This is a genomic window from Thermogemmatispora onikobensis, assembly GCF_001748285.1.
Lineage (GTDB): Bacteria > Chloroflexota > Ktedonobacteria > Ktedonobacterales > Ktedonobacteraceae > Thermogemmatispora > Thermogemmatispora onikobensis.
On record NZ_BDGT01000034.1, the window covers coordinates 1 to 57671 of the forward strand.

Genomic DNA, 57671 nt, shown 5'->3' on the forward strand with positions numbered 1-57671 from the left:
CCTTCCACATCCAACTTTTGCAAGCGTACCCGTTTCACCATAGCAATTCTCCTGACCTGCAACAGTGGGCTATGCTCTGTAGCACCAGCGTAGTTACGCGATGTAATTTTACCATCTTTCTATACGGACTGCAAGCATACTTACAGTGATACGATGCTGTTAGATCGCATAGAGCTTCGGTCTAGGCAGGCCATACGAAAGTGCGATATAGTGCTGCGTGCAAGAGACGGAATCAGCAGAGGAGAGACGCGGTGTATCGGCTACGAGTCAAGGAGCACCTGGAGGCTCTGGGAAAAAGTCAGCAATGGCTGGCGCTACAAGCGCGGGTGCCAGAGAGCCTCATTCGACGGATGGTCAAGGACCCTACGTATGCCCCGACATACATCACGCTGGCCAAGGTGGCGAAAGCCTTGCGCGTCTCTGTCGATGCTCTGATCGAAGAGCTTCCTGACGAAGACGAAGACCATCGCCCAACCTAGCTAGCCAGCCAGTTAGCTCGGCGACCTCACACCATGACCAACCTGCTCCACAACCCTCTTGACAACCAGCAAAAACGGTGTGTACAATAACACCAGCATCGCAAGGTTACACACCAGTACCTGTCACCTAAACAACATGCCATCGACCCGGGACTAAAGCGGGCCGAGACGCCAGGGTAGCTCAGTTGGTAGAGCACAGCACTGAAAATGCTGGTGTCGACGGTTCGATTCCGTCCCCTGGCACCTCCCTTTAACCACAAGACAGAGGCCAGCATGGGCAAGGGAATGTTCGCCATGCTGGCCTCTGTCTTTTCTCCTTTCAGCCCAGCGTAGCAGGTTGGAACCTGGCCAGGCCCAGATCAGGGCGCTGTTGATTGACAGGTTGACCTGCCTGTGGCAGAATGGGGCTGCTCTCCTCGCCCGCGGCAATCGTAGGGCCGTCGTCGCACCATTCCACCGATGGCGCTCTGGCTCCTCTCGCTCCGCAAGGACAACACAGCGAGGAGGAGAATTTCCGTCAGACGCGAGGAGACTCAAGGTCGTTGAGCGGCATGATGTACCAGAAATCGTCTCAGAGCCTCCTGGACGCGGCTATAGAGCAGAGTCTACCCAAGGATATCCTTTCGTCAAGCGCCAGGCTCCTCGAGCAGGCAACGTTCTTGCTGCAAAAAGGCCGGCGCACATCTGCAGGGCACCTCGACTTGCAGAGGAGGGAGCGCACCAGCCTCTTTCCATGGCGCGGCCAGTTCTCTCCACAACTGGTCGAGCTGCTTTTGCAGCGTTATGCAGAGCAGAGAACTGTCGTCCTGGACCCCTTTGTGGGCAGCGGTACCACCCTTTTTGAAGCAGCCCGCCAGGGCCTGAGCTGCTACGCCGCAGACATCAATCCGGCAGCGGTGGCGTTGTCGCAGACAGTCTACTTTGTTCGCCTGACACCCTCTGAACGCCAAGATCTGATCCAGGAGGCGGAATCTCTTTTAAAGAAAGCGCTGCAGTCCGCCTTTATAGATCTTTTCTCCTTTAGTGATATTGAACCTAGGATTGATGACTATTCCCACCCCAAAGAAGAAATCATACTTTCTCTAAAAAAAGATACGAATAATCATCTTTTAAGAATTATACTAGTCAACACACTAATGAAATATTTTGAAAACAAAAACAAAAAGGGAAATAACTGGTATACATCTTTCCATGAGCTGGCTGCGATTATCAGAAATCTACCCTATAGTGTTGCCCAATATCATATCTTTCACAATGATGCCCGCTCCTTACCGTTGGCCAATACCAGCGTTCAGTTGATCGTGACCTCCCCACCCTACATCAATGTCTTCAACTACCACCAAAACAATAGACCTCTCATGGAGAGATTAGGCTGGAATCTTCTTACCGTTGCTCAGTCCGAGATTGGAGCCAACCGCAAACATCGTCAAAACAGATTTTTAACAGTGATTCGGTACGCTTTAGACATGCTAGCAGCCCTGCGAGAAATGCGTCGCCTGCTTGCCGAGGATGGGCATCTCATCATTGTCATTGGTCGCGAGTCAACCATCCGTGGTGTGCGGCTTGGCAACAGCAGGCTGATCACCGCGCTCGCGCTAGGAGGGGCCGGTCTAGAGCTGGCCTCGGTCGAAGAACGGAAGTTTCTCAATAAGTTCGGGGAGGTGATCTACGAGGATGTGCTTCATCTGACACCGACCTCTCTTCCTCCTGCCTTCAACGATGAACTTGCCCGTTCTTTAGCTCTTTGTCTCCTGAGAGATTCCTTCCAGCAAAATTATGAAGATGCACCTACGAACCAAGAGATCCTGGAAGCCATCAGCAAAGCCCGCTGCGTTGATCCATCGCCTCTTTTCAATCCCGAGCATGCCATCGGAGGGTTCCTGTGAAATTTCCCACCCCTCATTTTGATAAGCTGACAGCGACACTGCTTAATGAAAAGTTGCCTCATGATGATAAGCCGCTGGTTGAGAAAGCTCTGCAAGATTACCATATCTGGATCTCTGGATGAGGCAACGGTCCTTGATCAGGGTTACTTCTGATGCCCAGTTCGCCAGGCGAAGCGCAGATTACTGCCTCGCCCGTCCATAGCCAGGCGCTTGCACCTACGCCCTGGCATTCGCTAGAATGATCACAAAGCAAAGTGTAGATTGGATCGTACTCTCTACGAGCATTCTATGTCACGCATCCCACCGGTTGAAGACAGCCAGTTCTGGCCCGAGGACAAGGAGAACGACGCCAGCCAGGCTTTTGCCACCATGCGCGAGCTTTTCCGCGTCATGGCCCACCGGCCCGAGATAGCACGCCAGACCATGCAGCTACTGCAAACGGTCATGCGCAGCGGTGGCGTTGAGCCGCGCCTGAAAGAGCTGCTGGCCATCCGTGTCTCCCAGGTCAACTACTGCCACTATTGAATGGCCGCCCACACTGCCCTGGCAGGGCAGCTAGGCGTCAGTGAGGAGCTGCTGGATGCGCTCTATCACATCGATACTCACCGCCATCTCTTTACGGCGCGTGAGCTGGTGGCTTTGCGCTTCGCCGAGATCATGACCACCTCGGCCCGCGACATCGACGAAGAGCTATGGGACGAGCTGCAAGCCCACTTTGACGACGGGGAGATCATCGAGCTGACAATGGTGATTGGCCTCTTTAATTGCTTCAACCGTTTCGCGGATGCTCTTCAGATTGAGCCACCCGCTCGCTCTCAGGGCAAAGGAGAGGCTCAACGGAGCAGCGGAGAGAAGAAGGATACAAACGCCTATGGCCACGAGCGAGGAGCAACTGAAGGCCCTGATTAAGGACCTGTACGAGTTGTCACGCTACTTACACAGTCGCGGCGAGCGGTCTTTGAAGCTCGCTCGCCAGTTTGAGGAACATGCCAGGAGCGACCCCAGCAATCGCGAGTTTGATCTGACTCAGGCGCGGATGCTCGACTATCAGCATCACATCTGGCACGAGATCGGGAATCTGGTGGACCGCCTGCTGCGCCAGTATGATCGACCAGGCTCTGCTTGAAGCACGCCTGAGATGAGATAAGAAAGGAAACAGGCAGGCCCGCGCTGCCTCTGTGGCCAGTTCAGCTTGCTCGCGGCGCCTGCCTCCTCACGACTAAGCTACACTTGCACGTGCCCAGGTTCGCCAGCGGGCCCCCCCCTACACTCTCACAGAAAAAGAGTCCAAGAGCGGCCCACAGGCTACAATGGCACTAGAGCTGGCCGCTCTTGGCCTTGCTATAGCGCTCGCTGAGCTCGTCCTTGGTGCGCTCGTAGATCTCTCGCCCCTGGGATAGGGCTTCGTTCGCGCGCTGACGCAGCTCCTGACCCAGCCCGAGCGAGCGATCTCGCAGGAGTAGCCCCTGCTCCGTAAGCTGCGACCGCGTCGCCTCGCCCGACTGCGGCGCGAAGAGCAGACCGGCAGCAAAACCCAGCCCAAAACCTAGTAATAAGCCGGCAACAAACTTCATAGGTCTCGTCCATCCTCTCTTTCTGTAGAAAGCACTCTCACTTATTGCTCGCTATTCAGGTCGCTTGTCTCAGTACACTACTGGCGGCCAAAGAAACGGCGCTGGAGAGGTAGAAGTGGCCTTAAAAAGACGATGGGCTGAATCCAGACAGGAGACGACCCGCATCTTCCTCTCCTGACGCCAGCTTGCCGCCGTAGCAGAGCGTTTCAACTCCTGAATATAGTACGCGCGGATGTGCCTGCCAGACTCTGGTGTGGACAACCAGTACCACGACAGGAGGGGGAGAACAGGCATCGAGCGTCAGTCAGCAGGCGCTCCTCCTGCAAAGGAGAGCGAGCACGCTCAATGCGCCGGCTCATTGAGGACCTGCTGGACAAGGGCCAGCAGATTGGTTAGCTCAAACGGCTTCTGCACCACATGCACCCCCTGGTAGTAGCTCGGTTGCTCTGCCACCAGCTTGCTCACCTGCTCCGCTTCTAACACAGCGGCAGTATAGACGATGACTGGGACCTCCCGCGTGAGAGGATCAGCACGCAGCTGCTTGAGAATCTCCTGTCCAGAGACATCACCCAGTCGCAGGTCGAGAATGAGCAGATCGGGCAGATCACGCTTGACACGCGCCAGCGTCTCACGCCCGTGCTGCAAAATAGAGACCTGGTACTCTTCGTCTTCCAGGACTCGCCGCATCAGATGCAGCAGCTCGTTTTTGTCATCAACAACGAGTATATGCTTGGTCACGTTCTTTCGGCGCAGCACCCTGCTCTATCGCCTGGCCCCGTGTTGCTCTCCGCCTGGAGACGGGCCAGGATCACGAACAAGGATAGACGCCGCCTCCTGTTCATCGCCGCCTAGCTGTCCTTCCGGTACGCTTTCCTACTGTTCAACTGAGGAAAATGCAGGCCGCTGCTCACGGCTGCGTTTCCGCTTGCCACCTGGCCCGAGAGGAGAATGGCACCAGCGCTGACACGCTGGTCTACACCGTAGACCGCCTGCCTGTCATTAGATATCAGGTAATTGTGTGACTCGGATAGCTGCCCCGGCCCACTGCTGAGCTGGCTCGGGGCAGCCAGGGACCTGTCCCAGCGGATGAGAGCCCCTAGACCGACATGAGGATATACACAAACAGGGTCCTTGTCAAGAGAGCGCCGTTGGTCTCTTCGAGTGTCATCGGGACCTTGCCTTCCCCATTGGCACTTATCGGTAAGTGTACCACGCCCACCCTTGACAAGACAAGGCCGTCCGCAAGTCAAGGCCCTTTGGCAGCGGATGAGTGCGGCCTGGGCTGCCTACCACCGTGCTTCCTTCTTCCCCGTCCACCTCCCCTTCATTATACACGCTCCGCTTAAGCCATCGGCCTCACCCTTCCAGTGAGCCGAACCAGGAGCCCGGGCCGCGGTCCCAGCCTCAACAGGGACTCCCTTTAGTGACGCTCCTCTTCTTGACAGACATGATATCATTAGCCATGAGTCAGGGAGGAATGACTCTTCCTTCCCTTTTTGGTGGTGACCCTCCCTGCATGCAGCGACCGCGTAGCTCAGCGGTAGAGCAGGCGCCTTTTAAGCGTAAGGTCGTGGGTTCGAGTCCCACCGCGGTCATTGTTTTCTTCTGGCGTCTCCCCTGCGGTATCCTGATGTGATGCAGTACCCAGCCGGACCGGCTGCGGCAGCACTGCGGTGCTGGTTTTTCTCTGGCCCGCAGCCGGTCCGGTTTCGCTTTTCCGCCGCCTCTTGTCGCCACCAACACCTTCTTGCGGCCAGGCTGCGGCGGTAGGGAGCGAGGCGGCCAGCATGAGCATCCATCATCGCCAGCCCAGTCAAGGCGTCACCGTACTGACCTTCTGTCAGCCCAGTCACGCGGGAGCTGTCTCGCTAGCGCAGAGCGCTCCAGCCTGGCAGGCAGCCTGCGCTCAGCCGGACAGCCAGCCCAGCCAGCAAGAGAAAAGGATCGGACCTATGGTGATTCAAGCGCAGGTCAGGCGACGTACCTACGTTGATTCGATCACGCTGATGCAGATCGCTACGGCCCTCAAAGGGCTGCCTGGCGTCGAGAATGCCGCCGCTGTGATGGCTACTGAAGCGAATCTTCAGCTACTCGCGGAGGCCGGTCTGCATCCTGGCGAGATAACCGCCGGTGCTGAAGACCTGCTGTTGGTGGTCAAAGCCGCGCTACCGGAGGCCGCCGGGCAGGCGCTGCAGGCGGCAGAGGAGCTGCTGACTACCCGCCAGCCAAAGAGCCTCTCTTTCCAAGACAGCAGCGGGTCCCCAGCCGCTGCTGCCACGCAGCCACCACATTCTCTGGAGGAGGCCGTCAGACGTCAGCCCGAGGCTCGCCTGGCCATGATCTCGGTTCCTGGTCCCTACGCAGCCCTGGAGGCCGAGCAGGCCCTGCGCGCCGGCCTGCATGTCTTTTTGTTCAGCGATAATGTGCCTCTGCAGGAAGAGATTGCCCTGAAGCAGCTGGCCCAGGAACGAGGTCTGCTGCTGATGGGCCCCGATTGCGGCACTGCCCTGCTCAATGGCATTGGGCTCGGCTTTGTTAATGTTGTGCCTCGCGGCCCTATCGGTATCGTCGGCGCTTCGGGTACTGGCATTCAGCAGGTGATGTCGCTAATCGCTCAGCAGGGGAGCGGCGTCTCTCAGGTCATCGGCAGCGGTGGGCGCGATCTGAGCCGCGAGGTAGGAGCCATGACAACCCTGGCGGGCATCCGTCTCCTCTTGAGGGACGAGGAGACGCGGGTGATCGTCCTGGTCTCCAAGCCGCCCGCCCCAGAGGTAGCCGCTCGCGTGCTCGAGGAGGCGGCCAGCGGCTCGAAAGCGGTGGTGGCCTGCTTTCTGGGCGCTGACCACGAGGCCCTGGAGCAGGGCTACGGCAGCCGGGTGGCGGTGGCCCGTACTCTGACCGAGGCCGCTACCCTGGCCGTTCAGCTCGCTGCTACACCCACCTCCTACCATGCGGCTACTACGCCCGCCAGTGCCATTGCTGCGCGTCTCGAACGGCTGAGGCAAACCTGTACTGTCTCCTCAGCCAGCGGGCATCTGGTTGGCCTTTTCGCCGGTGGAACCCTCTGCGACGAGGCGATGCAGCTCTGGAGCGCCCTGCTGGGACCTATTTATTCAAATATCCCTTTAGAGCCGGCCTGGCGCCTGCGTGAAAGCAGCCTGACAGCTCTCCCGGGTCACTGCGCCATCGACTTCGGAGCTGATGAATACACACGCGGGCGCCCCCATCCTATGATCGATCCCTCGCTGCGCCTGCAGGCCCTTGAGACCGTGGCCGACAATCCGGGCGTCTCCGTGGTTCTGCTCGACCTGGTGCTCGGCTACTGTGCCCATCCCGATCCGGCTGCCATCTATGCCCCCGTCATTGCCGGACTGCGTCGGCGCGGCCCTCGTCCAGCAATCGTAGTCTCGCTCTGCGGCACCGAGGGTGATCCGCAGCGTCTCTCGGCCCAGGCCGCACGCCTGCAAGAAGCCGGGGCCACCGTTCTTACGAGCAACGCCGAGGCAGCCCTGCACTGTGTCCAGTTACTCTACGAGCAGGAGGAAAGCGGTGGTCTCGCCTAGCACGCCAGAGCAACTCAGCCCTTCACCGTTCACCGTCATCAATGTGGGTGCCGAGCTTTTCGCCGAGGCCCTGCGCGCCCAGGGCGTTACTGTGACCAGCGTGGCCTGGCGCCCGCCCGCCGGCGATCCCGCAGCTTTAGCTCGCCTGCTGGCCGATCCGGCCATCGATCGCGCCAATGAGATCGCCGTGGGGCGCATGCTGGCCGCCGAGCCTGTCCTGGTCGACGTCCAGCCCGCCCGGACCATCATCCCTCTCTTCCGCGAGACAGCAGGAGGCTATGCCTTGCTCCACGCCGGCCCGCCGATTACGTGGGAGCGCATGTGCGGACCCATGCGCGGCGCCATTATCGGGGCCTGTCTCTACGAGGGCTGGGTCCGCAGCGAGGAGGAGGCCGTGCGCCTGGCGGAGACCGGCAGGATTACCTTCGCTCCCTGTCACCATTATCATGCTGTTGGGCCAATGGCCGGCATCGTCTCGCCTTCTATGCCTCTGCTCATCGTAGAGGATAGGGTGCATGGCAACCGCACCTTCGCCCCTCTGAATGAGGGATTGGGCAAGGTGCTCCGTTATGGGGCTTACGCTCCGGAGGTCATTGAGCGCCTGCGTTGGATGCAAGAGGTGCTCGGGCCGGCGCTGAGCCGGGCCTTGCGCCATGTCGGCGGCCTTGATCTGCGCTCGCTGCTGGCCCAGGCCCTGCAGATGGGCGATGAGGGCCATAACCGCAATAAAGCGGCTACCTCCCTCTTTCTGCGCCAGCTAGCCCCGGCTCTGGTCGAGACGGGAGCCTCCAGCGCGGAAACCGCCAGCGTGCTGCGCTTCATCGCCTCCAACGACCATTTTCATCTGAATCCTTCAATGGCAGCGGCCAAGGCCATGACGCTGGCGGGGGCGAACGTGCCCAATAGCAGCGTGGTGGTCACGATGGCACGCAATGGGGTCGATTTCGGTATCCGTGTGAGCGGGTTGGGCGAGCGCTGGTTTGTAGGGCCGGCCCAAGCGATTCAAGGCCTCTATTTTGCCGGCTTCGGTCCCGAGGATGCCAATCCTGATATTGGGGATAGCGCTATTACGGAGACCGCCGGGCTGGGCGCCTTCGCAATGGCTGGGGCCCCGGCCATCGTCCAGTTTATCGGCGGCACACCCGCTGACGCTTTGCGCTATACCCGTGAGATGTACTCTCTGACTGTGACCACGAATCCTCAGTTCAGCCTGCCCAGCCTCAACTTCCAGGGAACCCCAACCGGCATCGATATCCGTCAGGTCTGTCGTCTGAATCTGCCACCGGTCATCAATACGGGCATTGCGCACCGTCTGCCCGGCATTGGTCAGGTTGGGGCCGGTATCGTCCATCCGCCGATGGAATGCTTCACCGCCGCTTTGCAGGCCCTGGCCGATAGCCGGCAGTCCGTGTGAGGTGGACTGGAAAGCAGGCCAGCCAGGCCGTTGCCCACCCAGCTCAATCGCCAGACTGGGACAGGAAGAGGAAAGAGGAGCCTGCTCCCCTCGGTCAGTCAAGGGCGCAGGCTCCTCGCCACCAGCATCCCAGCAAATGACGCGGGAAGGGAAGCGCTGACGGCCAGCCGCTCAGAAGGAGAGCGCGACCATTGGCCGTGCTCTCCTTCTGTTTAGCGCGGCGTGCCGCTCTGGGGATCGAGGAAGAGACGCGGTGCACGCGGGCCGGAGAAGTCGAACATCTGGGTCAGGGGACCGGCCAGCTCGTCAAAGGACTGATCGCCGATGCGACCTAGCTGCCAGTTATCTTCGATAAAGCGCAGGATCGAGGTCTGATCGGTCACCGTATGGTCGACGAAGTTGACCCGCGCGAAGGGCGAAATCACCAACAAGGGCAGACGAGGCCCATAGCCGCAGCGCCCAGAGTAGGCCCCTGGCTGTGGCGTTCCACACTGGCCCGCGCCAGTGAGCGTATCGTAGGTCGCGTCTGCTGAATGCATCACAATGGGCCCCATCACGTGGTCGTACCAGCCATCCGAATCGTCGTAGGCGATAACGATGGCCATGCTCTCCCAGTACGGCGAGCGCTCCAGGCGATTGATCGTGTCGACCAGGAACTGCTGTTCGTCGAGGGGGTCTGAGTAGCCAGCGTGTCCGTCCTGATAGGCGGCGGGTTTGAGGAAGCTAACCGCCGGTAGATGGCCAGCCTGCAGCGCGGCCCAGAAATCGCTGAGATCGTACTGATGGTTAGCCTGGTCGCTACGCCCAATCATCTGCACCGAAGACGGCGGCAGATGATGTGGATTGGCCGTCGACTGATAATATTGGAATGGCTCATGATGGGGGATATAGTCGGTGACAGTGGCCCCACCAATGTTCTTGTGGGTCGCCCCACAGACTGCCTTGCCATTATTGACCGCCGTCGGGCGGAAACCACCCTGGAACCAGCCCCAGGTGATGCCTTTGGCATTCAGGAGATCCCCTACGTTTTTGCCACTCAGCGAAGCTGTCGTCCCCACTGAGCAATCATCGAAAGCCGGACGAGCATCGCCGATCAAGGTGCCGTTGCTGATCAGGCCAGACACGTTGGCCGGCGTGGCACCATGCGTCTGACCAGAGACCAGATTGATGGCGCCCGGTGTCGAGGGGCCAAAGGTCGTGCCAAAGGAGTTATCGCTCATGGCAAAGTGCTGGGCATAGTTCCAGAGAGCGGTGACAGTGTTGCCATCGTAGTAGTCCAGCACAATCGATTTATCGGTGCAGCTTGAGCCAGCCACCGACTGCACAAAGCGATCCATCAGGCCATGATCAAAAGCCTCTTGCTCATCATCATAATCATGATCCTGATCGCACGTCAGGGCCTGGGAGCGATCAAGCCGCTTCGGATTGGCGCTATTCGGGTTATGACTCAACAAGCTTGGCGTCAACCCGTTCACGGTGGGCGTGCCCGGTCGGGCATGGAAAGCAGGTTCTCCAGGAGGATTGAGCGCGACAGGATAGGTGGCGAAATAGTGGTCAAACGAGACGTTCTCGTCAAAGATAACCACGAGATGTTGAATGGGAGTGGTCGTCGAGCGTCGTGCTGGCGTCGCTCCCATTTGAGACTGGGAAGGCGCAGCAGCCGCGGCCACCGTCCCCAACAGAATGACCATTAGCAACATGGCCAGGCTAACTTTGAAGAGGCGCTTCATGGTTTGCTCCAACCTTTCCGCAAGCTCACGAGACCAGAAACTGGTCCTGCCTGGAATCGGTAAGCTCCTGATCATCCCGTATCGCGTCCGACAGCCGCCAGGAGTCCTCTGCCTGGCAGTGACTGTCTTCTCTGCAGCTCCGTGAGGAATCGTATCACGCCTTCATTAAGCGGGCGCAAAGGTCAGGTTAAAGAATAGCGACTATGTTGAGTATAGCGAGAGCCGAAAAATTCATTCCTTCGAACCTATCGATAAATAAGCTAATATAACAGATCTATATATATTTTTAATCACCAAGAAGAAAGGTGATAACAAACCGAAGAAAGAGCAGACTGAGAGATAACGCCTGGCAGCCTGATGATCGAAGGGGTCAACTCAGCAACCCAGGCCGAGCTGTAGGGGATAGGAGAGGAGAGCAAAAAGCGCTGGCGGCTCTGAGCTGGCTCACTGGAGCAGGACCACCCGTCAACGAGCATCAGAGGGGCGAGCCTCCAGGAGAAGCCTCTCTGTCCGGCTTCCCGCTGGGCCCGCCCCCTTCTCAGACAGGGCGCAGTTGAGGGTATCAACGAAAGGATAGCAGGCTCGCCTGCTTTCTTTGCCAGACAGCTGCTTACTCGGTGCGCAAGGCCACAATTGGATCAAGACGGGCCGCGCGCTGCGCTGGATAGAAGCCAAAGACGACACCGACCAGGGCTGAGACACCGAAGGCCAGCAAGACTGAGAGCGGATCAAGCACAAAGGGCGTACTGGTAAAATGTGTCAGCACCCAGGCCCCGATTGGGCCTAGCACGATACCGATCAGTCCGCCCAGGATGCTCAGCACCAGGGCCTCGATCAAAAACTGCGTCATCACATCGCGCGGGCGTGCTCCGATAGCGATACGAATACCGATCTCGCGTGTACGCTCGGTCACCGAGACCAGCATGATATTCATGATCCCGATACCGCCGACCACCAGCGAGACCGAGGCCACACTGACCAGGAGGATTGTCAGGGCCTGGTTGGTGCCCTGTACCGACTGCAGGACCTGGAGCTGATTGGCGATCTGGAAGTCATCGAGCTGCGGGTTCGAAATGTTATGTCGTTGCTCCAGCAACTGCTCGACCTCATTCTGCACCAGGCCGACATCGGAGGTGCTATCGGCAGTCAGCACGATCTGACCCAGGGAGCGCCCGCCGCTCAGACGCTGTCGGGCCGTTGTATAGGGTACATAGACAACGTCATCGGCATTGCGCCCGCCAGTGGTTCCCTTGGGAGCCAGCACCCCAATCACCGTAAAGGGAACGCCATTGATGCGCACACTCTGCCCCACGGGGTTGGCGCCTGGGCCAAAGAGGTTGTCGACGACTGTCTGGCCGAGCACAGCCACAGTATGGCCGCTATCCTCATCGTCCTGGGAGATGAAGCTGCCTTCCTGCAGCTGCCAGCCGCCGATCTGCTGATAAGGAGGGGCCACCCCGACGACCGAAGTCGACCAGTTCTGGTCGCCGGCCACCAGCTGCCCCTGGGCATTAATCAGCGGGCTGACAGCGGTCACATGGGAGAGCTGAGCGATCGCATTGGCATCGTCCAGCGTCAGCGACTGGGCAGACCCCAGGCCGCTGCTGACCCCGCCGGTGCCGCGGGCGCTACCAGGGAAGATCGTCAGCTGAGTCGGATTGAGGGCTGAGAGCCGCTGATTAATGGCAGCGGCGTTCCCCTCACTGATCGAGATCATCATAATCACAGCGCCGACGCCGATAATGATCCCCAGCGAAGTCAGCAGGGAACGCAGCGCATTGGCCCGCAAGGCTCGCAGCGCGCTGCGCGTCCCCCGATAGACAGCAGAGAAGCCGCGGGCCCGCCGATAGGCGTGAACGGGAGGCAGGAAAGCGCTACGGTCCAGCGGCGCCGGCTGTGGCAGCGTGGCATGCTGTGATGCACCAGTCTCGGGCCTCAGAAAGCTCATGAGGTCACCTTCCTTCCCTCCTGTTCATGATCATGATCGTGATCGTGATCATGGGTCAGCTGCAGGCGGGCCTCCAGCGGCTCAGGATTGAGCGTGTCGCCCACAACGCGCCCATCGCGGAAACGCACCTGGCGACGGCAATAGGCAGCGATATCGGCCTCATGCGTCACCAGAATAATGGTCAGGCCACGGCGATTCAGCTCCTGCAGAATGCCCATGATCTGAACACTGGTCTGGCTATCCAGATTCCCCGTTGGCTCGTCGGCCAGGAGCAGAGTCGGCGATGTTACCAGGGCGCGCGCAATAGCCACGCGCTGCTGCTGACCACCCGACAGCTCCGTGGGACGATGGTGAGCGCGCGTGCGCAGGCCCACCAGCGTCAGAGCCATCTCCGCTCGCCGCCTACGCTCCTCGGCAGGCATCTGCATATAGGTCAGCGGCAGCTCGACGTTCTCCAGGGCAGTCATCCAGGGCAAGAGATTGAAATTCTGGAAGACGAAGCCGATCGAGCGGTTGCGCACGTCGGCCAGCTCATTGGGGCTTAGCTCATCGACCGGCACCCCGTTGAGCAGATAACGGCCCGCCGTCGGCTGGTCCAGGCAGCCGAGCAGATTCATGAAGGTTGATTTGCCCGAGCCGGAGGGACCCATGAGAGCCACCAACTCGCCCGACCAGACATCGAGATCAACCCCCCGTAGAGCCGGCACGACCGTATGACCCAGGTAATAGTTCTTGACAAGCTGACGGACTCGCACCAGGGGATAGGCGCGATGCCCATCAGCCTGCCGCTGCTCACGCTGCTCCATTTAGCGGCCACCTCCTCCTCCGCCAAAGAAGCGCGCCCCACCACCGCCGAAGCCGTTACCGCCCCCCAGGCCACTGCTACCACTGCCCGTGCTGGTCGTGGAGAGGTTAGAGAAGACGCCTCCCGTCGCACTGACCACCACCTGATCGCCGTCCTGCAGACCCGAGGTCACCTCGGTGTAGGTTCCATTGGTCAGGCCCGTCTGAATCACCACCGGGGTCAGCTGACCATTGCGCAACGTTAGTACCACGCGCGTGCTACTGCTGCTGCCTCCGTTGCCGCTGGTGCCAGAGGCACTGGTCCCGCCAGTGCTGTTGGCATTACCCTGGCCGAAGGAGATGCCGGCATTGCGATAGACCTGTGCCAGCGTCTGCCGGCTGATGGCGCCAACCTGCACAGCCTCATTGGTAAAGGTCAGGGCCTGGTTGGGCACCAGCAAGACCCCGATGCGCTGCTGGGTCGTGATATTGACGGTGGCCGTCATGCCCGGATAAATGTGAGCCCCGTTGAGGCTGCTCTGATCAACCGTCAGATCAACGGTATAGCTCACCACATTGGAAGAGCTTTGGCCAAGGATATCGACCGAGGAGACGGTCGCATGGAAGGTCCGGTTAGGATAGGCCGCCACCGTGAAGGAAGCCGGCTGACCCACCTGGACACTGGCAATATCGGCTTCATTGACAGCTGCGGCGATGGTCAGCGAGCTGGTATCTACAAGCACCATAAAGGCATTGCTCCCGCTGCTGCCGGAGGAGCCGGAGCTAGAGTTGGTTGTGCCAGGTGTCTGGCCGACCGTGCCATTAATGGCCACGATCGTCCCATCGGAAGGAGCCGTCAGCACCGTCTGGGAAAGATTGTGCTGAGCTGCTGCCAGCTGATCCTCCGCGCTCTGGAGCTGACCCTGGAGCTGATCAAGCTGCGACTGCGCAGCCCCGCTGTTGACCGCATCATTGTAGGCCGTTTGGGCGTTGTTCACCGCCTGCTGGGCCTGCGTCACGGCGTCTTGCAGCGAGGGGGAATTGACCTTCGCCAGGACCTGGCCTTTGGTTACGTGCTGGCCCACTTGCACATCGATCTCGCTGATCTGGCCACCCACCGAGCTGGGAAAGTTCAGATTGTACTGGGCCCGCGGCATGACTGGCCCAGTGCCCGAGACGGTCACCGCGAGGTTGCCGGTGGTCACCGTCGCCTGCGTATACTGAGGCTGCTGCTGCGCCATCTGATGCATATAGGCCAGCGCACCGCCTGCAGCCAGCAGCAGAACGACCACCACCACAGTGGCAATCAACCACCCGCGCCGGCGCCGGCGACGCGGCGGCACAGTGAGTTTGGTGTCCAGACGCACCGCTTCCTCTGTAGCGATCTCACTCCCCTCGTCCTCCAGTAACGGCTGGAGATTCGTCTCGACATCAGACATGCTTACATCTCCTTTCAGAAGAAGGCTCCTTATTCGCTTCTGCTATCAACCGGCCTTCATTCCTTACCTCCCCTGCATCTGGGGGTTGATGATGACACTGGAGGCGGTTAGCTGACCCTGGCTGCCGTTGGAACCAACGACCAGCACCGTCACCCCGTTCTTGAGATCGCTCGCACTGGCAGCCCTGGTCTCAACGACGCGCGTGGCGCTGGTCAAGGTCAGCACAAAGTTGCTGCCGCTGCTATCGGTCACCGTCAGCCGATTACCGACGATCTGGGTGATGCTACCGCGCACGGCGCGCTCGCTTTGATTGCTGCCAGCGCCGTTAGCGCCGATGCTCCCTTGACCCTGGCGCCGGAAACAGGCCGTATTGACGTTGCCGCGATTGCCGCCGAAGCCCTGACGTGAGCCCTGGCCACTCTGACCAGGGCCGCCGCCGTTACTCGCAAAGCCTGCCTGAACGCCTCCAGCGGCGATAGAGACGGCGGAGTAGGTACCGTCCGTGTCCTGGTTGACAAAGACCGTGACCTGCTCCCCATTCTTGAGGTCGCTCACCTTCTCTTGCACCTGTTGGGTGAAGCGCGTACTGCTGGTGTAGACCACCTGCTTGCTCTGACCCTGCCGGTCTCGCACCGTGAAGGAGCCAGTACTCACGCTTTGCACTGTCCCGCTCACGCTCTGAAAGCGTGGGGCAGGGGGACAGGTGGGGGTCGCAGAAGCAGAGGCGCCGACGCCCCCAGCGGTGCTGTTGGTGCCACAGGCCGCCAACAACAGGAGGGCCATCAGCGAGAGCAAGCCAGCGGCCCAGCGGAGCAGCTGACGCGCCGCTTGTCTGACAGTAGCCATCGTGCAGTGACTCCCTTCGCTTAAGCACTCTCTGGGTCTCGCTCATCACATCAGGGAATCTAGCTAACCGAGGATAAAATCGCTGTTAAGATCGCCTGGGGGGTGAGATTCTAGCTAGCTCCTCGCGAGAGGGAGTCGGCTTTGTGGATCATCCGACAGCGGCCACTGGCAGGTTAGCCTGCCCTCGCCACCACGGAAGCTAATTCCTGGCCGGTACTGAGGAGCGCTTCGGAGCCTGCACATCCAATAGACGATGGCAGGGAAGCAGGAGAGAGGTCAGACTGCTCAGCTTGAGCTAACGGCAGAGAGACAGTGAAGATGCTGCCACGGCCCGGCTCACTCCAAAGACTGACTTGTCCGTGGTGCTGCTGCACGATGGCCGCGACGATAGAGAGGCCAAGGCCAGCCCCGCCGCTGTGACGCGAGCGCGAGCTGTCAACGCGATAGAAGCGGTCAAAAATGCGTCCCTGCTCCTCGGGCGGAATGCCGATGCCGGTGTCAGCTACCGTGATGCACGCCTGTCCCTCGGACTCCAGACCATTGACACGCACCTCACCGCCCGAGCGATTGTAGCAGATCGCATTTTCGATCAGATTGGAGAAGACGCGCGCCAGCAGCAGCTCGTCGCCGATTACCACCAGATCGGGCAGATTCTCCAGCACAAGGCTGACCCCATGCTCCTGGGCCAGCGGCTGCAGTTCCTGGAGGACCTCCTCCAGCAGCGGCCCCAGACTGACCTCACTGCGGGTGTAGAGCGGCTGCTCACTCTTGACGAGCAGCAGCATGTTGGAAACAAGCGATTCCAGGCGAGTGAGGGCGCGCTCTTGAGCAGCAGCCATTTCCTGATAATCCTCCAGCGTCGCCTGTGGATCACCAGTCACGACTTCCAGACTGGCGCGCATGGCCGCCAGAGGGGTGCGCAGCTCGTGGGCCACGTTGGCAACAAAGCGCCCCTGCTGAGCAAAGGTCTCGCCCAGCCGGGCGAGCATAGCGTCAAAGGCCTCGGCCAGCTCCTTAATCTCATCGCGGGGTCCTGTCAGCCCCAGACGGGTATCGAGCGTCTCGACACTGATGCGCCGCGCCGCATTACTCACCTGGCGCAGGGGACGCAGAGCGGTACCCGCCAGCCAGTAGGCCCCAAATCCACCCAGCACAGCGACCAGAGCCAGACCAATCAGAGAGATACTCTGCAACTCCAGCAAGAGGGCACGCTCAATAGGATTGAGGTGGCCGCGAGCGAAGCTCTCAGCCAGGCGCTCCGCCAGCGGGGCCGGCAAGGGCGGAAGCGCGTTTCTGAGACGAGCGCCATTCGGCGAGACCGCTGTGCGCGACCAGTCCAGTCCAGTGCTGTGAATGATGCGCGAGAAACTATTAATGGCAGCAATATTGATAAAGAAGAGCAGCGAGAAGCTAAGGACAAAAACCAGCGCAGCGGAGCCGATAGCAATCCGCAAGCGCAGTGGCAAAAAGCGCCTCCGCGCACGACGCAGGCGCGGGAGGCGCAGACCCAGGCGCGATAACGAGAAAGAGTATCGGCTCATGCTTTCTCCTCCAATGGGGCAGAGAGCGGACCGAGACGGTAGCCCTGGCCAACAACCGTTTCGATATAGCGCGGCGCCTCGGCGACGTCTCCCAGCTTGCGCCGCAGCGAATTGATATGCACACGCACCGTGTTGGTGAACGGATTGGCCTGCGAATCCCAAACGTGCTCAAGGAGCGTTTCTTGACTGACCACCTCACCCTGGTGGCGCATCAAATATTCCAAAATGCCGAACTCTTTGCCGGTCAGCGAGAGGCGCTGATTGCCACGCCAGACCACGCGCGCTACCGGATCAAGCTTCAGGTCGGCGTAGCAGAGAAGCGGCTCGCGCCCGCGGAGATCGCGACGCAGCAAGGCGCCGATGCGGGCCACCAGTTCAGCGAAGTAGAAGGGCTTGACCAGATAATCATCAGCCCCCAGCTCCAGACCGGCCACCCGTTCGTCCGGCTTGCTGCGAGCGGTTAACATGAGGATGAGCAAAGCAGGGCGAAGCGCCCGGAGGCGGCGACAAACTTCCAGGCCATCGAGGCCGGGCAAATTGAGATCGAGGACAACCAGGTCGTAGTCATTGACTTCGGCCAGCATACAACCGCGCTCCCCATCGTAGGCAACATCGACAGCATAGCCACGCTGGCGCAATCCCTTCGCGAGCGCATGCGCAATATCAGGCTCGTCTTCAATGACCAGCAATCTCATATGCTCAGCTCTGGCCTCTCCTCACAAGGCGCGACACTTGACCCAGCCGGTCCACCTTGCCGCTGTCCACTCTTTGCGTCCCTGCGTCTCAGCAACCCGGCCTTGTCTGTATCTGTACGCGAGGCTACGGCCTGGTGGATCTACTAGATCATCATAATGAGATGGAGCCAGCAAAGCAACGGTTGGTATAGCAGCAAGCCCTTCCCTCTGAGCCAGCCCGAGTGAGACGCTCGACCATTGTGTCTCACGCCGCGAGCAGCCGTATTGCCGCAGTAGGGAGGGATGGCCTGCCGCCATGCAAGAACCACCGGTGGCAGGAGATTCGGCAGACCACCCCACCATCCCTACTGGAGGATACCCGGTCGCTGCTCAAGTATACAGAGAAGAGTTCAGAAAAGTATGACGGATCTGTAAAGAAACTTTAAAGTAGTATGTCATGCCTCCTATCAGCTGCCCGCCAGGTCCAGCCTGGCCAGGCCGCATTACGCCCCCTTCCTCCCCCTCTCTTGCAATCTCAGCCCCATTGTGCTATAGTAGAAAGCACAGAAGAAAGAAAGGAAGCAGAGAGTACCTCAGCGAGCACAGTAGACAGCGATCAAGCGAGTGAGAAGAGAGGCCGATGTAGCTCAGCTGGTAGAGCACTCGCCTTGTAAGCGAGTCGTCGTCGGTTCGAGTCCGACCATCGGCTCCGCTGCCCCGGCAGTTGTGGAACGCCGGGGCTTGCCGTATTGTGCAGGGCGTGACGCGACGCCCAGAGCGCAACAGTAAGGACACTGGTGCAGCTCGGCTGCCTTGCGTGTTGGTGCGTGCAGTTGGTTCAGCAGCAGCGTAGCCATGATGGCCGGTCCGCTCAGGCGCCGGCTTGAGGATCATGGCGCCCGGCTTGCACTCAGCAGCAAGCACGTCAGCCAGATGCCCGCGACCCTGCGGTTACTCACTTGTCCCGTCGTCCGCCGGCCTGTCAGTCTCTCTCTGCCCTCTGGTACACAGCTCGCTGCCTGCACAGAACAGAATGGATGGCTCGTTAGCGCTAGGCAGAGCGTTCTGAACGGAGCAAGCCTGGCACTCATCTTGCCTCGCTCCGTTCCTCATGCGGCAGCCGCTCATGGCACCTGGTGGCAGGACTGCTATAATGATGAAAAGACCGGCAGAGGTTACCTGTCTGTCCGTGGCAGACAATGCAGTGGCGCTCAGCCTGTCCGGCAGACCACGCCTTGCCCGCCGCTTTACCCTGGTCCGCTCGCCTTTCTCTGCCCAGTCTGCGCCAGCCAGTGCCAGCTAGCAACAGTCAGGGCGTTCGTTCGCTGGCTCCGGCTCCTTCCTGTAAGATCCAGCGGTGGCGAGCTGGAACCAGTAGCAGAACAGGAGCTAGCAGTGCAGTTCGATCTCGACGAGGAGCAACGAGCGATTCGCGACACCGTCCGTCGCTTTACAGAACAGGAGATTGTGCCCCACGCCTCTACGTGGGACGAACAGGAGTATTTCCCACGCGAAGTCTACCTGAAGATGGCGCCCTTGGGCCTGTTGGGCATGACGATCCCCGAGACCTACGGGGGCAGTGCTCTGAGCCGGACCGTGGCCGCCCTGGTCTATGAAGAACTGGCCCGGGGAGATATGGCTACCGCGGTCGGCCTCTCGGTCCACAACATGGTAGCAGGCTCCATCGCTCGCTTCGGCCACGAGGAGCAGCGCGAGCGCTGGGTCCGACGCCTGGCCCAGGGCGAGCTGCTCGGAGCCTTCGCTCTCAGTGAGGCCGGCGCCGGCTCGGATGCAGCCAGCCTTCAGTGTCGCGCCGAGCGTCGCGGCGATACCTATGTGCTCAATGGCACTAAGATGTGGGTCACCAACGGAGGCGAGGCCGATCTCTACCTGGTGATGGCCCGCACGAGCCCAGTCCGTGGCTCACAAGGAATCAGCTGCTTTGTAGTTGAGAAGGAGACTCCTGGCTTCCGCTTCGGGAAAACCGAGCGCAAGATGGGCCTGCATTCCTCCCCCACCCGGGAGTTAATCTTTGAGCAGTGCACTATTCCGCTCGGTCAGCGCCTGGGTGAGGAAGGCCAGGGCTTCAAAATCGCGCTCTCGTCGCTGGACGGCGGACGCATCAATATCGGCGCCATCGCCGTGGGAGTGGCCCAGGCCGCTTTCGAGGTCGCTCGCTCCTACGCTTGCCAGCGGACACAGTTCGGCCAGCCGATCGGCGCTTTCCAGGCCGTACAGTTTATGCTGGCCGATATGGCCATGAAGATTGAAGCTGCCCGCCTGCTGGTCTACGAGGCCGCCTATAAGCTGGACCACGAGCAGAATGCCAGTATGTACGCCTCAATGGCCAAGTGCTTCGCCACCGATGTGGCAATGGAGGTCACCACGAACGCGGTCCAGGTTCTGGGCGGCGCCGGCTACGTGCGGGATTACCCGGTCGAGCGCTATATGCGCGATGTGAAGGTGGCCCAGATCTTCGAGGGCACTAACCAGATTCAGCGCATGGTGATCGCCCGGGCCTTGCTGGGGAATATCCGTTGATAGACAGGTGTTCTAGTTTGCAGAAAAAGAAGAAAGTGGCCGATAGAAGATTGTAGGGACGGGTTGGCTCAGTGGCTGGCTACCTCCGCTGATCGGGTTGGCAGGCAGGCCAGAGCAGTGGCAGATACCTGCTAGGATCACCGCAACCAGGCCCCTCCAGCCTGACCCAACTCGACTTGACCCAGCCTGACCTACTCCTGACGGAGCCTGGCACAGGATAGCAGCGATGGCGGCCAGGGCAAGAGATGGCTGCGATGCGTCGGTCGCCAGCGCAGTGCTCTTCCTTGTTTTTTCGCATCGCCTATGCTAGACTTTTAATGGAATAATAGATCCGAATAGTGTGTATTTTTGATAGTTCAACGTTGCGTAGACTTTTCTGTATTTGGCTATAACTCCTGTTGGCGGAGACAGGAGTCGACATATATCTCATCAAAAGCAAAGAGTGGGCATACTCATGCTTGAGTGTGGTTAGGAGGTTTTTGTTACCTTGACAATGGAAAAAATTCGACTTATCCCCCTGGGTGGGCTTGGGGAAGTCGGAAAGAACATGATGGTGATCGAGTATGGTGAGGACATCATCATCGTTGACGCGGGGCTGATGTTTCCTGACGATGAGATGTTCGGGGTTGACCTGGTGATCCCGGACACCACCTATCTGCAGGACAAAAAGCAGCGTATTCGGGCGATTCTGGTCACCCACGGCCACGAGGACCACATTGGTGGTCTCCCCTATGTTCTCCCCGCGCTCGACTTCCCCCCCGTCTACGCTACCCGTCTGACCCAGGGGTTGATCCAGGTGAAGCTCAAGGAGCATAAGCTGCAGGATCGTGCTGTCATTAAGATGGTCGCTCCTGGCGATAAGGTCAAACTGGGCAAGTGCACTGCGGAATTCTTCCACGTCAATCACAGCATTCCTGACGCGGTCGGTATTGTGATTCACACGCCCGTGGGTACCGTGGTGCACACCGGTGACTATAAATTCGACCATACGCCGGTTGATGGGCAGCCGGCAGATTTTGGCACACTGGCGCGCATTGGTACGGAAGGCGTTCTGGTGCTACTGGGCGACAGCACGCGCGTGGAGTCGCCTGGCTATACCCCCTCGGAGCGCGTGGTCAGCGACTCGCTTGACAAGATCTTCGCCAATGCTCCCGGGCGCATCTTGATCGCTACCTTCGCTTCGCTGATCTCGCGTGTGCAGCAGGTAGTCGACACAGCGGTGCGCTATGGGCGTCAGGTTGCTCTGGTCGGGCGCAGTATGGTGAGCAATGTCCAGATGGCCATCGATCTGGGTTATCTGAGCATCCCCAAGCATACCCTGATCCGCGCTGAGGATATCAATAAGCTGCCGCCTGAGCGCATTGTGATCATCTGTACTGGCAGCCAGGGCGAGCCGACTTCGGCGCTAACGCGCATCGCCAACCAGGACCATCGTCTCGTGCGCATTCAGCCGGGTGACACCGTCATTCTTTCCGCGACGCCGGTGCCAGGCAACGAGAAGATGGTCAATCGCACGATCAATAATCTCTTCCGCCAGGGGGCGGAAGTCTTCTATCAGGGCGTCTCGCCGGTGCACGTCTCTGGCCACGCCGCTCAGGAAGAGCTGAAGCTGATGCTGAGCATGATCCGACCGAAGTTCTTCGTGCCGATTCACGGCGAGTACCGTCAGCTGATGCTCCATGCAAAGCTGGCTGCCTCGCTGGGCATCCCCGCAGATCACATTGTGATCGCCGAGGATGGCGACGTGATCGAGGTGACGAAGAACTCGATCCATGCTGCTGGCCATATCTCCTGTGGCAATGTCTATGTCGATGGCTTGGGCGTGGGCGATGTCGGTCAGATCGTACTGCGCGATCGCCAGGTGCTGGCCCAGGATGGTATCCTGATGGCCGTTCTGACGGTCGATAAGGAAACGGGGCGCCCTCTGGCTGGACCGGACATCATTTCGCGCGGCTTCGTCTATATGCGCGATGCCGAGGAACTGCTGGCGAGCGCGCGCGAGCGAGTGCTGGAGTCCTTCGTTGGTCTCAACGGCCACGCCTCCGATTGGTCCTTTGTAAAGGACAAGATTAAGCACACGCTCAGCGAGTTCCTTTACGAGAAGACCCATCGTCGGCCTATGGTCCTGCCGGTAGTTATGGAGGTCTAAGCTGGAACCAGCCTGGCGCGGGGTGAGCGAGAGCCGCCGCATGATCCGCCCCGCCGCTCGTCGGCCTTGTCTCTCGCCTCTCCCCGCCGCCAATTCCTGGTTCCTCCGCCCTCCGAAGGTCTCTCTGGTTCCGCGGCAAGCAGCAGCACTTTCTCTTTCTCCTCTCTCCCTTCCTTCTTTGTGACAATTCTGCGACAGATCACTGATGTGCCTGCGACAGGTTCTGCTTATGCTTTAGGCAGAGAGCGCACTACGAGGAGTCTCGTCAGCATTGGCATAGAGAGAATAGAGTCGATCCCTTCTCTGCTCTGTGTTTTTTTCCTGTCCTTGTCTGCGCTCTCTTTTTTTTGCGGTCCTCCTGGCCGTCCGCAATCCTGGCCGTTGCCTGCTGCCTGCTGCCTGCGCCAGACTGGACTGGACCAGACCATAGGCCCCAGAGAGAGGCTCGGGGACTGGCGTTCTTCTTGCTCGCGGGCGCCAGTCAGAGCGCGCTAAGCCCGCGCTAAGCCGCGATTTCCCCACTTGCGCCCTTGGAACATCTGCGCTATCATACTGGTGTTGCTTATAGAACTCTGGCACGCGCTATCCCAGCAGAAGCGCTGCTGGAGAGGAAGAAGAGCGCTCCTCTTTTTTAGCGAATGCCACGGGAGAGGATCGCCTGCATAGCTCACAGGAGGAGCAGACGGAGCGGGAATGGCAGCCAGCGATCAGAAGAATCAGCGTAAGGAGCGCATTGTCCCGGGCGTAGAGGCGAAGCGGACGGCGCGGGCGAGCGCTGCCGCAGGCGCCGTCGGGTCCAGCCGCGCCCGCGTTGAGCAACGGACTCCCGGACCTGCTCATGCCCGGCAGGCACCAAAGCGCGCCTCGGCGGGTTCCCGGTCATCGGGGCGTAAAGCCTCTTCAGCCCCGTCTTCCCCCCCCGCTGACCAGACGGGGGACGAGCGCTTTATTCACTGGCTCCGCGCGCAGTGGCAACGCCTTGAACCCCATCAGCAGCAGCAGTTTTACAGCTTAATCCTGCTCTTGCTCTCCCTGGTCCTGCTCGGTGCACTGACGATTTTCCGTCAGGCTTTCTTTCTGAAAGAGATCCGTGCCATCTCTACGGCTCTCCTTGGCTGGTCGGTCTACGTGCTGGCTCTCAGTTTGCTGGCGTTGGCCGGGATCTTGCTGATCGAGGGCCTGCTCCAGCGCAATCTGCTGCGCAGGTCACTGGTAGGCGGGTTGGCCCTGCTCTGGCTGCTGGTCCTGGCTGAAAGCCAGCTCCTTTTCGGTGGTGAGACCGGCGGCTTCCTTGGCGCTCTCCTGATTTTGCCTCTCCACAACTGGCCAGCTGCTGTCGGTCACATTCTGATCCTGGGCCTGATGGTCCTGGTCAGCATTGTCACCTTCCGCATCACCTTCGGGCATATTCTGGCCGCCGCCCGCTTCGTGCGCCAGCTCTTCGCCGACCACGTGGAGCGTCCCGCGCACACCGGCAGTGGTGAAGGTGCCCGCGGCCCTTCGCCTTTTCTTGGCCAGCGTCCCCGCTACAGCCGCTATGGCGGTCAGGCTCAGGCCGGAGCCAGCTCTGGAGACGATGAAGGGACCGCTCAGGGAACACGCGCCGGGATGGTCCGCTCGTCAGTCAGCCCCGCAGAGCCAACGATGAGCGAGGAAGATGAGGATATCATCGAGTTCGAGCCAGATTTCGAGAGTGACGATGACCGCCAGGATGGCAGAGACAGAGCGTTCCACCGGCACCAGCCTGGCTCTCTTCTCCGCGGTCCGTATCCGCCGCCCAAGCCGCTGAATCGCCAGGAGTATCAGGCCGCCACACGAGGAGCGCAGCAGCAGCCGCTGCCCTTCGACGGCGAGCACCCGCCTCAGCAGCCGCTGCACATCTCCGCGCACAACGTTGTCCCCAATCTGCCAGAGATGGAGCCGCTGACGCCCAATCCTCTGAAGCGTCAGTCAGCTGCGGAGGTCAGTAGAGGGTCGCAGCCTCGCAGTGGAGGTCAGCCCTCGTCTCCGTGGAAGTTACCGGACTTGGGCCTGCTCAATCGGCCCGAGGACATGAAGCTGCAGATGTTGGGCGAAGATACGGTCGCCCTGGCCAAGCTCATTCAGGATACGCTGCGCAGCTTCCGCGTCGAGGCCGAGGTGCGGCCTGAAGACATCAGCATCGGCCCCACGGTGATCCGGTTTGGCATCCGCCCGACAGGCAAGCCGGCCATGCAGCCTGACGAGAAAGGGCGCCTGGTTCCTGTGCGCGACGCCTCCGGCAATATTGTCTATGAGTCGCGCACACGAGTGAGCCGCATTATGGCCCTACAGAACGATCTGGCCCTGGTATTAGAGGCGCGCTCAATCCGCATGGAGGCCCCGGTGCCAGGCCGACCCTACGTCGGCGTCGAGATCCCTAATAAAAATAGCCGCCTGGTGACGCTGCGGGAGATCCTGGAGAGCAAGGAGTATCAGAGCGCGCGGGCCAAGTCCAGACTGGCGGTGGCCCTGGGCAAGGATGTCGCCGGCGCGGTTCGCGTTGGCGATCTGGCGCGCATGCCCCACCTGTTGATCGCCGGGGCCACGGGCGCCGGCAAAAGCGTCTGCATCAATGCGATGATTGCCACCTTCCTGATGCAGGCCACTCCCGACGACCTGCGCCTGCTGCTCGTCGACCCCAAGATGGTCGAGCTGACGCACTACAATGGCATTCCTCACCTGTTGATGCCAGTGGTGACAGAAGTTGACACGGTGGTGGGCCTGCTCAAAAACGCGATTCACGAGATGGAGCGCCGCTATCGTCTCTTCTCCCGCCTGGGTGTGCGCAACCTGGACAGCTATCGCAAGCTGCGCAACGAGCGACTGGCCCGCGGAGACAACTCGCTCCAGAACTTGCCCGCCATCGTCATCATTATCGACGAGCTGGCCGATCTGATGATGACGGCGCCCGAGGAGGTAGAGGGGCTGATCTGCCGCCTGGCTCAGCTTGCCCGAGCCACAGGCATCCACCTCGTGGTAGCAACGCAGCGCCCCTCAGTCGATGTAATCACCGGCCTGATTAAGGCCAACATTCCAACGCGCATCTCCTTCATGGTCAGCTCAGCCATTGACTCGCGGACCATCATCGACATGGGTGGAGCGGAACGCCTGCTTGGACGCGGTGACATGCTCTACCTGCCCGCCGATGCCGGCAAGCCGGAGCGCATCCAGGGAGCCTTTGTCGCCGATGAAGAGATTGAGCGCCTGGTCACCTACTGGAAAGAGCAGGCTTCCCAGCATCGCCCAGGAGGCAGCCCGGAGATCGAACCCGGCTGGGAGGTTCACGAGCAGGAGGCCGAAGAGTCTACACTGGACGACGAGCTGCTGGAGCAGGCCGAACAGGTAGTACGCGAGTATGGCCGGGCTTCCATCTCTCTCTTGCAGCGGCGCTTGCGTGTCGGCTATGCCCGAGCAGCCCGCCTGATCGACCTGCTAGAGGCCCACGGCATCATTGGTCCCCAGGAGAGCGGCGGGCGAGCGCGCGAGGTGCTGGAGAGCCGCCCGAGCTTCGGCGGAAGCCGCCACGAGGGCGAGGGCCGCACGATGGCCGACGAGGTCGAAGAGATTATTGCCGAGGAGCGGGCCCGGCAAGAAGCCCTCCGACGCCAGCAAGAGCGCCAGCTACGCGAGCCGCGCCCAGCTGCCAACGACAACGATCAGCCCGCCGCCGAAGAGTGAGCAGCCGTACTGCCTTCTACCAGACCAGATCGGCCAGGGCTGACCCAGGACAGGTGCAACTTACCAGCCTTCAGTCTCCAGCTCCTTGAGGAGCTTCTGATCTTCTTTGCTGCTGAGATCAAGCCTGGCAAAGAGATCGGGGCGCCGGCGCTTCGTGCGGCGCAGGGCTTCCTTCCGCCGCCAGCGCGCGATCTGCGCATGATTGCCGGAGAACAAGATCTCGGGCACTCGCCAGCCACGGAACTCCGGCGGACGGGTGTACTGGGGATACTCCAGCAGAGAGTCGCTGTGCGACTCTTCGTGCGTTGAGGCCTCGTCGCCCAGGACGCCGGGAATGAGGCGGGCCACAGCATCGACGACGACCATCGCAGGCAGCTCGCCGCCAGTGAGCACATAATCGCCGATCGAAAGCTCGTCGGTTGCCAGATGCTCAGCCACGCGCTCATCGACCCCCTCATAGTGGCCACAGATCAGAGAAAGGCGCGGCTCGCGGGCCAGCTCGCGTGCGATCTGCTGATGAAAGAGGCGACCCTGGGGCGTCAGCAGAATGATAGGCCCGCCCTGATAGACGGCCTCGACCGCGGCGAAAATCGGCTCGGGTTTCATGACCATACCGACGCCACCACCATAAGGATAATCGTCGACAACGTGATGCTTATCAGTCGTAAAATCTCGAATGTTGTGCAAGGCTATCGAGAGCAGACCTCGCTCGCGTGCACGCTTGAGGATGCTTTCAGAAAACGGCCCCTCAAACATGGCCGGGAAGAGCGTGAAGATGTCGATGTGCATCTCTGTCCTACCTGAAGGCTTTGTGTTAAAATAGCACTGGCACCGAACGTTGACAATCCCCGGCGGGGAGCTGTGCCAACCTGCCCCTGCCGGCCCCGCTCTGTACCCAGATACATGCCTTGTCTCTGTCTTTGTCGGAGCCTGCCATGTCCCGATCCCTGACGCAGCACTTCAAGGACTTGCATGGCCAACTCGTGATTCTCATCGGGAGTGCCATCCGCCTCCTGGGTGGAGAGGCTGGCCTCTTTGTGGTGGCCAACGAAGCCTTCGACCCCCAGAGCAGCGAAGAATACACGGCCTACCAGATCAACGAGACAGCGGTCGCGAGCCTGCTGGCCCACATCCAACGTGGATCGCTGCCCACACCAGCCCGGCCTTTTGTCGTTGAGCGCCTGCCGTCCTCGCTCCTGGATGAGCTGGATCTCTTTGCCGATTTCATCGGTCCTGATCCTCAACCTGAGAGCGCCCCCTCCCAGGCCCAGGCCCGTAGCAGCCAGAAGCGTGACAGCTCCGACCCGGGCAGCAGCCGCCAGATCCAGGCGTATGAGCGCTGCTCGCTGATTCTCCACGATCAGAGCGGCCTGGTGGGAATGCTGCACTACCTCCGCCCCGCCGGCAGCAGCTCCTGCCTGGAGAACGATGCGATTCGCTTCGCCCTCTTCCGGGCTCAGCTGGCCGCCAGCATGCGCTTCGCCCTCAAAGCGCAGTCGCTGGTACGCGAGCAGGAGCGCCTGGCGGCCATCTTCCAGTACAGCACCGATGGCATCCTCACCGTTGACCACGCCTTTCGCATCATCGATTTCAATCCAGCAATGGAGCGACTGACGGGCTGGCGCGAAAGCGAGGTGCTGGGCCGCTTTTATTACGATGTGCTGCGCCCCAAGGATCGGCAAGGGAACGATCTGGGCCTGGAGAATTCACCGATCCTCCAGGCCTTTGCGGGTAAGCCCGTCGTCAATCGCGAGATTCAGATCACGGCGCGCGACGGCCAGCGCTTCAGCGTCAGCGTCTCAGCCTCCTGCGTCCATTCAGCACGCGGCGAGCCGATGAACGGTATCTTGACCGTGCGCGACATCACGCGCGAGCGCGAACAAGAAGAGCAGCGTTCCATGTTCATCTCCGTCATCTCCCACGAGCTGCAGACGCCGATCGCCATCATCAAAGGCTACGCCTCAACGCTGGCCCGTACCGACGCCACCTTTGACCGCGAGGCACTGCGCGCGCGCCTCCTGGCCATCGAAGAGGAGGCCGATCGCCTCAATAAGTTGGTCGGGAACCTGCTCTACGCCTCGCGCATCGAAGCGGGCGGCCTGCATATGGAGATTGCCCCCCTGGATCTGGAGCCACTGATTCAGGGCGTCGTGCGACGCTTCCAGGCCAGAAGCCCCGATGTCGACATCAAGGTGCAGCTCCCGCCCAACCTGCCGCTGGTCATGGCCGACCGCGACCGCATCGAGGAGGTGCTGGAGAACCTGCTGGACAACGCCATGAAATACTCGCCGCGGCAGCGCACAGTCACGGTGAGCTGCTCCACGGTGGGCGATGAGGTGATCGTCAGCGTCAGCGATCAGGGCATGGGCATCTCGCTGCGCGACCAGGAGCGGCTTTTCCAGCGCTTCCAGCGTCTCAATCACCCATCGACGTCCGGACGCCCAGGCGCCGGTCTTGGCCTCTATATCTGCCGCGCTATCATTGAGGCCCACGGAGGAAGGATCTGGGTGGAAAGTGCGCTACATCAAGGCTCAACGTTCTCGTTTAGCCTGCCTCGCAAGGAGAAGGCGCAATTGCCTATGGTGGTGTTTTAAAGATGGAGAAGGAAAATTTCGATCACCGTGATATCACCATTCTCATTGTTGATGATGAACCGCGTATCCGTGATCTTGTGCGTATGAATCTAGAGTTAGAGCACTATCATGTACTGGAGGCAAGTAGTGGAGAGGAGGCCCTGGAGCAACTGCGCGAAAACTTGCCCGATCTCATTGTCCTTGATGTCATGATGCCAGACATGGATGGCTTTGAGACCCTGCGCCAGATCCGTGAGGTCTCGACCGTTCCGGTGATCATGCTGACGGTGCGCCAGGACGAACACGACCGCATTCGCGGCCTGGACCTGGGAGCCGATGACTATATTGCCAAGCCCTTCAGTCCACGTGAGCTACTCTCGCGCATCCGGGCCTTGCTGCGCCGGGCTTTCATGCCGCCGCCGGCGCGCAAGACCGAGATTGTTGTCGACAAGGACCTCAAGATCGACTTCGCCAGGCGAGAGGTCATTGTCCGCGGCCAGAAGGTCACCTTGCGTCCCACTGAATACCGTCTGCTTTACCATCTCGTCAACAATGCCGGGCGGCTTCTCACCCACGAGACGCTACTCTCCAAGGTCTGGGGACGGGAATATCGAGACGAGGCCCATTATCTGCGGCTGTACATTACCTATCTGCGGCAGAAGATTGAGAAAGATCCTGCTCACCCCCAATACATCCTGACAGAGCGGGGCGTAGGCTATCGCTTCAAGGAACTGGAGGGCTAAGCGACTATGAGCACACGGGCTCGGGGTAGGCTCTCGCTCCTTCGCGAATGGTTGGGCTTACTGACTCTGCTGCTTACACTCGTGGTCACAGGGGGCGCCTGCTCCCCCTTTGGCAATACCGCCTCTCTCAAGACGCCGACGTCCGGCGACGTCACCGTTGGCCCGAAGCTGTCGCCAACGCCCCAGAACCTGCCAGCGCTCCTGCAGGCCGAGCGCTTGCTCACAACCGCGGCCCATCCGCCACGCGATCTCTACAGCCTGGCCCAGCGCCTCAAGCTGCACGACCCGCAGCCGCCGCCACAGCGGGGGCGCAGCACGCCGCTCAACGCTCATCCTGGCCAGGAAGACCAGTTCTGGCTACTCAACCTCGATACCCACCGCTATGAGCGCATTCGTGCCAGGCTGGTCTACGTCACCCCCCACGTCTACATGTACGTCGAGGACGGCCAGAGCGCCAGCCTGACTGCCCTTAAAAGCTCCGCCGACCTCTTTGAAGAGCGCATCTATCCCGGCGAGCACGCCATCTTTGGCAGCGAGTGGCAGCCAGGCATCGACGACGATGTACACCTGACCATCCTGAACGCCGCGAGCCTGGGCAACGGCGTCGGCGGCTACTTTTCTTCCGCCGACGAGTACCCGACCGCCATCAATCCCTACAGCAATGAGCGCGAGATGATCTACATCGACCTCGACACCATGCTGCCGGGGACAGCCGATTACAACAGCACTCTGGCTCACGAATTTCAGCATATGATTCACTGGCATCTTCATCCCAACGATCCCGAGTGGATCAATGAAGGGATGTCCCTGCTGGCTCAGCACCTCAACGGCTTCTCTGTGGGCGGCGCCGACCGCGCCTTCCTCTCTCATCCCAACACGCAGCTCACCGACTGGAGCGACGACATGCCAGCGGCCTTAGACCACTACGGGGCCGCCTATCTCTTCCTGGCCTACTTCGCTGAGCACTATGGTGGCTACCCCATTCTCAAAGAGCTGCTGAGTGATCCCGCCGATCCTCCCCTCAGCTTCGACCATGTTCTGGCCCATCATGGTTATAAGGATCGTTTTGATGACGTAGTAAATAAGTGGTACCTTGCCAATGTCATCCAGGACGATAGCATCGACAAGGGAGACTACGGCTATGCCACCATCCAGGTCGGGGTTCCTGTGCCGTCGCAGTCAGTCACAGGCTATCCTTTTACCATGCTCAACAGCATCCATCAATACGCGGCAGAGTACTACACCTTTGAGCCGGCAGGGCAGGCGGGCAACCTGACCCTGACCTTCAACGGCACGCCTACCACACCCATCATCGCGAACACGCCCTACCATTCGCACTATGAATGGTGGAGCAATCGATATGATAATATGGATAGTACCCTGACTCGCTCCTTTGACCTGAGCAGGCTCAAAGGCCAGCATGTCACCCTGCAATTCGCCGCCTGGTTTGATCTGGAACGCGACTACGACTATGCGTTTGTAGAAGCCTCGACCGATGGGATCAACTGGACAACGCTGCCCGGACGCTACACAACGGCCAGCAATCCCAATGGGGGGAACTGGGGTTATGGCTACACCGGAACCAGCGGCGGGAGCAGTCCGCAATGGGTCGAGGAGCAGATCGACCTGACCCCCTACGCTGGCCAGCGCATCCAGTTGCGCTTCGAGGAGGTCACCGATGATGCAGTGAATCACCAGGGCTTTGCCCTGGCCTGGATACGCATTCCAGAGCTGCATTTCGAGGATACCCTGGCCAGCGACAACGGCTGGGTCAGCCACGGCTTTATCCGCTCAGCGAACGTGCTGCCGGAACACTATAATGTGCAGGCCCTGGTCTATGAGGGCCAGGATTTCAGTGTTCGCCACTTCCTTGTCAACCTGGCCAGCGGCCAGGCCAGCGTGACCATCCCGGATTTTGGCAGGAAGGTCAGCCGGGTCACCCTCGTCATCTCCGCCTGGGCAGTTGCCACCTCGCTCCCGGTCCGCTACCAGCTGACGGCCCGGCTGGGGCTGTAAGCCAGCAGCGTGGCCGCGGTGCCGCATCCACCGTTGCACCATGCTGGTGGAGAAGACAGAGAGGGAGTCTGAAAGGCAGGATGCGCATGTACTACCCACCCACCCACCTGGCGATGGCGATCCAACCAACGCAGCCCCTGGTCAGGCAAGGTCAGCGGGGAGCCAGGCGCGCTACAGAGCGAAGCGCCAGCGACCGGCTCCCCGCTGGCAGCGCGCTGCCCAGCCAGCAAGCGCGTCCTTCCCCCACAGCAGACCCCGCCCGGCAGGGGCCCGGATCACCCTGTGCCTGTGCACCGCACCTCGCTCTGCAGCGGAACGAATGGGAGGCCCAGACGCCGCTGTCTACCAGGGCTGTCAGGAAGCATCGTTTCTATCCAGTTAGTGATCTTGTCTAGAGGGGATGGGAAAGACCTTGAATAAAAAGGAACGTGTTGACGCCGCTTTGCGCGGTAAACCGGTCGATCGTGTACCAGTGAGCATGTGGGGGCACGACTACGAGCGCGAATGGAACATGCAAACGTTCGTCGAGGCCATGATCGAGAACTTCACGCGCTATGACTGGGACTTCCTGAAGGTCAATCCGCGTGCCTCCTATCATGTCGAGGGCTGGAAGGTCCGTGTGCGCCCCTCCGGCGACAAATATAAGCCGCCGATCTTCGAGGATACTCCCATCAAGAGCACAGCGGACTGGAAGCGGCTGCGCCCGCTGGAGCCGACACAGGGAGCCCTGGCCGAACAGCTACGGGCCTTGCAGCTCATCAAGTACCATCTCGGGAACGACGCCTACTTTGTCCAGACGATTTTCTGCCCGCTGGGCGTGGCCAGGTACCTGGCTGGCAACAGCACAGAGGCGGTGCTACATAGCATCCGCGAAGATCGCAAGGCCCTCCATACGGGCCTGCGCACGATCCTGGAAACCTTTATCACTTTCGCCATCGCTTGCATGGAAGAGGGAGCCAGCGGCATCTTCTATGCAACCAACGGCTGGGCCCGCGAGGGTCTGCTCACCCAGGATCAGTACCGCGAGTTTGGTGAACAGTATGACCTGGAGTTCCTGGACGCTATCAAGGGACGCAGCAAGTTCACCATCCTGCATAACTGTGGCCCCCGCATCTACTTTGACCTGCTGGCCAACTACCCCGTCCACGCTCTGAGCTGGGCCGCTACCCTGGAGGGAAATCCCGATCTGCGCGAAGGGAAGCGCCGCTCAGGGAAAGCGGTCATGGGCGGCATCAGCGAAAAAACCGTGCTGCGCACCGGTACCCCGGATCAGGTGCAAGAGGAGGTGCAGAGGGCTTTAGAGCTGACCAACGGCGAGCACTTTATCCTGGCCCCAGGCTGCGCCGTCCCCCCCGATGTGCCTCCCAAAAATCTGGAGGCAGTCCGACAGATGCTGTCTTGACACATGTCAAGGCATTCGCTATACTGCCACGATAAGGAGCGGCGCAACCTGTTCCCCCTTATCAGGAAGAGGTTTCGCGCTGCGTCAACGCTCTGGCAGGTATCAGTACGCGGCGCGACTCTCTCAGGTCGCGCCCAATTCTTTTGTTGTTGACTGACTGGCGAGAATGCGCATGCGACGGTCAGCAGCAGTATTCGCAGTAAGGAGGAGTGGGGCGAAGTTGCGATGGCATAGAGAGGAAACAGCTCGGGGCTGGGACCGCTATCAGCACTATCGTACGCTGCGCGCGTACTCAGCCGGCGGCGTCGTCTTCCGCCTGGTTCCTGCCTCAGCCCCGCTAGCTCAAAGGCAGCAGCAGTTACAGTGGCAACAACAGCACTACGCCAGACAGCGATCCTTTCAGGGGAAAGCGGTACGCAATTTCAGGGGGCTGATTGGCAGCGAAGGGATGAGCATCGAGGTGGCTCTGGTCGGTCGGAGCCACCCGGGGATCTGGGTGCTGCCGAAGGGGACGCCGCATGCCGGTGAGACGATCGAGCAGGTGGCCTTGCGCGAGGTGCAGGAAGAGACGGGCCTGCAAGTGCGCCTGATCGCCTACATTGGCACGATCTCCTATCGCTTCGTGCGCGACCATATTCGCTATCACAAGCAGGTGCGCCATTTCCTGCTGGAGGCCATTGGCGGCGATATCACGCTACACGACCAGGAGTATGACCGCGTTGGCTGGTTCTCTCTGGGCGAAGCCTGTCGCCTCCTGACATATCAGAACGAGGTCAATATTCTCTACCAGGCGGAGGCCATTTTGCAACGCTGGCTACAACAGCGGCACCGGCAGGAAGGATCTTGTTAGCCCTATGCAACAGCGACAAGAGCATGCGCGCTATTCCCTGTTTCGGCGGATTTTCTTCCCCTACAGCGGCGGAGAGGCGCTGACGACCAGACAGAGCCTGCGCATCATCATCGCCTGGACACTGGTTGTCCCCGTGTCCATGACGCTGCTGACGCTCGTCCTGTCCCTGCTCCTCGGTCTCTCTCCGCAGCGCATCGTTCTACTGGTACTCATTACGTTCTTATCAGGTGTGATGGTCTTCGGTCTCTTAAGCCTGGTCGTCATCGCCACCAACAATCGAGCCGTGCGGCTTCGCCAGGAGCGGCAGGCGCGTTTCAGCCAGGGAGGCCAGGCAGCAGAAGGAGGAGAAGACCGTGGAGGTAGGTATGGATCTTAGTGTCGAGGGCAAATCTGAGCGCATTCCTCCTGGCTCCCACATTTGCCAGCTTTACAGCAAAGTGTCAGAGATTCCAGGCGTGACGGCGCGCCTCCTCCGAGTCGGTCTGACAGCCTCGGAAAAGTGCCTCTTTGCCGCCGCTCCCGCCCAGGTTCAGGAGCTGCGAGAGGAATTAGCCAAGCTAAACGTCGACGTCAATGCCACACTCGCCAGCGGACAGCTGGTCTTGCACGAGGAGCGGGAGAGCTTCCTTGCTCATGGCTCCCGCTTTGATCCCTATTTCCTGCTCTCCTCCCATCAGACGTTCATCGCCCAGGCGCTGCGCGAAGGCTGGAAGGCCGTGCGCATCTCCATCGACATGAGCTGGCTCACCAGCGACGTGGCGACTCCGGAGCAGATCCTCAAGTATGAAGCGGCCTCTGATGCCGTTTTCACTTTCCAGAATGCGCCCATCATCGCCCTGATGCACTATGACCATAGCAAGCTGATGCCCGGCCTGGTGGCTGAGTTGCTCAAGCTGCATCCTATCTCCGTGGTCGGGAAATATATCAAACGCAACCCTTACTACCTGAACTCGGAGCAGTACATGCTCAAGGTACTGCGGATGAGTCGCGACAAAGACCAGGGACGAGCAAGCTCTTAGTCCCACCATCTTTCACCTATCCACCCAGAGATAGGAACGCCCCCCCCACAGCCAGAAGGCAGAGACCGGCCCAAAGCGGCTCTGAGCCGATGAGACAGGAGGGAGCCGGGCCAGAGAGCAGAGAGGGTCTCAGCGACAATCGGGGGACAGCCACAACCGCTATCGCTCCACTTACTCAGCCTCGCCTCCCCCCGCTCGCTGGTGCGCTGCTCTTTGGTCCGGCTCCCATGTCCTTTCTTCAGCCTGGATCAGTTCAGCTGAAGAGGCTGCCCAGACCGCCAAAGTTGCTGGTGCCTCCGGCCTGGGGAGCGCCCTCATTCTCTGGCGGATGGTACGTCATGGACTGGATACCCACCCGGCCCGGTCCAATGAAGCGATTCAGCGTGATCGAGGCACCTGCCACAAAACCACCGATGGCGCCCAGAATGCCACCACCGCGCTGCGAGCCGGCCACGGTCGTCACGGTCATTTGGACCGAGGGATCTTTCCAGAGCCAGGCCCCCGGCTCGATGTCCAGCGCCTCGCCCGGCGCAAGCATCTTCTCAAAGACATTGCCATACCCATGCAGCAAGACGATGCCTTCGCTGCCAATAGCGGTAAAGCGGTCGATAAAGAAACCTGTGCGGCTAAACAGAATATTGGCGATTCCCTGAACAAAGGTAAAGTCGTACTCAATATTGCCGGTAGCTACCAGAAACTGATGCTCACGCACCTCAACAGTCTGACCAGGCTGGAGGCGGAGCGCCACAATCTGACCCACCGAGTCCCGTGAGAAAGCAATATTGCCCGGTCCGTAAGCCTCGGTCAGGAAAATCTGTAGTCCAGCAAAGAAGCGACGGGCCGCCCCTTTGAGAGACTTAAAGCCAATTTGCACACCAGGATGCTTCCAGAGCAGAATATGGTGTTCGAAGTAGATGGGCATCTGGTTGCCGAGCATGATGTCGACAACCGGAACCAGCTCGCCCTCGATGGAAATGGTCATGTCAGCTACCTGCAGAGGGCCACGCGGATTGTGCAACTCGGACCGAGGCACAGCATTTCCAAAGGGACTGCTGCTATACTCCTCGTACTGGTTGGGGGGCACATATCCCCCTTGAGGAGCGCTGTAGGGATCAGCCGGCGGTACCGAAGACGCGGGCGGCACGGGTGTTCTCCCCGCCGGCTGCAGCGGCATCCCACAGGTACCACAGAAACGGACCCCATCGGCGACTTGACTTTGACAACGGGGACAAATCATCACCAAAACCTCCCTGGTTGGTAGGTTCAAACAGGTCAGGCGAGGTCTAACACCAGCCAACTTAGCTCAGCGTAAGGGAGCACATTGCTCATCCCTGCCCGGCCTCTCATAACTCTCAAAACAGCATCGCAGCCACTGCCATCGTTGCCTTGCTCCCTTGCTCTCTCAGGTTCGGCTCTCTGCTCTCTCTGGCCATCCGCTTCCCGCCATGCTGTTGCATAACCCCGGCCTCGGCCACAATGCCAGGCTCAGGCATTGGACGACAGACGAGCAGATTACTGAGAGTGGGCCTCTCATCCTAGGGTTGGTTGGGTGCTTTTCCCTTTCCTTGATGTCGCGATGCCGCGCTCATCCACCGCACCGGGTCCATCCTTAGAGAAGCCGCCAAAGCAAACAAGACCAGGAAAGCAGAGAGCGCCACGAAGCCAAAAAATGGCAAGCCCTCCTCTGAGAAATATAAACGTTGAGAAAGTCCTGGACTCAAGGGCGAGTTGCCGGGCCTGGGCCTGCCCTGCCCTATCCTGTCGTGGCCGCAACCGAGCGGTCGCCTGGAGGTCTCACCAGCGTCATCCTGATTGGGCGCAGGAGGAGGAGGGAGGAGAGAGAAGCAGGCCGGGCCAAGCGTGAGAAGGAGCGGTCAAGGACAGGAAGAGAAGGGGATGGAGGAGGTTGGAGGAGGAGAGATCGCGCCGGCCTCACGGGCAAGAGATCCCCTCCTTCTCCAGCTTGTCTGCCATCAGAACAGAGCTGAGTCAGAGCCGCACACAATGCCAGAGCGTAGCAGAGCAGGAAGCAGCCAGACGAGAGCCGACTTTCTCCAGCCTGGGGCCTGGCGTCGTCCATAGACCACAGACCAGGAGCGCCAGCTGAGGCGATGCCGGCCAGGCCAAACAAGGCAAAGAGACCCCCAACCGCGGGCCAGTGCAACGTGGGACAAGACAGACCACTGACCCGGAGACAGAGCCATGAGAAGCGCTGAGGGTCTCCGCCAACAACCGCATCCTCAGCAGCGATCATCAGTACAGTACAGTACAGCGCAGCGCACAGCGGCGAGCCCGAGCGGGCGACAGCCCGGCGATCTGACCAGCAGCCAGGCAGCGCGCGCCGTGCTCTCTTCTGACCGTTAGCCACCAGCTCACGAGCGCAGGGCCAGGTGCTCAGCGGGCTTCTTCGCTGACCAGGCAACCAGCTGATCAGGGAAGCCAGGCTGGCATGAACCGGGCGAGCTAGAGAACGAAGCTATCAGCGAGCGGGCTGCGGTTGTTCCCATTCTCCCGCTTCTCACTCAAATTGACCGATTGCTGGCTACCAGTTTGGCGCATAGGCTGAGAGGGGTAACTGGCACTTTGAGCTGTAGCCGGCGTTACTGGAGCGCTTTGGAGATTCTGCAAGCTCTGCAGAGCGGCCTGGGACTGAGCCATTGGCTGATCAGTAGCCAGCTGAATTGTTTTTCCTTCGATCACCACAGCGATCCCGATGCCGCGGCGCAAATCGGCGAGCTGGCGGCGCAGCTCGCGGTTCTCGGCCTCCAGGGCCTCCATCAACTTCTTCTGCTCCAGCAGCAGCTGAGCGATGCCTTCGAAACCAGCACTAGCACTGCGTTCCATAGCAGACTCCTCCTGCGTACTCCGTGTACCCAACAATTCTAAGAGAAAAGCACCCATCACAAAGCCACGTCCTCCCAACTTAGTTCGTCCCCAGCAAAGGGACGATCCGATCCCAGATGGCAGCCGCGACCTCCTCCTTCGGCATGACTGGCAGATCTTCCAGGCCGCCAGCGGCGTGGAAGATATAGACCTTATTGGTATCGGAGCCGAAGCCACTATCGGGGCGAGTCACATCGTTGGCGACCAGGAGATCCAGACTCTTCTGAGCCAGCTTCTGCTGGGCATAGGAGAGCACATCATGGGTCTCGGCGGCGAAGCCAACGCGGATCAGGCGGCGTGGGCGAGCAGGTGTATCCGACGAGTGCGAGGGCGACGCCCCAGGCGCCTCTGCCGGTGACGCTGGCGCAGGGAGAGCCGCAGCAGCGGTATCTGGCTGTGCGGCAGGCAGGTGTGCGAGTTCCTGCAAAATATCGGGATTGCGCACCAGGCGCAGCGTCAGCTCCTCTTCGGTCTCAGACCGGGCAGCGGCGTGCGCGCCCTCGCCGGCCCTAAGCTCCTCCTTCTTGATCTTGCGCGGCGCTGGGGCAGCGGGACGGAAATCGGCCACTGCCGCATTCATCACCAGGACATCAGCGGTCGCGACGGCCCGGCGGACGGCCTCCAGCATCTGAAGGGTGGTCTCCACCTCCTCAAACTCTGCTCCATAGGGAGGAGTCAGCGCCGTGGGGGCGGAGATCAGCCGCACCTGAGCGCCCCGGGCCAGGGCTTCAGCGGCCAGAGCGAAGCCCATCTTGCCGGAAGAGCGATTCCCCAGGAAGCGGACCGGATCAAGTGGCTCACGGGTGCCGCCAGCAGTAACAACGACGCGCCGACCCGCCAGGTCGCCACTGCGGCCCAGCAGCCAGCGCACAGCCCCCAGCAGGGCCGGCGTCTCTGGCAGGCGTCCAGGGCCGATCGCCCCAGAAGCCAGATGCCCTACCTCGGGTGGGACCACATGGGCCCCACGCTCACGCAGCAGGGTCAGATTCGCCTGCGTCGCCGGATGCTCATACATTTCGGCATCCATCGCCGGGGCTAGCAAGAGCGGAGCCCGTGTTGCCAGGGCTACCGCTGTTAGCAAATTATCGGTGATTCCGTGAGCCAGCTTGGCAATCGTATTGGCCGTCGCCGGCACCACCGCCAGTAGCTCGGCAGCGCGCGCCAGCTCAATGTGCAACTCGGCGGCATGCTCTGCCGCCTGCCACAGATCGCTATAGACGGGCCGATGACTGAGAGCAGCGAACGTCAACGGACGCACAAACTCCTCGGCGCGCTCCGTCATGATCACATCAACGAGCGCCCCCGCCTGCTGCAACTTACTCACCAGGTCAGCAGCCTTATAGCAGGCGATTCCCCCGCAAATGCCGACGATAATACGCCTGTTGACTAGCACTTTCCCTGTTGCCCGTCCGCTCGCTCGCTCACTCATTGTTCCCAGAACTGGCCCGGGTGTACCCGGATAAGAACATTGTTACAATAACATAAGGTGAAAAGTGCGATCAAGCAAGATGCCAAGAAGTACCATGCGCCCCTCTTCGCCTTTATGCCCGATATCCTATCGTCGTTTCTCGCTGTTCCTTGCTATGCCTTCACTCTCCAATCTGGTAGGCGAGGCGAGGAGGGTGAGGGAGGCGGCGCGGTCTGTCTATCCGCGCCGCGTGCCCGCCTGTCTGGTCTGGGTTCGTCCCCGAGGCAGCCGCTGCCAGTGCAGCTAGCGCCGCACATCTTTGCGCTTCAGGAAGTAGGCGATCAGCAGGGCAAGGATGACGCTCATCAGGGCCAGGGCAAACCAGGTCAGGAGCAGATGGAAGGCCGCCTCCGCCTGACTATGGCCGTTGTAGGTCGGGAAGAGCGTCCCATGATAGGAGAAGTCGTCGGCACCCAGCTTATCGCCATGCAGCCCAATTGAGGAGCCGAGGGCGGCCATCGCCCAGCGAGCTGCAAAGAAGGAGCCCAGGAATTGCATGAGCGGCCCCTTGAGGGCGAAGATGATGCCCGAGAAAATGACTTGGGGAATGAGCACAATGGGGACAAAGCTCATGGCCCGGTCATTATTGGGAGCGATCGCCGAGATGGTCAGTCCCAGCATGAGGCCCGCCAGCGAGGTGAGGGCCATTGTAATGTAGATCTCCAGGCCGACAGGCAGGAAGATCCCCTGATGGAAGGGAGCCTTCAGAGCGACCATCACCACCAGCACCAGGCTCTGCAGCAGACAGAGCAAGCCCAACACGGCGATCTTCGAGAACATGTACGGAATGATGCCCAGGTTCACTGCCCGTTCGCGTCGATAGATGGGCGCTTCTTTGACGATCTCGCGCGCGCCATTGATACACCCAAACATGACAGCGGCGAAAGCCATGATGAAGAGGATCTTCTGAGCATCGCCGCCCGAGCCAGGGGTAATATAGTAGTTCAACGCCTGATCTTCGGTCAGCCCTTTTTGAGCGAGCAGTGCCTGCCCCTGGGCGGTATGTAGAGCATTCACGACGTTCTGACAGTCATATCTGTTGCCATTGGGAACCGTGATCGGGATGGCTGGCAGGCCCGACGGCGGTGGATTCGTTTGACAGCTGGCGATGCTGCTCGAATCAAAGGTGCCATGCCCGGCCAGGAAGAAGAGGATCAGCCCAATCACTGGCGCCTGCAAGAGCAGAATGAGCAGGTTTCCAACGTCGTTCTTGAGCAACTCCAGATAACGGAAGGAGAGCAGCCAGAACTGCCGCCAGGGATTGCCACGCTTCGGAGGCTTGACGGTGGCAGTCTGGGCAACCGGCTGATTGAGACGGCCCGCCGGCCCCGTGTTCAGCGGCATAGTCACATATTTCTGGTAATCGGCTGATTGCTGGAAACGCTCCGCCGCCTGTTGGGGGACATTGGGGTTGTCATCGCTCGGTTCCAGAAGGCTGTAGATCTCCGCGAAGTCGCTGCGCCCAAAAAACTGTTTGGCCTCCTCGGGTGGCCCAAAGTAGGCCAGGTAGCCCCCTGGGGCCAGAAAACAGATATAGTCGCAGACATTGATATTGGTCGTGGCATGCGTCACCAGAATAATGGTGTGGCCCTTGTCGGCCAGGCGACGCAGCAGCAGCATCATCTTGCGGTCCAGTCCGGGATCTAGCCCCGAAGTCGGCTCATCCAGGAAGAAGACGCTGGGATTCGCCAGGAGCTCCATCGCGATTGAGACGCGCTTGCGCTGGCCTCCGGAGAGCTTGCTCACCAGGAGGTGGCGCCGATGGGTCATTTCGACGTCTTCCAGCACCTCTTCAATGCGCTTCTGAATCTGCTCGTGGGTGAAATCTTCGGGCAGGCGCAGCTTGGCAGCATAGTAGAGCACGCGCTCCACCGTCAGGTCGCGATGGACGATGTCATCCTGGGGGACATAGCCCAACTGCGTGCTGAAAGCAGCCAGATTCTTGTAGTAGTCCTGGCCGTTGTAGAGGACCAGCCCCTCCTGGGCCGGTCGCAGCCCATTGAGAGCATCCATCAGCGTCGATTTCCCGGCCCCCGAGCCGCCGACGACGGCCACGAATTTGCGCGGCGGGATCACGAGCGAAATGTCTTGCAGTAGCAGCATGTGATGCGTGCCGTAGCGCTTTAGATGCAAGGCGTCGATACGAATGCTGCGGCTCTCGTCGTGCTGCGTCAGTTCCGTGCCAGTATAGACCAGCTTGAAAGGGCCGATGCGAATCTCGTCACCGGGCATCAGGAGGCGCTGGCTTACGCGCTGGCCGTTGACGTAGACATGGTTGGTGCTGCCGAGATCGACGATGCGATAGCTGCCATCGGCCAGGCGCTCCAGACGAGCATGATGGCCCGAGACCTGGGGATGGCTGAGGACAAGCATGTTATCACGATGACGCCCGATCGTGATGACTGGCGCTCCCAGAGGCACCGGGTGGATCTCGGGCAGCATCTCCTGTACCTGGCCACTGCCATCGTTGTAGGCCAGGGTGACCAGGGAACCATGCTCGTCGCCGATGCGGAAAATATCGCCTCGCTCTAGCGGCTTGCGAAACTGCTCGTCGCCACGAATACGCTGGCCACGGTAGAGCAGGCCATTGAGCGTTCGCCCGCGCGCGGGATGCGGATGCACAATATAGGGCTGGTTGCCATCAAAGACGATCTGGGCATGGAAGGCCGAGATGATAGGCTCTGGAATGACAATATCGTTGGAGGGATCGCGTCCAATGCTGATGACCGGCTTATTGAGCGGGTAAACCAGCTTTTCCCGCCGCACATTGCTGCTGATCTCCAGGGACGGCACGCCCGGGGATGCCTGGGCCCCCCCTGCACCCGCGCTGACCATCCCCGCCAGCTGGGCCTTGAAAAGCTCGGAATCAACCCGCTCAGTCCGTCCTTCGCCTGCCACCGGTACCGCTCCGGCAGGCAACGGACTCGGACCCGGCCCCGAGATTGGCGCTATCCCCGGCTGCGAGCTGGGAACTGGCGTCGGCGTCACCACCGGCTGCGGCTGCCCGGCATCGCTCTTGACTACTCCCCCTCCGCTAGCAGGCAGCGAGACCCCCCCAACGCCTCCCCCACTGCCACCACTATTCCCAGCTTGCCCAGCCGTTACCAGAAAGAGAAAGGTCGTTCCCGGGCCAAGCCCGATCGTGTCTCGATCATGAATGGTCTCCCGCTGCACCTGTCGCTGGTTGACGGTCAGCGTATTCTGAGAACTCAGCTTTTCGATGACCCAGATCCCGTTTTCACAGAGCAGACGAGCATGCTGGCGCGAAACCGTCGGGTCAGAAATCACAATATCGTTGCTCGGCTCGCGCCCAAGGGTAGTGACCGCTTTGACGATTTGCACCGTCGTCCCCGCCAACGGGCCGGTCAGAAAACGCAGGCTGGCCAGGCCCGGAGAACTGTTGACAGCATCCATGATCTTCCCCGGCTCCTTCTCTTGAGACTGCTTGATCTCGCTGCAAGCTCTTGTTCATTCCTCGGTTAACACTCGCCTGCCATTATAGCGGAGCAGACAAAGCATAGCAATTGGCTTCTTCATGAAGGGGCTTCACTCACGCCAGAGCCGGCGATGGCAATCAGGACGCCAGGAAGTCAAGACAGCCAAGGCGCATCACATCATTTGCACCTTTGCCAGGTCCCTTGCTGACCGTTGCCCTGACGCTCCGCAGCCAGTCCCGGCGAGAGCAGGAACCCATCTACCTATAGAGCTTAACGCGGCACTAAGGACATTCTGGAGGAGAATCTGCGAAGTGATGGGGAAGGAGAGGAGGCCCAGGCATGACCAGCCTGGAGCAATCGCTAACGCTGACCCCAGAACTCCGGACCTACGATCGAACGGTAGGAGCGCAAGACACCCGACCTAATCCAGCGACTGCGCCTCCTCCACAACGTAGCCAGCAGCACGCAGACGCTCGAGCAGCTGCTCACACTGGGTCCGATCACGTGTCTCCAGCGTCAGCGTCTCCTCTCGCTGCATAATTGGCAGGTGACTTGATATACGCTGATGGCGCACATCGATCACATTGATACGCATATCGGCGATGATACCTAAGAAGCGCATTAACTCACCGGGGCGATCTTCCAGGCGGGTATGGATCACAAAATAGCGACCGGCGGCGGCCAGGCCGTGTTCAATGAAGCGGCCTACCAGGTTGATGTCGATATTGCCCCCCGTAAGGGGAACCAGCACCTTTTTGCCCGGCAGCTTGACAGTACCGCTCAGCAACGCGGCCACACCGGCAGCACCCGCTCCCTCGACCAGCATCTTGCAGCGCTCCATCAAGAAGAGCACCGCGCTGATAATCGCCTCATCGTCAACCAGGACCACATCATCGACCAGGCGCTGGATGAGAGAGAAGGTCAACTCGCCAGGGCGCTTGACCGCGATACCATCGGCGACCGTCGTAATGGCCGGCAGCTCCAGCAGCCTGCCAGCATCGAGGGAACTACGACAGCTAGGGGCGCCGGCAGCCTGCACGCCGATAATCGTGATGTTGGGGCGCAAAGCACGGGCGGCGATAGCAATACCAGCGATCAAGCCGCCTCCACCGATGGGAACCAGGATAGCATCGGCATCAGGAAGGTCGCTGAGCATCTCCAGGCCAAGTGTCCCCTGGCCGGCGATGATATCAGGATCATCAAAAGCATGGATAAAGGTGGCTCCTGTTTGCTCCCGCAACTCCAGGCAACGCTGATAGGCATCATCGTAAGTAAAGCCATGCAGCACCACCTCGGCCCCATAGCCCTGGGTTGCCATCACCTTTGCCAGGGGGGCCGTCTCCGGCATCACAATCGTACAGGGGATCTTATGCTGGGCCGCGGCAATGGCCACGCCCTGGGCATGGTTGCCGGCGGAAGCCGCAATCACGCCGCGCTGATAATCCTGCTCGCTCAGACGTGAGAGCTTAAAGCTCGCCCCACGAACCTTAAACGAGCCAGAGCGCTGCATATTCTCAGCCTTCAAATAGACCTCCGCGCCGGTCATCTCCCGGAGCGTGCGCGAGGGAGTTAACGGAGTATGGTGCAGCAGCGGTTTCAGAAGCTTGTACGCCTCCCAGATATCGGCGATCGTCACGGGGAAAGTCGCAGAGGACGACAGGATAGCGGCAGGAGTGACCGAAGGCGTTCCTCCCCTATCTACGGGCTCGCCGGTACCAGTGGCATGATCATCGTTCATAACGCGCATAGGTGGCATAGTTCCTTTCGCAGAATGTTGGACCTGACCACAACAGTGTGGCTGGCGCCTTCCTTCTCTCCCTGGCCTCTCCTCTTCACTCCCGCTCACTCCTCTGCCCTCAGCGCGGCGCTGCGCTGGGGTGCGGGCAATGGATGCTCTTCTTTCCCTTCCACGGAACCATCCTCAGCCTTGCCAGATTGACCGGTCTGCCTGCTTCCTGTCAGCCATTGACGAGTCAGGCTCGCATGCCACTCATTCGCCTCCTCCGAATTGGGGCTATTATAGCGCAGCGTTAGTCTGAAGCGCAAGAGGACGAGGGAGGAGAGAGGGGGGACCTGCCCCCGGGCCCGGCGGCAGCGAGGCAGACGGACAGAGGGAGGCGCGGCAGCGGGCAGCTCATCCTTCACTCACCGTCCTACGCCTGCAGCTGGTCGTATCGGCGAGCCGATGAATGAGCGGAACGAGTGGACCCGTGCCGCGCCGTCGTCGAGCATGATCCTTTAACTGCGGAAGATCTTCACGCGCCGATTCGGCTCCTTGCCCCGACTACGCGAGAACAAGTTATAGCGGCTGGCGAGCTGATGCTGTAGCCGGCGCACATAGGCATTAGCCGGGGCCAGTTCGGCGGCGGTCAGCCCATGATTCAGGAGGCGATGAATAGCGTCCTCCGCTTCCAGAAGAGCGCGCCGGGTCTCTTCATCCTGAGCCAGGCCGGCTAACGAGCCAGGGGAGCCGGAGCCTCCCTCGTCGTCCTCCTCCTCGGGGAGGGCGAAGATGCGCGCCAGAGCATGCTGCATCTGGGCCACCGTATTATTCTTCAGAATAATAATCGTCTTTTGATCATCGGCGGCCTGCTGCAAGCGTTCGGGCTGGCGGCGATAGTAATTCTTGAGCGTGATAATGGCATTGGCCTCATTCTCGTTCTTTGTGATGATCACTGGCACCCCGAGCTGGCGGGCGGCCTGTTCCAGGCGATCACGATTGACCCCGAAGGGATAGATACGGATCGGCCTGGGAGGAGAGAGGGTGAGAGCCTGCTGAGAGTCCTCCTCGGTGGTGAGAGCCTCCTCCGAGGTTGAGGCCAGAGCAGGAGCGGTACTGCTCAGGGTTACCAGGTTGGAGCTAGAGGGCGAGCGGCGCAGATTGGCAGCCAGGCCACTAGGCGCGAGTGCTGGCAATGGTGACTGTCCATTGCGGCGCAGCGGCTCAGCCGTGGCGACGTCGCGCCAGGTCACCTGGCCGAGTTGGCGCAGATTGTTCCAGCCGCCCGCCGAGCGTTCGAAAGGGAGATAGCCCCCCTGGCGTCCGGCGAGCGAGCCGGAGCCGCTGCCCCAGGCAGGCAGCTCCATCCCACCGATCGTCACACGGCGCACCGAGACCCGTCCTGTCTCCTCATCGCGCGTTCGCACCTCAGCGATCACCGGCTGGCCGCGCAAGAGATTGTCCACCGTCTCGGCCACATCGCGGTGGACGATCAGCTCCTGCCAGCTCTGCTGCTCCACCACGACATCGAAGGTAGGCGGAGCTTTACGCTCCAGGATGCTCTTCTGTGTATGGCGTCGACGAGCCTCCTCATCGCCGAGTGTCACCGTCTGGATACCGCCCACCAGGTCGGAGAGCGTGGGGTTAACCAGCAAGTTACTCAACGAATTGCCGTGCGCCGTGGCAATCAGCTGGACGCCACGTTCTGCGATCGTTCGCGCCGCCTGCGCTTCCAGCTCCGTCCCGATCTCGTCGATCACGATCACCTGGGGCATATGGTTCTCCACAGCCTCGATCATGACCGCATGCTGCATCGAGGTATGAGCCACCTGCATACGGCGCGCGCGCCCGATGCCGGGGTGAGGGATATCGCCATCGCCGGCAATCTCGTTGGAGGTATCCACCACCACCACCCGCTTATTGGCCTCGTCGGCCAGCACGCGCGCGATCTCGCGCAGCAGCGTCGTCTTGCCTACGCCCGGGCGACCGAGGATAAGAATCGACTGGCCCTGCTCGACGATGTCGCGGATCAGGGCAATGCTACCCAGCACCGCGCGGCCAATGCGGCAGGTCAGGCCGACTACGCGCCCCTTCCGATTGCGCAAAGCGCTAATGCGGTGAAGCGTGCGCTCGATGCCGGCCCGATTATCATCGCCGAACTCGCCGATGTGCTCAACGACATATTCAAGATCGGCATAGGTGATGGGCTGGTCGCTCAGGATCACCTCTCCATCCGGGAAGCGGGCCTCGGGCAGACGCCCCAGGTCCATTACGATCTCTAGCAGCTCACCGCGGTTTTCCAGGCGGTCGACCGCTTCGTGGATGCTGGGGGGCAGAGCCTCCAGCAGAGCCTCCAGATCGTCAGTGATCGCATTGTGCATAGACAGTTTAATCACCTCATAGTCTGGCGTGAGTTGGCCGTACCCAGACCCTTCACGCCATAGATTACTCGTTGTTCTAATGCAGGAACGACGCGCTGTCTCACAGCCAGATAGGCCATGTGGCGCACAAGCAAGACCCTGGTGGTTTTTGGCGCGAAGCCGCTGGCGCGCAGAGCATTGATGACGGCGCCCTCATACTCGCGCACCTGACAATAGATCGGACGCTTGTCGCTCTCCAGCAGGCGCTGACAGGCGAAGCGAACGAGCGGCTCAGCCAGATCAGCATACTCTGGGTGAACAATCAGCGAGAGCTGATGTGGCCTGGTACCACGTCCCCGGCGCAACTGCAGCCAGGCGCCCAGGCGCACCCCCATGTCACAGACGTAGGTCTCGCACTTGCGTCCAAGGGGCAGGAGTCCTGAACGCTGCGAGCCGACGAGCAGGCGGGCATACTCTTCGCTATTCTCCAGCAACTCGGCCATCTGCACGCGCTGGGGAGTAACGGCGCGATAGAGCTGGTGCAGGCCCCAGACATGATGACGGCTCCAGCGCTGCAGTGAGGCCAGCTCCTGCAGGCACTCGGCTGGAGTCGAGCTGAGTACGAGCCCGGGGGAGGGCGGCCTGGTTTTGGGCGAGGTGCTGACGACCTCCGCTTCGCCGGGTCCGGCGGCCTCGTTCTCATCTTCCCAGCCAAAGACATAGGTGAATTCGCGCGTATAGCGCTGGAAGCCGCTGCGAGCGAACAGCTCCAATTCCGGCAGCGCCTCCTCGACCCTGGCGAAGACGCGCAGCACGCCGTGGGAGGCGGCCATCTCCAGGACATAGTCAAGCAGGGCTGTGAGGACATCTTCGCCGGAGAAGGCGCTTTGGAGCATTGAGGCCAGATAGGTCAGCTCCCACATCGTTCCCGATGGGCGCTCGCGTACCTGGGCAAATCCTAAGATGCGCCAGCGATCTTCACACAGCCAGGTACGTGCAACCGGATCGAGAGGAAAGATATTGCGCAGGAGAGGAGGCCATGAAGCACGGTGCTCCACCGGTTCCAGCCAGCACACGAAGTTCGCCAGTGCGCGCTGTCGCATGCGAGCGCGCTGATCTAATGCGTAGATGATTCCCGGTAGGTCAACATAGGGTACCGGTCGTATCATCAGTGCTCCTGCGCCAAGCAGAGGCAGATCTTTCTACTTCGTCCACGCTCAGTGGCGCGTGCCAGGCCCCGCGCGCCCGCTTCTTCGGTTCCTGTGCTCCCGCTCCGCCGTTGAGTGACCCTGCGTCTCTCTGTCGTTGTCATTGTCGCTATTGTCGTCGTCTTCTGGCACGGAGCGGATAGCGAGCGGGGCCTACCGCCTGGTCGCGTCGCCACGCCTCTACTTCCGAACGCTCTGTACTAGGCGGAGAAAGTAATGATGGAAGCGCGGATCTCTGGAAACCTCCGGGTGAAAAGCGGTACCCAGCCGGTTGCCTTCGCGGACAGCGACGATGGTTCCATCATCGAGCGTTGCCAGCACCTCTACACCCGGGTCTACCTCCATAATGGCTGGCCCGCGGATGAAGAAGGCATGAAATGGTGCTTCACCCAGCACGGGTATCGACAGATCAGTTTCAAAACTTTCCCGCTGACTACCGAACGCATTGCGACGGACAGCGATGTTCATCACAGCCAGTAGCGGCTGGCCTTCCAGAGCGTTGTCCGTCTTTTTGGCCAGCAGAATCAAGCCGGCACAGGTTCCCCAGACGGGGAGTCCCTGCTCAATCAAGGTTTTCAGCGGCCTATCGAGGCCATACTCAACCATCAGCTTGCCGATAGTGGTGCTCTCCCCACCGGGTATTATTATACCATCTAAATCGGTCAGATGCTCAGGGAGTTTTACGGCGCGTGTTGCCACACCCAGCTTGGAAAGCGCCTTCAGATGCGCCTCGAAATCCCCCTGGAGAGCCAGCACACCGATCAGCGGTCGTTCCTGTCCATTGTGGATCATCGTCTACTTGCGCGGTGCCCGGTTTGCCCACGCTGCCGTTGCACCGCCCCCTCCTTCCTTGGTTGTGCTGCACAGACTCTCTGTTGAGAGAGAACGCCCATGACCGTCGCTTTTCATCCCGCTTTCAAAAAAGAGGCTCCGCCGGCTCACCTCGCTCTGGGAATGAGGCGCTGAGCCGGCGGAGCGGACGGGACTGCGCTCCCGCAGCCTGGTGGCTCCTCTGCTCTCTGACTATTGCCTTGCGCTCCGCCGGCGAGCCAGTCCAGACTCAGGTCGCTCTCCCCTCATCAACGGCTACCAGCCACGGCGGGCCATCAGCTCCTGCTCAGGCAGCGTGTCGAGGTTGATGCCCACCATTGGCTCGCCCAGATCGCGCGAGACCTCAGCCAGGATCTGGGGATTATCGAAATGGGTGGTCGCCCGAACAATGGCCCGGGCCCGCTTGAGTGGATCGCCGGACTTGAAGATACCGGAGCCGACAAAGATGCCTTCCGCCCCCAGACGCATCATGAGCGCGGCATCCGCCGGTGTGGCAATGCCCCCCGCCGAGAAGTTGACGACGGGCAGCTTGCCGGTGCGAGCGACCTGACAAACGAGCTCGTAGGGGGCCCCCAGGCGCTTGGCCTCGGTCATCAGCTCTTCCTCGGGAAGCATCTGCAGGCGCCGGATGCCATCCTGGATGGCGCGCATATGACGCACCGCCTCCACCACATTGCCGGTGCCGGCCTCGCCTTTGGTGCGGATCATGGCCGCCCCCTCGCCGATGCGACGCAGGGCCTCGCCCAGGTCGCGCGCCCCACAGACAAAGGGTACCGAGAACAAATGCTTATTGACATGGAACTGCTCGTCGGCAGGCGTGAGCACTTCCGATTCATCAATGCAGTCAACGCCAATGGCCTGCAGGATCTCCGCCTCGACGAAGTGGCCGATGCGGCACTTGGCCATGACGGGAATAGTGACCGCTTCTTTGATGCGAATGATCCGTTCGGGATCAGTCATACGCGCGACGCCGCCCTGAGCGCGAATATCGGCGGGTACCCGCTCCAGAGCCATGACCGCCACAGCCCCAGCCTCCTCGGCGATCTTGGCTTGCTCTGGATTGACAACGTCGCAGATGACACCGCCCTTGAGCATCTCGGGGAAGCTGCGCTTCACATCAACCGTTCCGACCGTTCTCTGCTGCATAGGTGATCATCTCCTGCGGTCTTGCCTGAACATCTGGTCTTCATTGTAGCACATTGGCGGTTGGCCCACACCAGCCAATCCAGACAAAGGAGATCAGCCAGAGGGAAGGGGTCCAAAGAGGCACGAATGCCACCAGGGCCTGCACCAGGAGAGCATAGAGCAACACCGACGTTGTGCCGCTCTTGTGGGTTGTGAGGGCTTCCTCTGCCCAGGGGCCAAGGGTCGAGGACCTGGGCCACTCTCCTCCCCAGTTGCTCAGGAGAGGAGATCAAGGCTAATTTTGAGCGCCATGTCGACGCGCGCGAGTTCCTCCCTGGTGATGCTCCCACGCTTACGGATCAGGCGCGACTTCTCGATGGTCATGATCTGCTCACACTTCACATCGGTGAAGTCGGTCAGTCCGTTTTCAGGCGTTGGCGCGATGCGCACGTGCAGGGGCAGTTCACGCTCCGTACGGCTCATCGAGGCAACAATCGTCAACGGATAAGTGGGGGAGGCGTTACCTCGATCATTTTGGATGATTAAGGCAGGGCGGACACCCTGCTGCTCCGCGCCGCGCCCGGGAGACCAATTGACATCCCAGATCTCGCCGCGCCTGGGACTGGGCATTTCGCGTATTCGGTTGGTAGAATCCTCGCTATGGCTGGGGCTGGGCGATGCTTGCCTGGCCTCATTACTCATGCAACGATACCTTCACGCCCGGCCTCAAAATAAAATCGGGCTTCTTCGAGAGTTTCAGGGAGAGATCCTAGATAAGCATACGCTTCGTCGAGGGAGTGAGTCAAGGAGGAAAGTGCCTGTTCGCGTTTCTGGAGGATTGCCTGACGCAGTTGCTGGTAGTTATCCCGGCGCATTAGTTCCATAATTGTCTCCACAACATCCCCGAGGGAAGAGTCCAGTTCCATCGCCAGCGCTTTTAGCTCCTGGTGCTGGGTCAACGGAATTTGAATTGACTTGCGGACGAGGTGCTCATGACGATAGAAGTCGGGATGCACAACTGCCATGAATCTGCCTCCTGCTGATTACGTGAGCCGTCTCTATCAATACCATTGTAATGAGTCCCCTCTCACTTGTCAATCAATGTGCAGCGCTCTTAAGAGTTTTTTAAGGCCGCTACCATTAAACAGGATAAGACAATGAGAAATACTTTGCCAAAACGCAAGACACTTCCGTTCTTTTGCTGAAACTCTTCTATCGCCTTTCTCGTGGGAGGGATAGGTGAAAAACCTACGGTGGCGGCCAAAGCTGCTGAGCTTGAGCGGACCATCGGCGCCGGGTCCACTGGAGCCACCCTTGCTGGCACATGCCTTGCACTCCTGCTGTCTGGTAACTATAATGAAAATTGAATCCTACCCAGAAGGATGCAAGCCATGCCGCAAGTGGTTCACGAACGCACCGATCAGGAGAAACGGCCCCTCAAGGCGCTGGTGATCGACGACGAGCAGCCGATTATCGAGTTCATTAAGCTGGGTCTCCACTACGAGGGCTTCGAGGTGGTATCGGCCCCCGACGGCGAGCAGGGAGTGACGGCGGCACAGCGCTGTGATCCCGATATTGTTATTCTGGACCTGATGCTGCCGGATATGGATGGTCTGGAGGTTTGCCGTCGCTTGCGCGAGAATCCAGTGACAAGCGATGTGCCCATCTTGATGCTGACGGCCAGAGACGATGTGCGCGATCGGGTGCTGGGTCTCGATAGTGGCGCCGACGACTATCTGACGAAGCCTTTCAGCTTCGAGGAGCTGGTCGCACGCATACGCGCGATCCTCCGCCGCCTGCGCCGCAGCGGACACGGTGAGCACCCTGGCTCTCCCGACTCTGCGCATATTCTGCAGTTCGAGGACCTCTGGATGAATACGGCTACGCGCGAGGTTCGTCGCGGCAATCGCTCTATCGAGTTGACGGCAACAGAATATAATCTGTTGCACCTGTTTATGACTCATCCACGCCAGGTGCTGGATCGGCAGACGATCCTCAATCGTGTCTGGGGATACGATTTCCTGGGGGAGACGAATATTATTGAGGTGTATGTGCGCTATCTGCGCGAGAAGATTGAAGATACCCCCAGCTCCCCCCGGCTGATTCAGACGGTGCGCGGGGTCGGCTATATTCTGAAAGGCCAGGGATAGCTGCTATGCCAGCCGAGCGAGGGACGGTAAGGATACGCACGGAAGGAGCTCCCGATGGGTCCCCAGATCACAAGAAGATGATGAAGGAGCCATTAGCGGAAGGAAAGATGGCTCAGGAAGGGCAGACCAGTGAGCAGACCAATGGTCAGGCTGAGGCGCGGGCTTTGGCCGCTCTCCAGCGGCCTTCCCTGACCAGCGGTCCCCTATTGGCTACTTCTGTTCGCCTGCCGCTTGATCGTTTGGGTCTGCGCCTGGCTCTCCTGCAGCTCGCGATTCTGGCCCTGGGTCTGGCGTTGATGGCTCTGCTGCTGTTCTTGCTCGTTCATGTGAGGTCGCTGAATACGCCGCTCGCCTTCGTGTGCAGCTACGGGCTGCTGGTGCTGCTGCTCGGAGGCTTGAGTACGCTGGCAACGGCCCTGCTGCTGCGCCCTTTGCAGGAGCTGGCTCAGGTCGCTCAGGCCCTGGCCAGGGGGGATTTCAGCCAGCGTGCGTTGCTGCCCTCTTCCTCTGCGCCTCCAGCTTCCGATGAGCTGACTCGTCTGGGTCAGAGCCTCGATGCGCTCGCTGGCCAGGTGGAGCTGGCCACGGCTCACCAGCGCGAGAGCGAGGCTCGCGTCCAGCGTCTCCTCAGTAGCGCTTCTCACGAGCTGCGCACTCCTTTGACATCGATTCGTGGCCTCTCGGAGGTGCTGCTGCGCGGCCCGATGGAGAACCCCGAGCTGCTGCAGCGTGTTCTGCGCTTGATTAAGAATGAGTCCGAGCGCATGACCCGCCTGATCAACGATATGCTGACCCTGGTTCGCCTTGAGGAGGGTCGCCCTCTCCAGCTACGCACAGTGGATCTGGTGGAGCTGGCCATTGAGAGCGTTGAGCAGGCTCGTCTCTTCGCCGGTGAGCAGGGCCCTCGGATTCAGCTGGAGCTGGCCACTCAGGAGCGGCTGGTTGTCCACGGCGATATGGATCGTCTGAAGCAGGCTCTGGCAGCCTTGCTGGACAATGCTGTGAAGTATGGGCGCCCTTTCCCCGAGGGCCAGGTGATCGTCCGCCTGGATCGTCACGCCGACGTCGGTGAGGTCCAGGTGATCGACAATGGGCCGGGCATTGCTTCCGAAGATCTGCCTTATATTTTTGAGCGCTTTTATCGCGGTCGCCATATTCCGCCGAGTCGCGCGGACGGTAGCGCGATCCCGGGGGCTGGCCTGGGATTGGCCATTGCGAGGGCGATCGCCCGCGCTCATCAGGGCGAGGTGAACGTGCACAGCGAGCAGGATCAAGGGTCGGTCTTCACGCTGACTTTGCCTTGCCTGTCCGGTTCGCCAACCCGACCGCTGCCGTCGACGAATGGAACGGAGCCGTAACAAGCATCCCTTCGGCCTCAGCATGATGCTGGCTCTCGTTACTTCCGCTTTGCCTTGCTTCTGTCCCCTCGCTCATCCCCAACTCCCTTTTGATTGGCGCCGGCAGAGAGCGATAGCTCTACTATAGGCCGGGCCCGGGTGTCACCGCCGTTGCCAGCTACCAGCCGGTCGACTTCTGGCCCCCTGCTCTCCTGGCGAGGCTGACGATCTCAAGAGCATTGACCGCGCATTGCGCACATGGTACACTGCCTTCGATCGCTGCAACGCTGCTTATGAGGATGGGCTGCCGCTCAGGGAGTGCAGAGAAGCAAGCAGGTAATCGATGAGCGAAAATCTGAGCGGCCATGTGAGCTGAGCATGCGCGGTGGAGGGCTACCGCTATGTGGATGTCAACCCTGGATCTTGACCCCAAACGGGCCATCGTGACTTCGCTGCTGGGGCGCTTCTGGCGGGGAGCGTATTTTTCATCGTTTGCTCCTCTGCAGGTCCGAAATCTGCCTCGCCGCCCCTTGCCGGCTCCCGACTGGGTGCGAGTGCGCAACCGCCTGGCAGGGATCAGCGGCAGCGATCTGGCTCTGATTGCTGCCGATGTTGATCCGCGAGTGGCGGCGGCTTTGGCCGGTCAGCAGTTCTATCCGGGCCATGAGGTGGTGGGTGAGGTGATCGAGGTGGGCGATGCGGTTCAAACCTTGCAGGTGGGCAATACGGTAGTGCTGCAGTATGCCCCTCACTGCCTGACTTCGGGCGCGCAGCCTCCCTGCCGGGCCTGCGCCGCCGGGGACTATAACCTGTGCGAGCGAGCCTATCAGCCCGGACCGGCACAAATTGGCTCGGGTTGGAGCGAGGAGATGCTGGTTCATGAGCGCCAGCTTTTCCCTCTCCCTGAGTCGCCCGAGAAACCAGGGGAACCCTTGCTGAGCGACGAGCAGGCAGTGATGTTAGAGCCAACGGCGGTAGCCCTGCATGCTGTGCTGCGCTGCCCGCCGCAGCCCGAGGAGCGGGTGCTCATTATTGGAGCAGGCACGATCGGTCTGTTGACGCTTCAGGTGGTGCGGGCCCTGGCACCCCAGGCAGTCGTGGGGGTGATGGCCCGCCACGCCTTCCAGGTGGAGCGAGCCACTCGTTTGGGCGCGAGCCATATTATCTATCCCCAGGACCGCTATCGGGAGGTGGCACGCATCACGGGCGCCGAGCTGGTCAGCGGTCCCCTTGGTCAGCCGATCGTACTGGGCGGCTACGATGTGATCTACGATACGGTGGGCCATAGTCAGACTATTCAAGATGCCCTGCGCTGGACACGCGCCGGCGGCACCGTGGTCCTGGTCGGGCGCAGTCTTCACCGCCTGCACCTGGACTTGACCCCGGTCTGGTCACGCGAGGTGAATCTGCTTGGCTCGCTGACGCACGGGCAGGAGTATTGGCCCCCAGAGCAGCCAGGCCGCCGCTCAACTTTTGCTGTCGCCTGCGAGTTCATTGCTCAGGGCTTGCTGGCTCCCGAGCAGTTGATTACCCACCGCTTCGCCCTGACTGACTATCGCCACGCTCTGAGTACAGCCATGCGGCGAGCCCAGACGCGCGCGATTAAGGTGATCTTTGACTACGCGCTGCAACCGGCTCTGGTAGTGCCTAATGTGCGCGCATCCCGCATGCGCCGCCGCCAGGCCCCTCCAGCTCCACTGCACCTGCCTCGCGCCACTGCGACGACAGGCTCGCTGCCCCCACAGGAGAGCGACAACGAGACCGAGGCCTTCGGTCCACCCGCTGTCTCACGCCACACCCCTTCCTCTTCCCACGATGTAACAAATCCTCCTTCCCGCGCGTTAGAACTAGAGAGAGAGGAGCAGGAATCAGCTCCAGGTCCTTTTTCCGAACGCGCTGATGATGCTCGATTTTAAACATTTGTTGATAACGTTTTTATAATAGATACGCAGCATGGTTTCTATTGGGAGTCTTTATGTCTTTGTTCTCGAAAAAGTCTGTCAGAAGTTCTCCCTTTTTAGCAGACGCGCCAGCCGCGCTGCCCAGGAAGAGCGAGGTGCCAGGCAACCAGGCACGCGCTCAACGCCAACGGCGCCCTGCTCGTCTACGACTCTTTCTCGGCATTGGCATGCTTGTGCTGGCCAGTATCATAGCCGGCGGTGCGCTTTTTGCCTATTTTAACGCGGCCTATCTCTTCCCGGGATCGCTCCCCTCCTCTGCGGGGTCCGGCCCTTTCGCCAGCGACCCCTCCGGACCGTTCATCGCTTCTCCCTATAGCCCGGCTCAGATCAACGCCTTGCGCCATCTGAGTGACCGGATGTCCTACAAGCAGCTCGCGAGCCTCTACGTGTCGCGGATGTCCCTGGACGAGAAGCTAGGCCAGCTGATCATGGTGGAATACGCCGACGATTACTACTCAGCTGACCTGGACAATATGATCACAAACTTGCATGCCGGGGGCGTCATCCTCTATGAGTTTCAAATGCAGAGCTTTGCGCAGACCAAGCATGATATTGCCCTGATGCAACAGCATGCTAAAATTCCTCTGCTGATCTCTACCGACGAAGAGGGCGGCCCTTACGTTCATCGCCTCTCGCACATCTATGGTTCACGTCCCTCAGCCTGGGACATCTACCAGTCGGGGAGCGTGGCCTATGCCTCCCAGCAGGGTCATAAGATGGCTCACGATCTGCTGGCACTTGGCATCAACGTCGACCTGGCCCCAGACGTGGATGTGATGCTTGTGCCAGGCTATGACACGGTGACCCGAACCTTCGGTACAACTGCCCAGGATGTGATCAAGTACGCTGGTCCTTTTATGGCCGCTATGCAGCAGGACGGCCTGATAGCCTGCATCAAACACTATCCCGGCGGCCTGGGCAATACGACAGAGGACGCCCACAAGACCTTGCCTTCCGATAACCGCAGCGTCAGCCAGATCTACTCGACCGAGCTGGCCCCTTATAAGTATTTTGCCAACGCCTCTAATCCGTACATGCGTCCGGGGATGATCATGTCAACCGATGTGCTGATGCCCGCGATTGATCCGAAGTGGCCCGGCGAGCTGTCGTATCGCTTTATGACCCAGATCCTGCGCCAGGAGTTCGGCTACGACGGCGTGGTGATCACCGATGCTCTCTATATGGAGGGCATCGCCCAGCAATGGGATATGCCCCAGGCCGCTGTGCTGGCCCTCAATGCCGGTAATGATATGCTCCTTGGCCCCACAGGTAGCGCGCAAACGCTGGCCATGATTAATGGCCTCAAGGCGGCGCTCCAGGATGGACGGCTCTCGATCCTGCGGGTCAATGAGGCAGTGACCCGCATCTTGGCCCTGAAGATGCAGTATCATCTGATGCCCGCGGTTCCTCCTACGGCCTAGGAATCGCCCTGCTGATGTGCTCCATGCTTCACTCTGGCTTGCTCGTTCGCTCGTGCAGCGCCACGATGAGTTACTGATGACTTTTATCGCTTGTTGTATTCACTAAAATAAGAAAAAATGCCAAGCTAATGCGGGAGTCTCCTGGCAATGTTCACAGACAGTCCACCCCCGATTGTGGCCTCTCACCCACAAGAGCGCCAAGAAGCCGCAGCCAGGGCTGCGTCTCCTCTTCGACCGCAGCCTCGTCGCCGTCGGCGCCTGTTGTCTATCCTGCGCCTTCTGCTGGCGAGCGGCGGAGCACTGCTTCTGCTGGCCACGGCTCTGTTGGGCAAGGGAGACACGCCGTGGCTGCCGCGGCAGGTCAGCCAGCTTCAGGAGACGCTGCTGGCCGGCCCATTCATTAGCAATCCGCTGACTCCCGCGCAGGTTGAGGCCCTGCGCCATCGCGAGGCCTCTATGAACGAGCAGGCTCTGGCCCGTCTGTACCTGACCCATATGACGCTTGATCAGAAGCTCGGCCAGCTCTTCATGGTCCAGTATTACGGGACAACCTACTCGGCGGACCTGGAGACAATGATTCACGATCTCTACGCCGGTGGCGTGATCATGTACGCCGCTCAGATGCGCACCTTCCAGCAGACGCGCGCTGATATCCAGCGTATGCAGGCCCGGGCCTGGATGCCGCTCTTCATTTCGGCGGACGAGGAGGGTGGCTTTGTCGAGCGGATCAACAATATCTATGGCCATCGGCCCGGCGCCCTGGAAGTCTACCAGACGGGCAAGGTCAGCAATGCTGCGGCCCTCGGTCATGGAATTGCCCACGATTTAAAGGCCCTGGGGTTGAACACCGACCTGGCTCCTGATGTTGATGTGCCAGTTGTCAATGGTCCTGATCAGTATC

General features: G+C 60.3%; 44 protein-coding genes and 3 tRNA genes (1 of these 47 running past the window's edge). 25 read left to right on the forward strand and 22 right to left on the reverse strand.

Annotation, left to right across the window (positions count from 1 at the left end; all coding sequences use genetic code 11):
• Window positions 1–251: 251 nt before the first annotated feature.
• Complete coding sequence (locus BGC09_RS14880) at window positions 252–479, forward strand: helix-turn-helix domain-containing protein (RefSeq protein ID WP_069804777.1); 228 nt, start codon at window positions 252–254, stop codon at window positions 477–479.
• A 170-nt stretch (window positions 480–649) separates the two neighbouring features.
• Window positions 650–722, forward strand: a tRNA-Phe gene (locus BGC09_RS14885).
• A gap of 76 nt (window positions 723–798) precedes the next feature.
• Here the strand turns inward: BGC09_RS14885 and BGC09_RS22930 are convergent.
• Window positions 799–936, reverse strand: a complete 138-nt coding sequence (locus BGC09_RS22930; RefSeq protein WP_176728936.1) for a hypothetical protein — start codon at window positions 934–936, stop codon at window positions 799–801.
• A gap of 94 nt (window positions 937–1030) precedes the next feature.
• Here BGC09_RS22930 and BGC09_RS14890 point away from each other — a divergent pair, with 94 nt between their 5' ends.
• The 4 genes from BGC09_RS14890 to BGC09_RS14905 all read left to right on the forward strand — a co-directional run bounded on the left by BGC09_RS14890 (window position 1031) and on the right by BGC09_RS14905 (window position 3491).
• On the forward strand, window positions 1031–2365 hold the full coding sequence (locus tag BGC09_RS14890; protein WP_245688593.1) for a DNA methyltransferase: 1335 nt from the start codon (window positions 1031–1033) through the stop codon (window positions 2363–2365).
• 288 nt (window positions 2366–2653) lie between these two features.
• Entirely contained in the window at window positions 2654–2890 is a 237-nt protein-coding gene (locus tag BGC09_RS14895; RefSeq protein ID WP_141727801.1) for a carboxymuconolactone decarboxylase family protein, read from the forward strand.
• Complete coding sequence (locus tag BGC09_RS14900; RefSeq protein ID WP_069804780.1) at window positions 2891–3274, forward strand: carboxymuconolactone decarboxylase family protein; 384 nt, start codon at window positions 2891–2893, stop codon at window positions 3272–3274.
• Window positions 3237–3491: a hypothetical protein gene (locus tag BGC09_RS14905; protein ID WP_069804781.1), complete on the forward strand. Its 255-nt coding sequence runs from the start codon at window positions 3237–3239 to the stop codon at window positions 3489–3491. Before BGC09_RS14900 ends, BGC09_RS14905 begins: the two co-directional genes overlap by 38 nt.
• A gap of 190 nt (window positions 3492–3681) precedes the next feature.
• Here the strand turns inward: BGC09_RS14905 and BGC09_RS14910 are convergent, their stop codons facing one another.
• Together BGC09_RS14910 and BGC09_RS14915 are read right to left on the reverse strand one after the other, a co-directional pair.
• Window positions 3682–3939: a YtxH domain-containing protein gene (locus BGC09_RS14910; protein ID WP_069804782.1), complete on the reverse strand. Its 258-nt coding sequence runs from the start codon at window positions 3937–3939 to the stop codon at window positions 3682–3684.
• Between the two features lie 342 nt (window positions 3940–4281).
• Complete coding sequence (locus BGC09_RS14915) at window positions 4282–4677, reverse strand: response regulator (RefSeq protein ID WP_069804783.1); 396 nt, start codon at window positions 4675–4677, stop codon at window positions 4282–4284.
• 785 nt (window positions 4678–5462) lie between these two features.
• On the opposite strand from BGC09_RS14915, the gene BGC09_RS14920 reads away from it, so the two are divergent.
• The 3 genes from BGC09_RS14920 (at window position 5463) to BGC09_RS14930 (ending at window position 8916) form a co-directional block, all read left to right on the forward strand.
• A tRNA-Lys gene (locus tag BGC09_RS14920) sits at window positions 5463–5534 on the forward strand.
• A 357-nt stretch (window positions 5535–5891) separates the two neighbouring features.
• The gene (gene fdrA, locus BGC09_RS14925) at window positions 5892–7502 is read left to right on the forward strand and encodes an acyl-CoA synthetase FdrA (protein ID WP_069804837.1); all 1611 of its coding nucleotides are present in this window, start codon (window positions 5892–5894) and stop codon (window positions 7500–7502) included.
• On the forward strand, window positions 7489–8916 hold the full coding sequence (locus BGC09_RS14930) for a YlbE family protein (RefSeq protein WP_069804784.1): 1428 nt from the start codon (window positions 7489–7491) through the stop codon (window positions 8914–8916). The genes fdrA and BGC09_RS14930 overlap by 14 nt, the downstream gene beginning before the upstream one ends.
• A 212-nt stretch (window positions 8917–9128) precedes the next feature.
• Here BGC09_RS14930 and BGC09_RS14935 read toward each other — a convergent pair whose 3' ends face one another.
• From BGC09_RS14935 to BGC09_RS14965, 7 genes are all read right to left on the reverse strand, one after another.
• Entirely contained in the window at window positions 9129–10646 is a 1518-nt protein-coding gene (locus BGC09_RS14935; RefSeq protein ID WP_069804785.1) for an alkaline phosphatase family protein, read from the reverse strand.
• 610 nt (window positions 10647–11256) lie between these two features.
• On the reverse strand, window positions 11257–12594 hold the full coding sequence (locus BGC09_RS14940) for an ABC transporter permease (RefSeq protein WP_084658946.1): 1338 nt from the start codon (window positions 12592–12594) through the stop codon (window positions 11257–11259).
• Window positions 12591–13400 carry an ABC transporter ATP-binding protein gene (locus tag BGC09_RS14945; protein WP_069804786.1) on the reverse strand — a complete coding sequence of 270 codons (810 nt, stop codon included), beginning with the start codon at window positions 13398–13400 and terminating at the stop codon, window positions 12591–12593. The genes BGC09_RS14940 and BGC09_RS14945 overlap by 4 nt, the downstream gene beginning before the upstream one ends.
• Entirely contained in the window at window positions 13401–14816 is a 1416-nt protein-coding gene (locus BGC09_RS14950) for an efflux RND transporter periplasmic adaptor subunit (RefSeq protein WP_069804787.1), read from the reverse strand.
• Between the two features lie 63 nt (window positions 14817–14879).
• Window positions 14880–15662 carry a DUF5666 domain-containing protein gene (locus BGC09_RS14955; RefSeq protein WP_069804788.1) on the reverse strand — a complete coding sequence of 261 codons (783 nt, stop codon included), beginning with the start codon at window positions 15660–15662 and terminating at the stop codon, window positions 14880–14882.
• A gap of 173 nt (window positions 15663–15835) precedes the next feature.
• On the reverse strand, window positions 15836–17203 hold the full coding sequence (locus BGC09_RS14960; RefSeq protein WP_069804789.1) for a sensor histidine kinase: 1368 nt from the start codon (window positions 17201–17203) through the stop codon (window positions 15836–15838).
• Complete coding sequence (locus BGC09_RS14965; protein ID WP_069804790.1) at window positions 17200–17898, reverse strand: response regulator transcription factor; 699 nt, start codon at window positions 17896–17898, stop codon at window positions 17200–17202. Before BGC09_RS14965 ends, BGC09_RS14960 begins: the two co-directional genes overlap by 4 nt.
• Before the next feature lie 615 nt (window positions 17899–18513).
• Between BGC09_RS14965 and BGC09_RS14970 the strand changes: the two genes are divergently transcribed.
• The 4 genes from BGC09_RS14970 (at window position 18514) to BGC09_RS14985 (ending at window position 26266) form a co-directional block, all read left to right on the forward strand.
• A tRNA-Thr gene (locus BGC09_RS14970) sits at window positions 18514–18586 on the forward strand.
• A gap of 686 nt (window positions 18587–19272) precedes the next feature.
• Window positions 19273–20418 (forward strand): acyl-CoA dehydrogenase family protein, encoded by a 1146-nt coding sequence (locus BGC09_RS14975; RefSeq protein WP_069804791.1) that lies wholly within the window; start codon window positions 19273–19275, stop codon window positions 20416–20418.
• Between the two features lie 493 nt (window positions 20419–20911).
• The gene (locus BGC09_RS14980) at window positions 20912–22567 is read left to right on the forward strand and encodes a ribonuclease J (protein WP_069804792.1); all 1656 of its coding nucleotides are present in this window, start codon (window positions 20912–20914) and stop codon (window positions 22565–22567) included.
• Window positions 22568–23260: 693 nt separating this feature from the next.
• Window positions 23261–26266: a DNA translocase FtsK gene (locus tag BGC09_RS14985; RefSeq protein WP_069804793.1), complete on the forward strand. Its 3006-nt coding sequence runs from the start codon at window positions 23261–23263 to the stop codon at window positions 26264–26266.
• Window positions 26267–26326: 60 nt separating this feature from the next.
• Here BGC09_RS14985 and trmD read toward each other — a convergent pair whose 3' ends face one another.
• Window positions 26327–27055 (reverse strand): tRNA (guanosine(37)-N1)-methyltransferase TrmD, encoded by a 729-nt coding sequence (gene trmD / locus BGC09_RS14990; protein WP_069804794.1) that lies wholly within the window; start codon window positions 27053–27055, stop codon window positions 26327–26329.
• Window positions 27056–27201: 146 nt separating this feature from the next.
• Here trmD and BGC09_RS14995 point away from each other — a divergent pair, with 146 nt between their 5' ends.
• From BGC09_RS14995 to BGC09_RS15025, 7 genes are all read left to right on the forward strand, one after another.
• Complete coding sequence (locus BGC09_RS14995; protein ID WP_084658947.1) at window positions 27202–28860, forward strand: sensor histidine kinase; 1659 nt, start codon at window positions 27202–27204, stop codon at window positions 28858–28860.
• Window positions 28861–28862: 2 nt separating this feature from the next.
• Window positions 28863–29582, forward strand: coding sequence for a response regulator transcription factor (locus BGC09_RS15000; RefSeq protein WP_069804796.1), 720 nt, complete (start codon window positions 28863–28865; stop codon window positions 29580–29582).
• 6 nt (window positions 29583–29588) lie between these two features.
• A complete protein-coding gene (locus BGC09_RS15005; RefSeq protein ID WP_069804797.1) occupies window positions 29589–31598 on the forward strand; it encodes a M6 family metallopeptidase in 2010 nt (669 codons plus the stop codon).
• A 412-nt stretch (window positions 31599–32010) separates the two neighbouring features.
• Window positions 32011–33000 carry a uroporphyrinogen decarboxylase family protein gene (locus BGC09_RS15010; RefSeq protein ID WP_176728938.1) on the forward strand — a complete coding sequence of 330 codons (990 nt, stop codon included), beginning with the start codon at window positions 32011–32013 and terminating at the stop codon, window positions 32998–33000.
• A 220-nt stretch (window positions 33001–33220) separates the two neighbouring features.
• Window positions 33221–33850, forward strand: coding sequence for an NUDIX hydrolase (locus BGC09_RS22265; RefSeq protein ID WP_176728939.1), 630 nt, complete (start codon window positions 33221–33223; stop codon window positions 33848–33850).
• A gap of 4 nt (window positions 33851–33854) precedes the next feature.
• Window positions 33855–34226: a hypothetical protein gene (locus tag BGC09_RS15020; protein ID WP_069804799.1), complete on the forward strand. Its 372-nt coding sequence runs from the start codon at window positions 33855–33857 to the stop codon at window positions 34224–34226.
• Window positions 34216–34869, forward strand: a complete 654-nt coding sequence (locus tag BGC09_RS15025; RefSeq protein ID WP_069804800.1) for an MEDS domain-containing protein — start codon at window positions 34216–34218, stop codon at window positions 34867–34869. The genes BGC09_RS15020 and BGC09_RS15025 overlap by 11 nt, the downstream gene beginning before the upstream one ends.
• Window positions 34870–35122: 253 nt before the next feature.
• Here the strand turns inward: BGC09_RS15025 and BGC09_RS15030 are convergent, their stop codons facing one another.
• The 11 genes from BGC09_RS15030 to BGC09_RS15090 all read right to left on the reverse strand — a co-directional run bounded on the left by BGC09_RS15030 (window position 35123) and on the right by BGC09_RS15090 (window position 50926).
• Window positions 35123–36106 carry an AIM24 family protein gene (locus tag BGC09_RS15030; protein WP_069804801.1) on the reverse strand — a complete coding sequence of 328 codons (984 nt, stop codon included), beginning with the start codon at window positions 36104–36106 and terminating at the stop codon, window positions 35123–35125.
• A gap of 1226 nt (window positions 36107–37332) precedes the next feature.
• Window positions 37333–37713, reverse strand: a complete 381-nt coding sequence (locus tag BGC09_RS15040) for a hypothetical protein (RefSeq protein ID WP_069804803.1) — start codon at window positions 37711–37713, stop codon at window positions 37333–37335.
• Between the two features lie 79 nt (window positions 37714–37792).
• On the reverse strand, window positions 37793–39181 hold the full coding sequence (gene coaBC, locus BGC09_RS15045) for a bifunctional phosphopantothenoylcysteine decarboxylase/phosphopantothenate--cysteine ligase CoaBC (RefSeq protein WP_084658950.1): 1389 nt from the start codon (window positions 39179–39181) through the stop codon (window positions 37793–37795).
• A gap of 282 nt (window positions 39182–39463) precedes the next feature.
• On the reverse strand, window positions 39464–42634 hold the full coding sequence (locus BGC09_RS15050; protein ID WP_069804806.1) for an FHA domain-containing protein: 3171 nt from the start codon (window positions 42632–42634) through the stop codon (window positions 39464–39466).
• A 444-nt stretch (window positions 42635–43078) separates the two neighbouring features.
• Entirely contained in the window at window positions 43079–44404 is a 1326-nt protein-coding gene (gene ilvA / locus BGC09_RS15055; protein ID WP_218104062.1) for a threonine ammonia-lyase, read from the reverse strand.
• Between the two features lie 491 nt (window positions 44405–44895).
• Window positions 44896–46758 (reverse strand): AAA ATPase domain-containing protein, encoded by a 1863-nt coding sequence (locus tag BGC09_RS15065; protein ID WP_069804810.1) that lies wholly within the window; start codon window positions 46756–46758, stop codon window positions 44896–44898.
• Window positions 46759–46769: 11 nt separating this feature from the next.
• Window positions 46770–47906, reverse strand: a complete 1137-nt coding sequence (locus BGC09_RS15070) for a hypothetical protein (RefSeq protein WP_069804811.1) — start codon at window positions 47904–47906, stop codon at window positions 46770–46772.
• A gap of 219 nt (window positions 47907–48125) precedes the next feature.
• Window positions 48126–48737: a pyridoxal 5'-phosphate synthase glutaminase subunit PdxT gene (gene pdxT, locus BGC09_RS15075; RefSeq protein ID WP_069804813.1), complete on the reverse strand. Its 612-nt coding sequence runs from the start codon at window positions 48735–48737 to the stop codon at window positions 48126–48128.
• A 294-nt stretch (window positions 48738–49031) separates the two neighbouring features.
• Window positions 49032–49922, reverse strand: a complete 891-nt coding sequence (gene pdxS, locus BGC09_RS15080) for a pyridoxal 5'-phosphate synthase lyase subunit PdxS (protein WP_069804815.1) — start codon at window positions 49920–49922, stop codon at window positions 49032–49034.
• A gap of 255 nt (window positions 49923–50177) precedes the next feature.
• On the reverse strand, window positions 50178–50603 hold the full coding sequence (locus BGC09_RS15085) for a type II toxin-antitoxin system PemK/MazF family toxin (RefSeq protein WP_218104063.1): 426 nt from the start codon (window positions 50601–50603) through the stop codon (window positions 50178–50180).
• Window positions 50600–50926, reverse strand: a complete 327-nt coding sequence (locus BGC09_RS15090) for a hypothetical protein (protein WP_069804818.1) — start codon at window positions 50924–50926, stop codon at window positions 50600–50602. Before BGC09_RS15090 ends, BGC09_RS15085 begins: the two co-directional genes overlap by 4 nt.
• Before the next feature lie 366 nt (window positions 50927–51292).
• On the opposite strand from BGC09_RS15090, the gene BGC09_RS15095 reads away from it, so the two are divergent.
• The 5 genes from BGC09_RS15095 to BGC09_RS15115 all read left to right on the forward strand — a co-directional run.
• A complete protein-coding gene (locus BGC09_RS15095) occupies window positions 51293–52051 on the forward strand; it encodes a response regulator transcription factor (protein WP_069804820.1) in 759 nt (252 codons plus the stop codon).
• Window positions 52052–52056: 5 nt separating this feature from the next.
• The gene (locus BGC09_RS15100) at window positions 52057–53409 is read left to right on the forward strand and encodes a HAMP domain-containing sensor histidine kinase (protein ID WP_084658951.1); all 1353 of its coding nucleotides are present in this window, start codon (window positions 52057–52059) and stop codon (window positions 53407–53409) included.
• 380 nt (window positions 53410–53789) lie between these two features.
• Window positions 53790–55304, forward strand: a complete 1515-nt coding sequence (locus tag BGC09_RS15105; RefSeq protein WP_069804824.1) for a zinc-dependent alcohol dehydrogenase — start codon at window positions 53790–53792, stop codon at window positions 55302–55304.
• A gap of 140 nt (window positions 55305–55444) precedes the next feature.
• A complete protein-coding gene (locus tag BGC09_RS15110; protein WP_069804826.1) occupies window positions 55445–56770 on the forward strand; it encodes a glycoside hydrolase family 3 N-terminal domain-containing protein in 1326 nt (441 codons plus the stop codon).
• 147 nt (window positions 56771–56917) lie between these two features.
• Window positions 56918–57671, forward strand: the 5' portion of a protein-coding gene (locus BGC09_RS15115; RefSeq protein WP_069804828.1) for a glycoside hydrolase family 3 N-terminal domain-containing protein. It continues 611 nt past the right edge of the window; the window shows 754 of its 1365 coding nt (coding positions 1–754); the start codon lies at window positions 56918–56920; its stop codon lies beyond the right edge, outside the window.

Excerpts from the sequence above, each read along its gene's own strand:
- pdxS (WP_069804815.1), bottom strand. The coding sequence starts at position 49,922 with ATGCAGCAGAGAACGGTCGGAACGGTTGATGTGAAGCGCAGCTTCCCC.
- BGC09_RS14965 (WP_069804790.1), bottom strand. The coding sequence starts at position 17,898 with ATGAGATTGCTGGTCATTGAAGACGAGCCTGATATTGCGCATGCGCTC.
- pdxT (WP_069804813.1), bottom strand. The coding sequence starts at position 48,737 with ATGATCCACAATGGACAGGAACGACCGCTGATCGGTGTGCTGGCTCTC.
- BGC09_RS14995 (WP_084658947.1), top strand. The coding sequence starts at position 27,202 with ATGTCCCGATCCCTGACGCAGCACTTCAAGGACTTGCATGGCCAACTC.
- BGC09_RS14950 (WP_069804787.1), bottom strand. The coding sequence starts at position 14,816 with ATGTCTGATGTCGAGACGAATCTCCAGCCGTTACTGGAGGACGAGGGG.
- BGC09_RS15105 (WP_069804824.1), top strand. The coding sequence starts at position 53,790 with ATGTGGATGTCAACCCTGGATCTTGACCCCAAACGGGCCATCGTGACT.
- BGC09_RS14985 (WP_069804793.1), top strand. The coding sequence starts at position 23,261 with ATGGCAGCCAGCGATCAGAAGAATCAGCGTAAGGAGCGCATTGTCCCG.
- BGC09_RS15025 (WP_069804800.1), top strand. The coding sequence starts at position 34,216 with ATGGATCTTAGTGTCGAGGGCAAATCTGAGCGCATTCCTCCTGGCTCC.
- BGC09_RS14960 (WP_069804789.1), bottom strand. The coding sequence starts at position 17,203 with ATGAGCCGATACTCTTTCTCGTTATCGCGCCTGGGTCTGCGCCTCCCG.
- BGC09_RS15090 (WP_069804818.1), bottom strand. The coding sequence starts at position 50,926 with ATGGCAGTTGTGCATCCCGACTTCTATCGTCATGAGCACCTCGTCCGC.
- BGC09_RS15030 (WP_069804801.1), bottom strand. The coding sequence starts at position 36,106 with ATGATTTGTCCCCGTTGTCAAAGTCAAGTCGCCGATGGGGTCCGTTTC.
- BGC09_RS14910 (WP_069804782.1), bottom strand. The coding sequence starts at position 3,939 with ATGAAGTTTGTTGCCGGCTTATTACTAGGTTTTGGGCTGGGTTTTGCT.
- ilvA (WP_218104062.1), bottom strand. The coding sequence starts at position 44,404 with ATGCGCGTTATGAACGATGATCATGCCACTGGTACCGGCGAGCCCGTA.
- fdrA (WP_069804837.1), top strand. The coding sequence starts at position 5,892 with ATGGTGATTCAAGCGCAGGTCAGGCGACGTACCTACGTTGATTCGATC.
- BGC09_RS14935 (WP_069804785.1), bottom strand. The coding sequence starts at position 10,646 with ATGAAGCGCCTCTTCAAAGTTAGCCTGGCCATGTTGCTAATGGTCATT.
- BGC09_RS15085 (WP_218104063.1), bottom strand. The coding sequence starts at position 50,603 with ATGAGTAATGAGGCCAGGCAAGCATCGCCCAGCCCCAGCCATAGCGAG.
- BGC09_RS14980 (WP_069804792.1), top strand. The coding sequence starts at position 20,912 with ATGGAAAAAATTCGACTTATCCCCCTGGGTGGGCTTGGGGAAGTCGGA.
- BGC09_RS15050 (WP_069804806.1), bottom strand. The coding sequence starts at position 42,634 with ATGGATGCTGTCAACAGTTCTCCGGGCCTGGCCAGCCTGCGTTTTCTG.
- BGC09_RS14945 (WP_069804786.1), bottom strand. The coding sequence starts at position 13,400 with ATGGAGCAGCGTGAGCAGCGGCAGGCTGATGGGCATCGCGCCTATCCC.
- BGC09_RS15100 (WP_084658951.1), top strand. The coding sequence starts at position 52,057 with ATGCCAGCCGAGCGAGGGACGGTAAGGATACGCACGGAAGGAGCTCCC.
- trmD (WP_069804794.1), bottom strand. The coding sequence starts at position 27,055 with ATGCACATCGACATCTTCACGCTCTTCCCGGCCATGTTTGAGGGGCCG.
- BGC09_RS14895 (WP_141727801.1), top strand. The coding sequence starts at position 2,654 with ATGTCACGCATCCCACCGGTTGAAGACAGCCAGTTCTGGCCCGAGGAC.
- coaBC (WP_084658950.1), bottom strand. The coding sequence starts at position 39,181 with ATGAGTGAGCGAGCGAGCGGACGGGCAACAGGGAAAGTGCTAGTCAAC.
- BGC09_RS14955 (WP_069804788.1), bottom strand. The coding sequence starts at position 15,662 with ATGGCTACTGTCAGACAAGCGGCGCGTCAGCTGCTCCGCTGGGCCGCT.
- BGC09_RS15095 (WP_069804820.1), top strand. The coding sequence starts at position 51,293 with ATGCCGCAAGTGGTTCACGAACGCACCGATCAGGAGAAACGGCCCCTC.
- BGC09_RS15020 (WP_069804799.1), top strand. The coding sequence starts at position 33,855 with ATGCAACAGCGACAAGAGCATGCGCGCTATTCCCTGTTTCGGCGGATT.
- BGC09_RS15000 (WP_069804796.1), top strand. The coding sequence starts at position 28,863 with ATGGAGAAGGAAAATTTCGATCACCGTGATATCACCATTCTCATTGTT.
- BGC09_RS15065 (WP_069804810.1), bottom strand. The coding sequence starts at position 46,758 with ATGCACAATGCGATCACTGACGATCTGGAGGCTCTGCTGGAGGCTCTG.
- BGC09_RS15070 (WP_069804811.1), bottom strand. The coding sequence starts at position 47,906 with ATGATACGACCGGTACCCTATGTTGACCTACCGGGAATCATCTACGCA.
- BGC09_RS15040 (WP_069804803.1), bottom strand. The coding sequence starts at position 37,713 with ATGGAACGCAGTGCTAGTGCTGGTTTCGAAGGCATCGCTCAGCTGCTG.
- BGC09_RS15005 (WP_069804797.1), top strand. The coding sequence starts at position 29,589 with ATGAGCACACGGGCTCGGGGTAGGCTCTCGCTCCTTCGCGAATGGTTG.
- BGC09_RS14890 (WP_245688593.1), top strand. The coding sequence starts at position 1,031 with ATGATGTACCAGAAATCGTCTCAGAGCCTCCTGGACGCGGCTATAGAG.
- BGC09_RS14900 (WP_069804780.1), top strand. The coding sequence starts at position 2,891 with ATGGCCGCCCACACTGCCCTGGCAGGGCAGCTAGGCGTCAGTGAGGAG.
- BGC09_RS14905 (WP_069804781.1), top strand. The coding sequence starts at position 3,237 with ATGGCCACGAGCGAGGAGCAACTGAAGGCCCTGATTAAGGACCTGTAC.
- BGC09_RS14940 (WP_084658946.1), bottom strand. The coding sequence starts at position 12,594 with ATGAGCTTTCTGAGGCCCGAGACTGGTGCATCACAGCATGCCACGCTG.